Source organism: Pedobacter sp. R-06, from assembly GCF_049913135.1.
GTDB lineage: Bacteria > Bacteroidota > Bacteroidia > Sphingobacteriales > Sphingobacteriaceae > Pedobacter.
Genome location: NZ_CP183977.1, coordinates 4,325,162 through 4,382,832, shown reverse-complemented (window position 1 = coordinate 4,382,832; position 57,671 = coordinate 4,325,162). Strand labels below are relative to the sequence as shown.

Annotated in this window: 53 protein-coding genes (2 of these 53 running past the window's edge); 23 read left to right on the top strand and 30 right to left on the bottom strand. The window is 38.0% G+C overall.

Going from position 1 to position 57,671, the window contains the following annotated elements; genetic code table 11:
• The 5 genes from ACN9MR_RS17485 to ACN9MR_RS17465 form a co-directional block, all read right to left on the bottom strand.
• Window positions 1–221, bottom strand: partial view of a RagB/SusD family nutrient uptake outer membrane protein gene (locus ACN9MR_RS17485; RefSeq protein ID WP_426325527.1) — the 5' end (the start) only. Its footprint begins 1,264 nt before the window's first position; only the first 221 of its 1,485 coding nucleotides appear in the window; its start codon is at window positions 219–221; its stop codon lies off the left edge, out of view.
• An 11-nt stretch (window positions 222–232) separates the two neighbouring features.
• A complete protein-coding gene (locus ACN9MR_RS17480; protein WP_426325525.1) occupies window positions 233–3,247 on the bottom strand; it encodes a SusC/RagA family TonB-linked outer membrane protein in 3,015 nt (1,004 codons plus the stop codon).
• A 379-nt stretch (window positions 3,248–3,626) separates the two neighbouring features.
• Entirely contained in the window at window positions 3,627–6,506 is a 2,880-nt protein-coding gene (locus ACN9MR_RS17475) for a triple tyrosine motif-containing protein (RefSeq protein ID WP_426325523.1), read from the bottom strand.
• 414 nt (window positions 6,507–6,920) lie between these two features.
• Window positions 6,921–7,856 (bottom strand): rhodanese-related sulfurtransferase, encoded by a 936-nt coding sequence (locus ACN9MR_RS17470; RefSeq protein ID WP_426325521.1) that lies wholly within the window; start codon window positions 7,854–7,856, stop codon window positions 6,921–6,923.
• A 182-nt stretch (window positions 7,857–8,038) separates the two neighbouring features.
• Window positions 8,039–10,486 carry a DUF5686 and carboxypeptidase regulatory-like domain-containing protein gene (locus ACN9MR_RS17465; protein WP_426325519.1) on the bottom strand — a complete coding sequence of 816 codons (2,448 nt, stop codon included), beginning with the start codon at window positions 10,484–10,486 and terminating at the stop codon, window positions 8,039–8,041.
• Between the two features lie 250 nt (window positions 10,487–10,736).
• On the opposite strand from ACN9MR_RS17465, the gene kbl reads away from it, so the two are divergent.
• The 4 genes from kbl (at window position 10,737) to ACN9MR_RS17445 (ending at window position 14,097) form a co-directional block, all read left to right on the top strand.
• Window positions 10,737–11,924, top strand: a complete 1,188-nt coding sequence (gene kbl, locus ACN9MR_RS17460) for a glycine C-acetyltransferase (protein ID WP_426325517.1) — start codon at window positions 10,737–10,739, stop codon at window positions 11,922–11,924.
• Between the two features lie 148 nt (window positions 11,925–12,072).
• Window positions 12,073–13,113: a phenylalanine--tRNA ligase subunit alpha gene (gene pheS / locus ACN9MR_RS17455; protein ID WP_426325515.1), complete on the top strand. Its 1,041-nt coding sequence runs from the start codon at window positions 12,073–12,075 to the stop codon at window positions 13,111–13,113.
• On the top strand, window positions 13,113–13,520 hold the full coding sequence (locus ACN9MR_RS17450) for a hypothetical protein (RefSeq protein ID WP_426325513.1): 408 nt from the start codon (window positions 13,113–13,115) through the stop codon (window positions 13,518–13,520). Before pheS ends, ACN9MR_RS17450 begins: the two co-directional genes overlap by 1 nt.
• A 1-nt stretch (window position 13,521) precedes the next feature.
• A complete protein-coding gene (locus ACN9MR_RS17445; RefSeq protein ID WP_029274048.1) occupies window positions 13,522–14,097 on the top strand; it encodes a TetR/AcrR family transcriptional regulator in 576 nt (191 codons plus the stop codon).
• A gap of 178 nt (window positions 14,098–14,275) precedes the next feature.
• On the opposite strand, the gene ACN9MR_RS17440 is transcribed toward ACN9MR_RS17445, so the two are convergent.
• The 6 genes from ACN9MR_RS17440 to carA form a co-directional block, all read right to left on the bottom strand.
• Complete coding sequence (locus ACN9MR_RS17440) at window positions 14,276–14,959, bottom strand: XAC2610-related protein (RefSeq protein WP_426325511.1); 684 nt, start codon at window positions 14,957–14,959, stop codon at window positions 14,276–14,278.
• A gap of 55 nt (window positions 14,960–15,014) precedes the next feature.
• Entirely contained in the window at window positions 15,015–15,971 is a 957-nt protein-coding gene (locus ACN9MR_RS17435) for a Fic family protein (RefSeq protein ID WP_426325509.1), read from the bottom strand.
• Between the two features lie 115 nt (window positions 15,972–16,086).
• Window positions 16,087–17,208, bottom strand: a complete 1,122-nt coding sequence (locus ACN9MR_RS17430; protein WP_426325507.1) for an ABC transporter permease — start codon at window positions 17,206–17,208, stop codon at window positions 16,087–16,089.
• A gap of 79 nt (window positions 17,209–17,287) precedes the next feature.
• Window positions 17,288–18,052 (bottom strand): ABC transporter ATP-binding protein, encoded by a 765-nt coding sequence (locus tag ACN9MR_RS17425; RefSeq protein ID WP_426325505.1) that lies wholly within the window; start codon window positions 18,050–18,052, stop codon window positions 17,288–17,290.
• Window positions 18,053–18,148: 96 nt separating this feature from the next.
• Window positions 18,149–19,009, bottom strand: a complete 861-nt coding sequence (locus ACN9MR_RS17420) for a hypothetical protein (protein WP_426325503.1) — start codon at window positions 19,007–19,009, stop codon at window positions 18,149–18,151.
• 74 nt (window positions 19,010–19,083) lie between these two features.
• Entirely contained in the window at window positions 19,084–20,196 is a 1,113-nt protein-coding gene (carA, locus tag ACN9MR_RS17415) for a glutamine-hydrolyzing carbamoyl-phosphate synthase small subunit (protein WP_426325501.1), read from the bottom strand.
• 278 nt (window positions 20,197–20,474) lie between these two features.
• On the opposite strand from carA, the gene panB reads away from it, so the two are divergent.
• The 3 genes from panB (at window position 20,475) to ACN9MR_RS17400 (ending at window position 22,674) form a co-directional block, all read left to right on the top strand.
• Window positions 20,475–21,290, top strand: coding sequence for a 3-methyl-2-oxobutanoate hydroxymethyltransferase (gene panB / locus ACN9MR_RS17410; protein ID WP_057932746.1), 816 nt, complete (start codon window positions 20,475–20,477; stop codon window positions 21,288–21,290).
• A gap of 156 nt (window positions 21,291–21,446) precedes the next feature.
• On the top strand, window positions 21,447–22,133 hold the full coding sequence (locus ACN9MR_RS17405; protein WP_108198402.1) for an RluA family pseudouridine synthase: 687 nt from the start codon (window positions 21,447–21,449) through the stop codon (window positions 22,131–22,133).
• A 115-nt stretch (window positions 22,134–22,248) separates the two neighbouring features.
• Window positions 22,249–22,674: a hypothetical protein gene (locus tag ACN9MR_RS17400; protein ID WP_426325498.1), complete on the top strand. Its 426-nt coding sequence runs from the start codon at window positions 22,249–22,251 to the stop codon at window positions 22,672–22,674.
• A gap of 137 nt (window positions 22,675–22,811) precedes the next feature.
• Here ACN9MR_RS17400 and ACN9MR_RS17395 read toward each other — a convergent pair whose 3' ends face one another.
• From ACN9MR_RS17395 to ACN9MR_RS17335, 13 genes are all read right to left on the bottom strand, one after another.
• A complete protein-coding gene (locus ACN9MR_RS17395; RefSeq protein ID WP_426325496.1) occupies window positions 22,812–23,285 on the bottom strand; it encodes a hypothetical protein in 474 nt (157 codons plus the stop codon).
• Window positions 23,286–23,424: 139 nt separating this feature from the next.
• Window positions 23,425–24,729 (bottom strand): sensor histidine kinase, encoded by a 1,305-nt coding sequence (locus ACN9MR_RS17390; protein ID WP_426325494.1) that lies wholly within the window; start codon window positions 24,727–24,729, stop codon window positions 23,425–23,427.
• Between the two features lie 89 nt (window positions 24,730–24,818).
• The gene (locus ACN9MR_RS17385; protein WP_426325492.1) at window positions 24,819–25,496 is read right to left on the bottom strand and encodes a response regulator transcription factor; all 678 of its coding nucleotides are present in this window, start codon (window positions 25,494–25,496) and stop codon (window positions 24,819–24,821) included.
• 56 nt (window positions 25,497–25,552) lie between these two features.
• Entirely contained in the window at window positions 25,553–26,743 is a 1,191-nt protein-coding gene (locus ACN9MR_RS17380) for an aspartate aminotransferase family protein (RefSeq protein ID WP_426325490.1), read from the bottom strand.
• A 70-nt stretch (window positions 26,744–26,813) separates the two neighbouring features.
• The gene (locus ACN9MR_RS17375; RefSeq protein WP_426325488.1) at window positions 26,814–27,254 is read right to left on the bottom strand and encodes a hypothetical protein; all 441 of its coding nucleotides are present in this window, start codon (window positions 27,252–27,254) and stop codon (window positions 26,814–26,816) included.
• An 87-nt stretch (window positions 27,255–27,341) separates the two neighbouring features.
• Complete coding sequence (locus ACN9MR_RS17370; RefSeq protein ID WP_426325486.1) at window positions 27,342–27,989, bottom strand: hypothetical protein; 648 nt, start codon at window positions 27,987–27,989, stop codon at window positions 27,342–27,344.
• Window positions 27,990–28,022: 33 nt separating this feature from the next.
• Window positions 28,023–28,583: an RNA polymerase sigma factor gene (locus ACN9MR_RS17365; RefSeq protein WP_025145705.1), complete on the bottom strand. Its 561-nt coding sequence runs from the start codon at window positions 28,581–28,583 to the stop codon at window positions 28,023–28,025.
• A 94-nt stretch (window positions 28,584–28,677) separates the two neighbouring features.
• Window positions 28,678–29,634, bottom strand: a complete 957-nt coding sequence (locus ACN9MR_RS17360; RefSeq protein ID WP_029274068.1) for a transketolase family protein — start codon at window positions 29,632–29,634, stop codon at window positions 28,678–28,680.
• Between the two features lie 88 nt (window positions 29,635–29,722).
• Window positions 29,723–30,568, bottom strand: a complete 846-nt coding sequence (locus ACN9MR_RS17355) for a transketolase (RefSeq protein WP_057932756.1) — start codon at window positions 30,566–30,568, stop codon at window positions 29,723–29,725.
• 57 nt (window positions 30,569–30,625) lie between these two features.
• The gene (gene bcp / locus ACN9MR_RS17350; protein ID WP_029274070.1) at window positions 30,626–31,090 is read right to left on the bottom strand and encodes a thioredoxin-dependent thiol peroxidase; all 465 of its coding nucleotides are present in this window, start codon (window positions 31,088–31,090) and stop codon (window positions 30,626–30,628) included.
• A gap of 176 nt (window positions 31,091–31,266) precedes the next feature.
• Window positions 31,267–33,000: a M23 family metallopeptidase gene (locus tag ACN9MR_RS17345; RefSeq protein WP_426325482.1), complete on the bottom strand. Its 1,734-nt coding sequence runs from the start codon at window positions 32,998–33,000 to the stop codon at window positions 31,267–31,269.
• Between the two features lie 3 nt (window positions 33,001–33,003).
• Complete coding sequence (locus ACN9MR_RS17340) at window positions 33,004–33,615, bottom strand: fumarylacetoacetate hydrolase family protein (RefSeq protein WP_426325480.1); 612 nt, start codon at window positions 33,613–33,615, stop codon at window positions 33,004–33,006.
• Between the two features lie 75 nt (window positions 33,616–33,690).
• The gene (locus ACN9MR_RS17335; protein ID WP_426325478.1) at window positions 33,691–34,221 is read right to left on the bottom strand and encodes a T9SS type A sorting domain-containing protein; all 531 of its coding nucleotides are present in this window, start codon (window positions 34,219–34,221) and stop codon (window positions 33,691–33,693) included.
• A gap of 180 nt (window positions 34,222–34,401) precedes the next feature.
• On the opposite strand from ACN9MR_RS17335, the gene ACN9MR_RS17330 reads away from it, so the two are divergent.
• Together ACN9MR_RS17330 and ACN9MR_RS17325 are read left to right on the top strand one after the other, a co-directional pair.
• Window positions 34,402–36,360, top strand: a complete 1,959-nt coding sequence (locus tag ACN9MR_RS17330; protein WP_426325476.1) for a KUP/HAK/KT family potassium transporter — start codon at window positions 34,402–34,404, stop codon at window positions 36,358–36,360.
• Window positions 36,361–36,363: 3 nt separating this feature from the next.
• Entirely contained in the window at window positions 36,364–36,516 is a 153-nt protein-coding gene (locus ACN9MR_RS17325; RefSeq protein WP_426325474.1) for a hypothetical protein, read from the top strand.
• Between the two features lie 227 nt (window positions 36,517–36,743).
• Here ACN9MR_RS17325 and ACN9MR_RS17320 read toward each other — a convergent pair whose 3' ends face one another.
• On the bottom strand, window positions 36,744–37,289 hold the full coding sequence (locus tag ACN9MR_RS17320) for a transposase (protein ID WP_426325472.1): 546 nt from the start codon (window positions 37,287–37,289) through the stop codon (window positions 36,744–36,746).
• 124 nt (window positions 37,290–37,413) lie between these two features.
• The gene (locus tag ACN9MR_RS17315) at window positions 37,414–39,363 is read right to left on the bottom strand and encodes an amino acid permease (protein WP_426325471.1); all 1,950 of its coding nucleotides are present in this window, start codon (window positions 39,361–39,363) and stop codon (window positions 37,414–37,416) included.
• 291 nt (window positions 39,364–39,654) lie between these two features.
• On the opposite strand from ACN9MR_RS17315, the gene ACN9MR_RS17310 reads away from it, so the two are divergent.
• Window positions 39,655–40,872 carry an MFS transporter gene (locus tag ACN9MR_RS17310; protein ID WP_426325470.1) on the top strand — a complete coding sequence of 406 codons (1,218 nt, stop codon included), beginning with the start codon at window positions 39,655–39,657 and terminating at the stop codon, window positions 40,870–40,872.
• A gap of 353 nt (window positions 40,873–41,225) precedes the next feature.
• Here ACN9MR_RS17310 and ACN9MR_RS17305 read toward each other — a convergent pair whose 3' ends face one another.
• The 3 genes from ACN9MR_RS17305 to yihA all read right to left on the bottom strand — a co-directional run bounded on the left by ACN9MR_RS17305 (window position 41,226) and on the right by yihA (window position 44,760).
• Window positions 41,226–42,932, bottom strand: a complete 1,707-nt coding sequence (locus ACN9MR_RS17305; protein WP_426325468.1) for a M3 family oligoendopeptidase — start codon at window positions 42,930–42,932, stop codon at window positions 41,226–41,228.
• A gap of 116 nt (window positions 42,933–43,048) precedes the next feature.
• A complete protein-coding gene (locus tag ACN9MR_RS17300) occupies window positions 43,049–43,906 on the bottom strand; it encodes a UbiA-like polyprenyltransferase (RefSeq protein WP_426325466.1) in 858 nt (285 codons plus the stop codon).
• 230 nt (window positions 43,907–44,136) lie between these two features.
• A complete protein-coding gene (yihA, locus tag ACN9MR_RS17295; protein WP_426325464.1) occupies window positions 44,137–44,760 on the bottom strand; it encodes a ribosome biogenesis GTP-binding protein YihA/YsxC in 624 nt (207 codons plus the stop codon).
• 164 nt (window positions 44,761–44,924) lie between these two features.
• Between yihA and ubiE the strand changes: the two genes are divergently transcribed.
• The 13 genes from ubiE (at window position 44,925) to murI (ending at window position 57,073) form a co-directional block, all read left to right on the top strand.
• Window positions 44,925–45,656 carry a bifunctional demethylmenaquinone methyltransferase/2-methoxy-6-polyprenyl-1,4-benzoquinol methylase UbiE gene (gene ubiE / locus ACN9MR_RS17290; RefSeq protein WP_426325462.1) on the top strand — a complete coding sequence of 244 codons (732 nt, stop codon included), beginning with the start codon at window positions 44,925–44,927 and terminating at the stop codon, window positions 45,654–45,656.
• Window positions 45,653–46,450 carry an outer membrane beta-barrel protein gene (locus ACN9MR_RS17285; protein WP_426325460.1) on the top strand — a complete coding sequence of 266 codons (798 nt, stop codon included), beginning with the start codon at window positions 45,653–45,655 and terminating at the stop codon, window positions 46,448–46,450. Before ubiE ends, ACN9MR_RS17285 begins: the two co-directional genes overlap by 4 nt.
• Window positions 46,451–46,539: 89 nt before the next feature.
• On the top strand, window positions 46,540–47,301 hold the full coding sequence (locus ACN9MR_RS17280) for an SDR family oxidoreductase (RefSeq protein ID WP_426325458.1): 762 nt from the start codon (window positions 46,540–46,542) through the stop codon (window positions 47,299–47,301).
• Window positions 47,302–47,400: 99 nt separating this feature from the next.
• Window positions 47,401–47,847: a GatB/YqeY domain-containing protein gene (locus ACN9MR_RS17275; protein WP_426325456.1), complete on the top strand. Its 447-nt coding sequence runs from the start codon at window positions 47,401–47,403 to the stop codon at window positions 47,845–47,847.
• Between the two features lie 182 nt (window positions 47,848–48,029).
• A complete protein-coding gene (locus tag ACN9MR_RS17270; protein WP_426325454.1) occupies window positions 48,030–48,794 on the top strand; it encodes an alpha/beta fold hydrolase in 765 nt (254 codons plus the stop codon).
• A complete protein-coding gene (locus ACN9MR_RS17265; RefSeq protein ID WP_426325452.1) occupies window positions 48,795–49,457 on the top strand; it encodes a CBS domain-containing protein in 663 nt (220 codons plus the stop codon).
• Between the two features lie 9 nt (window positions 49,458–49,466).
• On the top strand, window positions 49,467–50,348 hold the full coding sequence (locus tag ACN9MR_RS17260; RefSeq protein WP_426325450.1) for an NAD kinase: 882 nt from the start codon (window positions 49,467–49,469) through the stop codon (window positions 50,346–50,348).
• Between the two features lie 2 nt (window positions 50,349–50,350).
• Entirely contained in the window at window positions 50,351–51,148 is a 798-nt protein-coding gene (locus ACN9MR_RS17255; RefSeq protein WP_426325448.1) for a DUF6089 family protein, read from the top strand.
• A 19-nt stretch (window positions 51,149–51,167) separates the two neighbouring features.
• A complete protein-coding gene (locus tag ACN9MR_RS17250) occupies window positions 51,168–51,908 on the top strand; it encodes an isoprenyl transferase (RefSeq protein WP_057932775.1) in 741 nt (246 codons plus the stop codon).
• 149 nt (window positions 51,909–52,057) lie between these two features.
• On the top strand, window positions 52,058–54,601 hold the full coding sequence (bamA, locus tag ACN9MR_RS17245) for an outer membrane protein assembly factor BamA (protein ID WP_426325446.1): 2,544 nt from the start codon (window positions 52,058–52,060) through the stop codon (window positions 54,599–54,601).
• 100 nt (window positions 54,602–54,701) lie between these two features.
• Window positions 54,702–55,232, top strand: a complete 531-nt coding sequence (locus tag ACN9MR_RS17240) for an OmpH family outer membrane protein (RefSeq protein ID WP_121283542.1) — start codon at window positions 54,702–54,704, stop codon at window positions 55,230–55,232.
• 63 nt (window positions 55,233–55,295) lie between these two features.
• Complete coding sequence (locus ACN9MR_RS17235) at window positions 55,296–55,874, top strand: OmpH family outer membrane protein (protein ID WP_057932778.1); 579 nt, start codon at window positions 55,296–55,298, stop codon at window positions 55,872–55,874.
• Window positions 55,875–56,254: 380 nt separating this feature from the next.
• Window positions 56,255–57,073 (top strand): glutamate racemase, encoded by an 819-nt coding sequence (gene murI / locus ACN9MR_RS17230; protein ID WP_426325443.1) that lies wholly within the window; start codon window positions 56,255–56,257, stop codon window positions 57,071–57,073.
• A 467-nt stretch (window positions 57,074–57,540) separates the two neighbouring features.
• On the opposite strand, the gene ACN9MR_RS17225 is transcribed toward murI, so the two are convergent.
• On the bottom strand, window positions 57,541–57,671 hold the final stretch of the coding sequence (locus ACN9MR_RS17225; protein WP_426325441.1) for a cytochrome-c peroxidase. It continues 1,009 nt past the right edge of the window; only the last 131 of its 1,140 coding nucleotides appear in the window; its start codon lies beyond the right edge, outside the window; it ends in the stop codon at window positions 57,541–57,543.

Sequence of the window (57,671 nt, the reverse complement as noted above, 5' to 3'; positions counted from 1 at the left end):
GCAAGGGCTGGAAAAGCAGTGTTTGCCCAATTTCTTAAGTTACCATAAATAGAATTTACTGCAGCAGTTGCATCATCAGCGGTTTTCCAGAAGGTTACTGCTGGTTGTTTTGCTTGTGGATCTACATCTAAAAAACTTTTTTTACATGCAGACATTACTAAAAGAGAGGAGCAAATGGTCAGCATCCCGATCTTTTGTATATAAGTATTTTTGTAATTCATTTTCATTGTGATTAAAAAGTAACTTGAACACCAAATCTGTATGTGGCCTGAAGTGGATAAACGTTTGCATCTATACCTGCATTGGTAGGAGTGCCGCCTACTTCAGGAGTAAAACCTTTGTAACCAAATAGCGTTACAGGATTCTGCGCATCAAGGAAAAAGCGGAGTCTTTGCATTTTCCATTTGTTCACTAATAAAGACGGGAGCGCATAACCCAACTGTACATTTCTCAAGCGGATATAAGAGCCATCCTCAACATAAAATGAATTCGGCGCAGAGTTGGCAGTTGTTCCTAAATTTACAGAAGGATAGGTAGTTGAAGTACCTTCACCGTGCCATCTGTTATCATAAAAATCTTTAGTGAAGTTTTCGTTACCAAAACGAGATGCAATATTGGCATTATAGACATCAACGCCAGCTAAACCTTGAATGTCAACAGTAAGATCGAAGTTTTTATAAGCTAAATTTGCGCTTAAACCATATGAATAAGTTGGATTTGGATTACCTAAAACAATGCGGTCATTACCATTAATAATACCGTTACCATCTGTATCAACATATTTAAAGTCGCCTGGCTTAGCGCCTTTTTGTGCAGAAGCGGCGATTTCGGTAGTATTTTGGAAGATACCAGCAACCTCATAACCATAAAACTCTCCTATTGCTCCGCCTTGAATGGTACGTGTAGCCAGACCACCGTTTGAAAGACCTGCACCACCTGCATAAATTGGGTTGTTACCTGTTACAACTGATAAAACTTTGTTTTTGTTATAGCCAAGATTACCACTTATTGAGTAAGCAAGACCAGATTCATTTGTATCTCTCCACGTTGCTGAAAATTCAAAACCACGGTTTTGAAAATCTGCCTGGTTACCTATTTGGTTACCCGAACTGGTACCTATTGAAGTTAAAACAGGGATTTCGAAAATTGCCTGCTCAGTTCTCTTATTGTAAAAACCAGCTTCAATGTTTAACCTGTTTTTTAAGAATGCAGCTTCAAAGCCAATATCTGTTCCGGTAGTACGCTCCCAATTTAAGAACGAAGGAACCAATGTACTCACGTTTTTACCAGTATATGCTACACCATTAAAAATAGCTACATATCCGCCATTTTGTGTAACTGTTAGGGTTGTTGGATTTATCGGCACACCTGCATTACCCACCTTACCCCATGAAGCTTTTAACTTTAAATTGTTAAATACCGTTTGGTCCTTCATAAAATCTTCTTGAGAAATTACCCATCCAGCACCTACTGACGGGAAATAACCCCAAAGATCGCCTCCACCAAAAAACTGTGAGGCAGCATCAGCACGAAGCGTTGCATTTAACAGGTAGCGGTCTTTAAAAGAGTAATTAACCCTGCCAAAATACGAAGCATAAGTTGTTAGTGCACCACCATCTGTAACTGAGCGCTTGTCTGCACTACCTAAGGTTAAATACAAATCGCCATCACTCGAGTACGGCACATCAAATGCCGTTGCATTTAAGAAGTAAGATTTTCTTCTTTGTGCAGTTTGACCAGCCAAAACAGTTAAATTGTGTGCTCCAAATGTATTTTTATAAGTTAATGTATTTTCAATGATCCAGTTTCTGGTTTCCTCACGCCTAACATCCAATTGGCTTTGCGTACTTTGTTGGCCTTGGGTAGCTTTATAAACAGGAATATATGCCCTTACTTCATTTTGGCCAAAATCTCCGCCTAAGCTAGTTTTAAAAGTGAAATTTTTTGCAATGGTTAATTCTGCATATACATTTCCATTAAGTCTATAATTTAAAGATTTTTGGTTAAAGAAATCGATTGTTGCCTGTGGATTAAAATTATTCCCACCACCTAAACTAAAATCGTTGGCATCGCCGTAAGTCCCATCTGCGTAATAAACTGGAACAACTGGCCCCGCTGCATATAATTGACGGAATATGGTTGACGGAATATCGTTTGATTTAATAGCTGTACCGGAAACAGTATAGCCTATTTTTAAAGGGGCCAATATTTGGAAATCGTTAGATAATTTCGCTGTATAACGCTGATAGTTTTGTTTTTTTACAATTCCATCTTCATTGGTATAACCCAAAGAGAAGTTATATGTCGATTTATCACCTCCACCATTTACAGATAATTGATGATTGGTTTGTAGTGCATTTCTAAATACCTGATTATACCAATTGGTACCTACACCATAGCTTTCCGGATTAGCAAATAGTTTTGCAGCGCCGCTTGATGCTGATAATTCATTTATTAATGTAGCATATTCGGTTGCATTGGCCATTTCTATTTGATTGGTTACAACTTTATATCCTACAGATCCATTATAAGTAATAGCAGCTTGGCCCTTGGTACCTCTTTTAGTAGTAATCAGTACCACTCCGTTTGCTGCACGAATACCATAAATAGATTGTGATGATGCATCTTTCAGAATGCTTAAATTTTCAATGTCAGCAGGATTTAAGAAACTGATATCATCATACCATACACCATCAACTACGTATAGAACGCCAGTATTACCATAAATTGTTCCGGTACCACGAATAGTTATCTGTGGTGATGAACCCGGTGCACCATTATTGGTGATGGTTACACCTGCAACCTTGCCCTGTAAAGCACTAATTGCATTTACCGATGCCTGTTTTGAAATATCTTCTCCTTTCACAGTTCCAACTGATCCGGTAACATCAATTTTTCTTTGCGTACCATAACCCACAACTACAACCTGCTCTAATTGTTGTGTTGAAGAAGCTAATGATACATTAAGAGTAGTTTGATTGTTTACAGCTTGCTCTAATGCTGTGTAGCCTATAAAGTTAAATACCAATGTGGCGTTAGCCGGCGCACTTATTGAGTAGTTGCCGTTCTCATCTGTTTGCGTGCCATTTTGTGTTCCTTTAATTAATATAGTTACGCCAGGCAGAGGTGTTTTGTCACCCCCATCAACTACTTTACCTTTTACGGTAATGTTTTGCGCTAATGCTACGTTAATTGTTAGCAAACAAAATGCAGCGAGAACAGAAATTCTTGTAAAGATTCTTTTCATGCTTTATTATAAATTTAGTTTAATTGTTAGTTAAATGTGAGGTTGTTTTTGCTGATGTGCAAGCGTTTTTACCTCTACATTAATACATCATCTTGCTTTGTGGCGTATCTCACCGCAATAAACCAAATGCGATTTTAGCCCAAAAACGCAGTTTTTTAGATTTTAACATAATATTAACATATACACAAGTGTAGAAAATACACTAAGTATTTTGTGGGGTGCATAATGCGGCTATGAGAGGTAATGATGTAGTACCTATTTTGAGTTGGAGAGAAAAAGAACCCTAAAACCTGGTTTTTATGCAATCGTTCCCGACCCTATTTGTCTCAGGTTTTTTCTTGCGGTGAGTTGAAATATTTTGAAGGGGGAAGGTTTAATTTTAAAGTTCCATCAAGAACTCGGTAAGGTTTTTATCATGAGGCACTTCGAGCTTTTTACGCAAGCGATACCTGCGTATTTCAACTCCTCTTAAACTGATGTTCAGTAGTGATGACATCTCCTTGCTACTCATATTCATCCTGAGGTAGGCGCAGAGTTTCAAATCATTCGGAACAAGATCGGGATGCTGCGCTTTTAATTTTTTAAAGAAACTTTCGTGTGCCTCATTAAAACTATTCTCAAATAAATGCCAATCACGCTCATCATTCATTCCATCATTAATTACTTTCTGGATTTTGCGGGTTTGATCATCAGAGAGTTTTTTCCCGTTCTCATCCTTTAGTTTAGTGATTTCATCGCTCAGCTTCTGGAGCAGCTCATTTTTATAAACTAAGGTCATAGCCGAATTGGCCAGCTCTCGGTTTTTCGAGGCGAGTTCTGCCTGTAACTTTTCTGTTTGCAGCTTAATGATCTGCTTTTCGTTGATCTCTGTTTCCTGCCTCAGAATCTCTTCCTGCTCGGCTTGTAAGCGGTCGCTAATTTTTTGGCTATCCCGCTGTAGTTTTCTTTCGTAGATTTTTTTGCCCAGAATCAACACCACCACAAATAGAACAACATAAAACAAAATGGCCCAATTATTTAGATACCATGGACGTAAAATGGTAAACGAATAAACGGTTTCTCCGCTTACTGAAGTATCATCGATTTTTGCCCTAACTTTAAAAATATAATTGCCGGCACTTAAATTGGTGAAATCTTTTTCTGTGGCGTAACTCCAATCAGACCAAGCCCTGGAATATCCCTCTAAATAAAATTGATATTTAACCTTAGCTTGGCGATAATAGGGGAGTGCATAAGAAATGCGGATATTGTTGCGGCTATTTTCAATCTCTGTTGCTTCCTCATCGTTTCCAGCTTCGCTGATCAGCGAAAATTTATCGGTAATATCTTCTACACGCCTGATCAGTACGGCAGGCAATTTTTGTTTCTGCAAATTTAGTTGAGCCGTAGGATTGTAGATTACAAAGCCGTCATCAACACTGATCAGGTAAATGGAATTACTGATCCGGCTGATATTCTCGTAATATTGAACCATCCTGCCATCCAGAATGCTGAATTGATTCGAATCTATTTCTACTTTACCAGGTTCGCTAAAGTTAACTAGTGCTGTTTTGCCGTGATTAATAAACCAATATTTTTTGTCACCTGCGCTAATAATTTTATTGGAGGATTCGAAAGAACCGAGTTCTTTATTAAGTGCTTCATACTTGGTAAATTTATTGCTCAATTCATCGTAGGTATAAAAACCTGCATCAGAAGAGAAAACAATCTTGTTTTCTAAGTTAAATATATTGATGTTGTAATTGCCGGGCAGACCGTTCCTTTCGTCAAAATATTTAGTGCTGGTTACGCTCGTGTAATTAGGACTTAAGCTTAATTTATATAGCCCCTTATAAGCATGCGCTACCCAAATATCTCCCTTATTATCCTGTTCTACATATCTTGATGGGGCATCGAATCCGGCAATTTTACTAATAAATTTTAATCCCCAAGCTGGAGATTCTGTAAATAGCGAAAGTCCGGTATAAGTGCCCTGAACAAGGTAATTCGGGTTCGAATCCAGCTTTTTTATCGTCCAACCACCGGAAGATCTCGATAGCCAATCGATTTTATCGCCGTTTACTTTAAATGTGCCACTATTATGTCCGCAGATCAACTCATTATCAATAATAGTGAGTTCCCATACCTGCCCTTGCGAGTTGGGGATTAACCGAAAATTAAAGGGTACCAGGTTATCTGGCGACCACTCGCTATAAAATAAACCCTGATTGGTACCAAGATAAATTTTATTATTAAAGATAATGCTGGAGTAAACAGTACCGAACTGACCTGTTTTATCAAAATAAAAATATAAGGGCGAATTAAGTTCTATGCGGTCGATCCCGTTATCAAGACCTGTCCAAAGATTTTGTTCATTATCGGCATATAAACTTAAAACTGTATTGTTCTGTAAACCGCTCGATTTATTGATCCGCTGCACAACTCTTCCATTTTCATCAATAATGATCAAGCCATTAAGGATAGTGCCGTAAGCAAAATATTTACCCAATAAACTCACTCCATTGTTAAGTTGGTAGGTTTTGAGATAGCTATTCGCTGGCGTGTTCAGGGGAGCAAAATCTTTTCCGTCATAGGTAAATAATCCGTTCTTGCTGGTGCCGATAATGAGGCCGTTGGTTTTATAAGGAAGGATAGAAAGAATTCCTTCTTTGCCAAGTTTTTCACTGTTTGGAATATGAATCAACTTGTTGCCAATGAGCTCGAACAAACCTTTTTCCAGTACTTCAATTAAGTACCTTTTGTTTACCTTGTGAAGAAACAGAAAGGAAGATGGCGATTTTACAACCTCGATTTTATTATTTTTATAGATAAATATTTTCGAAAAGGATTGAAAGATTACCCTATCCTGGTCTACATAGATTTTCCAAACTTCATCATTGATTTTTATTCCTTTTGGTAAAAGATTGGTAAGCGAGCTATAGGTTAACTTGTTGCTTTTAATCGACCAAAAGCCAAATTCACCAAAGCTACCGGTATAAACCCTGCCTTTATCATCTGTCGCGACCGATCTAACAATTTGCCTGTTGGGCATCTGATATTTCTGCCAATAGCGGCCATCGAAAGTTAAAAGTCCTTCAGCATTGCCAAAGTACATCACACCATTTTTATCCTTGGCTATACTCCAGTTCTGGTTTCCTGACGAATAAACAGATTTTGGATAATTTTCTATATATGGAACGCCTATACTTTTAATTTCTGATGCATAGGTGTTTATTACGAAACAGGATAATAATAATAGGAGCCGGAAATAGTTTAGCATAAAATGGTTAATAGGTAAAGCCATTAATACACAAAGTAAATGAAAAATTGTTTAATAGTCGATCGTTAGTGGCCTATAGTTCATGACTATTAGTTAAAGAGGAAGGCTTTTGATAAACGATCAACAATCGACCTATTAAAAGAGATCGTTTTATGCAATATTATAATGGTCGATTGTTTTCAGCATTGCGTTAAGAAACATTAAGCAGTTAAGTAAATTAAGGATAGAATACCGGAACTCGCCAACTAGCCCTGATGGCAGTGGCACGAAGCCAATTCTTCATTGGCGAAGTAAAACGTACAGCAGGACGGAACCCTTGTTGTTTGCAATGACACTGCGCTCCAAAAAACTTATTGTGTTATAATCGCTACAATTGAAACTTTGCAATCAACTATGGACTATCCAACCCAAAACCTAACTTTTCACAACTACCGGCTGCGGAACCTTTACATAGTAGCCTGTACCATCGTAAGGGCGCTTGCGTGGATTGGTAGTGCACTCAACTGAGCAACAGCCCTGAAGCTGATCGCCACATTCATCACATTGGGTAATGTGCTCATTGCATTCCGGATTGGCACAGTTGATCATTTTAGGGGTAGTTTTACCACAGTTATAACAAACTGAAACAATGGTAGGGTTTACTTTATTTACATCAACGGCGATGCGGTTGTCGAAAACATAACACTTGCCTTCAAAATCCTTTCCACCTGCCTCTTTCCCATATTTAATAATGCCACCATGTAATTGGTAAACATCGTTAAAGCCATGATGTAAAAGCAATGCAGATGCCTTTTCACATTTTATACCACCGGTACAATACGTTAATATTTTTTTGTCCTTATATTGGGCAAGTTGATTAATCTGTTCAGGGAAATCACGGAAATTCTCGATATCAAGTGTTAATGCATTTTTAAATTTACCAAGATTGTGCTCATAATTGGAGCGGACATCCAGGATAATTACATCCTCATCATCTTTCATTTTCATGAAATCTACAGGCTCTAAATGTTTACCTGTTTTTTCGTTCGGATTAATGATCGAGGTATCTCTTAAACCAGAATGAACAATTTCTGATTTATAACGGCAATGCATTTTCAGGAACGAAGGCTCCTCAACATCATCTATTTTAAACTCTGTTTTTGCAAACCTTTCATCGGCATGTACAGCTTTCATGTAAGCTTCGCAGGCCTCAACAGTACCAGAAACAGTGCCGTTTAAACCTTCGTCGGCAACGATAATACGGCCAACTAAACCTAATGATTTACAAAATTTAAGATGATCGGCAGCAAATTGTTCTGCCTCTGCTATGTAACTATAGCAATAGTAAAGTAGTGTTTGATATTTTTCCATAACGCTGTTGATACCGTTGCAAACGGCGTTTAAAGCGGGGCAAAGGTAATAAAAAAAGGTAGAAGATAGAAGGTAGGGTGGAAGGTTTTTAACCCCTGATTTCAGAATCTTCCCTTTTTAGGAAAAACATCTAAAATTGGCTGAGTATACCTTACGCCTTATACCCTACACCTTAAACCTTATTATAGGGTGTAAGCTATTCTAAATCCTTGTGTTAATTTGCGGGCACCATCGTAGGCAAAACCATAACTGGCCCTTAGTACCAGACGTTGGAAACCGAAATAAAATTCTTTATAATTTCTTTTTTCCGGAGAAGACAAATAGCCACCCCCAATAAATTCTTCCAATTTAGCTTTACGCAATAAAGGTACTTTATTTGTGAAAAAGCCTGCAAAGTTATGCTCTAAATGTGCTTCGAAGTATTGTTGATTGGTGCTAAACTGATAAAAATCCAGATATTGAAACTTCCTTATATTAGGAGGGAAGATGGTAGAAATGTTACCTGAGAAATGTTTGAAATCAGGATAGTACATCTTTGCATTATTAAGAAACTTTCCTGCTCCAACCAAAAATGAACTATAGCCCAATAACCCTAAGCTAATTCTATCCTGATAAACTTCTGCTTTTACAAAATCGTAATCAACATCGCTATTTAAAACATTGTTAAATCCCTTTTTATATAATACCGTAATTCTAGGAAAGTGAGATTCGGTATAAAACTTGCCATCTGGACGGGTAATGTATTTCTGACCGATGGTGTAAGTTAAACTTACGGTAGCACTTAATGAATTATATGTAGGAAAGAGTGGTGTTTCTACAGTTGGACTAAAAGGATTGTTCGACGTAAATTCCCTATCCTTGGCATCGATAAACTTAAATGTAGAGTTATTGATTAAATTTTTGTTCCTGCTATAATCTACACTTGCACTTCCCTGTAATCCTGTTGCCAGTTCTCTGGTTGTGTTAATGTTAATAAAGCTTTTCTCGTAAAATTTTGAGAAGTTTTTTTCGTAAAGCAATGAATTGATGGTATTGCCTAATGCAGTCATGGAGCCCAGATTGTTTAGGTCAAAAATGCCATTTCCGAACGATGCACCTACACTGGCCCTTTTAAGTGGATTGTAATAGTAACTTCCGGTTAAGCTTCCGGTAAGTTTTTGGTTGGCAAAACCATACCTCAGTTCAGGCCGGATAGAATAAGACCTCCTATTCTCAAAATCCTTTCTGTACGTAACCCCATATTTTACCGCAAAACCTTCTACGGTATTGTAAAATATGGCTTTAAGCACCGGATCGAAAGACCAATATTCCTTATCATAGCGATCGTTAACACTGTATCCTCTAAGCAGCAATTTGCCGATACCAAACTTATTGTTGTCTTTTTCTAATGAATCGAGATACTTTTTCGATTCCTTCAATTTAGCAATACTATCTTTTTTGATGTAATTAAGCTTTTCATCACCTGTTAAAGGAATCGGCCTATTGTTTGTCCAGTAGGCAGAGTCTTTTTTGTTCACCATTTCGGTTATTTTCAATATTTCGCCATTGAAAAAGTTTTTAGGGAACTTAGGGTCGGTATTATAATTGCTGTAAATACCAACAAAGTAGCCTGCAATTTTAAAACCTAACACATTACCCGCGAATTGAAAATTGATGGCGGTAGGCATATAAACCTCCTTAACCTTGGTAAATTGTTGGCTGATGTTTAAGGTATCGATAAAGTTGATCCCCGATTTTTTAGTTAAATAAACATCGGTATTGTAAATTCTCCAGCTGCCATCAATAATGTAAATAATTCCCCTAAATACAGGGTCATTTTCGCGACGGGGGATGACCTCGATTTTGTGGATCAGTTCTCCATTTTCTTTGGTTTCGCCAAGCAATTTGTATTTATAGTAAAAAAGGGCATTGTCTGCAATTGGCGAAATGAAGCCCCTGGTACTTAATTTGTTTTCGAGCAGGTAATTATCATAAAAATTAATAATTAGATCAGATGCTTTATTGAAACTGAAAGCATTGTTTCTTCCGGCAACTTTTGATGAAATCATTTCTTCGTGCACATCATTAGGTCTTCTGAAATTAAATTTACTCTGCGATTCTGATAAATAAATGATCCCTTTTCTATTGGTATCGAGTTCCAAAACTTTTTGGATATCCTGACCGAAAAACTTTTTAGGAGCCCCCCTTAAGCGTTGTACACCTTTGATATAAACATCGCAACTAAATGCCTTAACTTCATCTAAGTGTGTTTTTCTCTGCTTAATGGTTTTGCGGATAATAGCATAAGCCGGATCTTCGGCATTTGCCCTGATATTTACATTTTCTAAAGTATAACTTTCGGATGTTAGGGTTACGTTGAGTGAAATATCGTCGGTAAGGTTGATGATATGCTCCTGCTGTTTGTAGCCCACTGCCCTAAAATGTAGCGTGTATTCTCCCGTTTTTAGCTTCAACGAATATCTCCCATCAACGTTTGCAGATGTGCCGGTAGTGGTGTTTTTTAAATAAACCGAGGCAAAAGGAACAGGCTGTCCGTTGGTATCTTTAACTATACCCGTAATGGTAAATTGCTGAGCAAAAACAAAATTGGTGAGGCCACAAAAAAATAGGAGCGCGCAAATTCTTATCATAAATTAGATTAGTAAGCTATAAATATCGAATAACTTTTAAGACTATACATATAGGCGTGTGTTAAAGTTTGTTAAGATTGAAAAAAAAATGATATAATATTAATTTTTTTCAGAATAATATAAACGTAATCACCATTAGCCGACTAATCAAACGTTTGTCTCTAAAACATGTTGCTAAAATTGCCTTTTTAGGTCTGTAAAGAACTTTTTTTTATAACTTTGGGCGTAAAATCAACCATATAAAAAGGCCATGTATAAAACATTACAACCTGTTCTTCAGAAAGAACTTGAAGAAATCGAAAACGCAGGATTATTTAAACGCGAAAGAATTATTGTTACCCCTCAGGGTGCCGACATTAAAGTGGCCGGCGGTGCTGAAGTAGTCAATTTTTGCGCAAATAATTATTTAGGGCTCTCTTCTCATCCAAAAGTGATAGAAGCGGCTAAAAAAGCGATCGACGATCATGGCTATGGAATGTCTTCGGTACGTTTTATCTGCGGCACACAAGATGTACACAAAGAATTGGAAGCTAAAATTTCTAAATTTTTAGGTACGGAAGATACCATTTTATATGCTGCCGCATTTGATGCCAATGGCGGTGTTTTTGAGCCCTTGTTTAATGCAGAAGATGCCATTATTTCTGATGAATTAAATCACGCATCAATTATCGATGGTGTTAGATTGTGTAAAGCACAACGTTTCCGTTATAAAAATGCGGATATGGAAGATCTGGAAAAACAGTTGATCGCGGCTAAAGATTGCAGACATAGGATTATTGTTACCGATGGTGCTTTCTCTATGGACGGATCAGTTGCTCCACTGGATAAAATTGCAGATCTGGCCGATAAATACGAGGCCTTAATTATGATCGACGAATCGCATTGTACAGGTTTTATCGGTAAAAACGGCCGCGGAACACACGAACACTTCAACGTAATGGACCGTATTGATATCATTACCGGTACTTTGGGTAAAGCTTTAGGTGGTGCATCTGGCGGTTTCACTTCTGGTAAGAAAGAAATTATCGATATGTTGCGTCAACGTTCACGTCCTTATTTGTTCTCTAATACCCTAGCACCAGCAATTGCAGGTGCATCTATCGCAGTATTGGATATGTTAAGTGAAACCACGTCGTTAAGAGATAAATTAGAAAATAATACCAAATATTTCCGTGAAAAAATGACTGCAGCTGGTTTCGATATTAAACCAGGTTTCCATCCAATTGTTCCGGTAATGTTGTACGATGCAAAAATTGCACAACAGTTTGCTGCTAAAATGTTAGAAGAAGGTATTTATGTAATCGGCTTCTTTTATCCTGTTGTGCCTCAGGGCAAAGCGAGAATTCGTGTACAGTTATCAGCAGGGCATGAGCAACATCACTTAGATAAAGCGATTGCCGCATTTACTAAGGTAGGGAAAGAATTGGGTGTAATTTAAAACCTATATACCTACGATTACTACAAAAGCCGCTTTAAGCGGCTTTTGTAGTTTTTGGGTTCATTTTCTTTTATAATGGTATTGTAAACAGATTATTTGAACTCGCCGACCCTGAAATTATTGGATAATTTGCCGTATATTTGAAGCCATGTTACAGGACAAAATAACACAATATACCGATAAAATTAATGCTTTCGTAACCGAAAAAGCAGACGAGTTAGAGCAATTCCGCATCAAGTATTTAGGAAGCAAAGGCATCATTAAAGAAATTTTCGATGAATTCAAATCTGTTTCTGTTGAAGAAAAAAGATCATTAGGTAAAGTTTTAAATGAGTTTAAGCAACTTGCCGAATCAAAATACCTCACCTTAAAAGAATCTACCGAAAGTGCTGAGACAAAAACTGAAAGCGCACAACAAGATTTAACTTTGCCGGGTGAAGGTTTCGAGATTGGTTCGCGCCACCCTTTAGCTTTAGTGCGCCGTGAAATTGTAGAGATTTTTGCTAAACTTGGTTTTACAGTGGCAGAAGGTCCTGAAATTGAAGATGATTGGCATAACTTCTCTGCACTGAACTTTCCTGAAGAGCATCCTGCAAGAGATATGCAAGATACTTTCTTCATTAAAAAAGGTGGAGAAAAAGGCGATATCGCGCTGCGTACGCATACTTCTTCCGTGCAGGTGCGCATGATGGAGCAGGGGCAACCGCCATTCAGGGCAATTATGCCAGGCCGTGTTTACCGTAACGAGGCCATTTCTGCACGTGCACACTGCTTTTTTCATCAGGTAGAAGGTTTGTATGTTGATGAAAACGTTTCATTTGCGGATTTAAAGCAAACCTTATTTTATTTCGTTCAGGAATTATACGGAGAAGGCACCAAAGTGCGTTTCCGTCCATCATATTTTCCTTTTACAGAGCCATCTGCAGAAATGGATATTTCATGTACCATTTGTAAAGGAGCAGGCTGCCAATTTTGTAAATACAGTGGTTGGGTAGAGATTTTGGGCTGCGGTATGGTAGATCCCAATGTTTTGGAAAACTGTGGTATCGATTCGAAAAAATATAGCGGTTTTGCATTTGGAATGGGAATAGAACGTATTACCAACCTGAAATACGAAATTAAAGATCTGCGTTTGTTCTCTGAGAACGATGCGCGTTTCTTAAAGCAATTTAAATCTGCTTTAATTTAATGATGAAGTATTTATATAGCATATTGTTTGTTCTGGTACTTACTATTGGTTGTGGCAAAGATGAAGGTTACATTCCTGATGTTGCGGTAAATTACAATGTAACCATAACTGAATTTAGCTTAAAAGCGGTAAATAATGTGCTGGTTGTTCCAGATAGGGGAGTTGGTGGATTACTTATTGTGAAAACTGATTTTGGATATGTTTGTTTTGATCGATGCAGCACAGTTAACCCGGAGAAAATCTGTAAGGTTGCACCCGATGACAGTGGCGTTACAGCAACCGATCCTTGTTCGGGCGCTAAATTTTTACTGCGCGATGGTAGTCCACAAAAGGCACCCGCAGAAAGAAGCTTAAAAGCATACAATGTTTCTTTGCAAGGCAACACACTAATACACGTAAGCAATTAAAATGGAAGCTGAAAAAATAAAAGAAACAGTAAAAAAGGCTGCCAAAGAACTATTTAGAAAATACGGTTATCATAAAACCAGTGTAAACGAAATTGCTAAAAAGGCGCGTATTGCTAAAGCAACGATTTACAAATATTTCGAAAGCAAAGAACAGGTGCTGGATAGCATCCTGATGGATTACCTTGATCAGAATCTTCACGAAATCCTGCATAATAAATTAAGTTATGCATCAGAAGAAGAACATTTAAAAGCATTGGTGATGAAAACCAGCCGTTTATCTTTTACGGCCTGTAACGAATTTATCGGTTGGGATTTTGTTCGTGAAAATGCAAACTCGCAGGAGTTTTTAAAACACTTATCAGATCAGCTAGAGGCATTGTTGTTAGCTGCTTACCTGCAATTGGATAACTTTAAAAATAACCCTGCCAGAAGAGAAGGATTGGCCTTTCTGCTAAAAGCCAGTAAGAGCATAGTATTTTCATTTGCATTTACCTCAGTTAGCGATTCTGACGTTCGTAAGAACTTTGTAAGTTTCCAGAAAGAAATATTGCCATTTTTGGTAAAGGCAGCACTTTAAATTAAACAATCTTTAATAATAGGTTCGTCATCTCGACCGGAGCATGGCGGAGCAGAGAGCTCTAAATCAAAAGTGCTCTCCTGATAGATTTAGCTTCGCTGAGCACTTTGTGGTTCTCGGCTGCGTTGCAATCGCTCGGAATGACGATATTTCGCATACTATCACCATACAGCTGCAGCTATTGATTATAATAATCTTTCATCTTAAATTTTTGCACCGTTCTTTTTATTTTTCCATCAACAAGCTTTTGCGTAATCACAGTAACGTTATCGGCAATACTCGAATCCTCAATTACCGATGAATCTTCATAAAGCACATTTTTAGTATCATACTTATAATTGATGGTTTTGTCAAAACAGCATCCATCTTTTTGGTGGATGGCAATCTGTTTTGTTTTTTTATCAATATCAAACATACCCAGGTTTTCGCTAGCCAGTTTGGTAAGTTCTTTGTTAAGTAGAAATTTGTTTTCTTTTGATGATAAATAAATGTTGTAAGATGGACTGGCATAAGCACCATTATTACCATTTCTTATCGCAATATCTTCAGAGCCATCAAAATTAAAATCACCAAAAATTAAAGGTGTTTGATATTTGCCTAAATCGAGCCACCCAAGTTTAGCATTCTGGTTTTCAGTTAAGCCAAAATCTAAATCTTCAGAATGGAAGGTGTCTACTTCTCTATCTGTGGCTTTATCATAAATAATAATTGTAGCTTTTCCGCTACAAGCGTTACCTTCGCATTTATCAACAAAAATTTTGGCCTTGTATTGGTCAGAGCTGTTATTGGCCAAGAATTTAAACTGCGCTTTCGAAGTATTGGCAATGAGTAAAATACTGCAAAAGATAATCAAACTTTTCATTAAATATTTTTCGGTAAAATTACATCAATATCAGCCCGTAAAAAGTTAAAAAAGGTTAACGTTTTCTTTTGCGGGTTTTGATATAGCTTTGAACTGCAGATTTTGTAGTAAGCCAATCTCTACCTTCTTTGTAAGCATCTATTTTGCCCTGCCTGGCTAATAAACTTACGTACTCTTGCCCATATGGAACATCAGGTTCCGAAACGATGTGCGATATTAGTTCGTAATCCCCGTAGGCATTTCCCGGCAATGCATTTATATAGATGTTTAATGAACGCTCCAGGGCTTGCAGCATTAACAAACAAAGCTTATGGTAATTACCCTTGTTGGCTTGGTTAAGTGCCTCGTAGTATTTCTTTCTGTCGTTTTTGAGGATAATGGCTGGCGGGAAGCCTTTGCGCATGAGCAGTAAATTCATGGCAAGCCTTACCGTACGGCCATTTCCATCAAAAAAAGGATGAATCCAAACCAATTTATGATGAAAAATAGTAGACAATAGGATATCATTTAATCCTAATGGGTTATCATTAATGAAGCCAATTAATTCATCTAATAAATCAGAAACCTTGTTAGCGTTGGGCGGCGTAAAATTTGCTCCAACAATACGAACTCCGCCATTTCTTAAGCGGCCTGCATAATCATCTTCAATACTTCTAAGCACTAAACCATGAAGCGACAAAATATCGATGCTTCTAAGCGCGTAGTTTTTATTGACTAAGGTATAGAGGTAATTGATGGCTTTTTCATGGTTGTAGGCTTCGAAATGCTCCCTTAATGATTTGCCTTTAACGGTCATACCTTCCTGTAATACCATTTGGGTTTCTTTTAGACTTAGGGTGTTTCCTTCTATGCTATTGGAGTTGTAAGTCCATTCTAAGGTGAGGTCTTCTTTGATGCGGTGTAGCGCGCTATTGGGTAATGGCCTTGAGGTTTCTAACCTGGCTTTTTTTTCGTACAACCTATCTATTTGAGGTAGTAGTTCTGCTAAATCGCTTAAATCGAATTCCCACATACCCAAATATATTAATTATCGGTTGGATTTAAAAATTACTTATCCGATATTAAAGATTTTATCCAAAAAAAATGATAGCTTGATTTGCTACCATTTAAAAACCTTTTTTATTTAGTTATTCCCATTTAAATACTTTTACAGCAACTGCATAAATACCAATGCCCCAAAGTAATAGGATCATAATCTGGAATTTAACATCCCACAATCCCAGCCCCTCAAAAGCTACTTTACGCATGGCATCGTTTAAATAGGTAAGCGGTAAAGCCCTGCTAATGGGTTGTAACCAGCTTGGAAAAGCTTCTATAGAAAAAAATGTTCCTGAAAGTAAAAACTGTGGTAAAGTAACGATGTTCGAGATGGGGGGTACCATACTTTCGTTTTTGGCAATGCCCGAAATGATAAAACCAAAACCCATAAAAACAATCACGCCAAGCGTAGCCAGTATGAGCATATTGACGACGGTGAGCACACCATGGACGAGTGTAAAGCCAAAAAAGAAATGACCTATCAGGATGATAAATAATGCGCCAATTAAGGCAAAACCAATACGGGCAATACCTTCGCCGATAACAATACTCGAGCGTTTAACAGGTGTAGCAAAAAACCGCTTGATTACCAAGGTTTGGCGCAGACTTAAAAAAACGAATGCAGTTCCGAAAACACCTGTGCTTAATAGCGAGAAACCCAACTGCCCAGGAAGAATAAAATCGATGGTTTTATATTCGCGGCCAGTAATAGTGCTTTCTTTTATCTCTGCAACTGTCGGTTTTAAGGTTTTATCGTAAAAAATATTATTTAAAACCGATTTTAAAATCCCGCCTTTATCTCTCGATGCAGAGGTATAAACAACATTAACCGAGTAAGCAGCAGAATTTACTTTTTTATGCACATCAATCATGGCATCAACATTGCCTTTTTCTAGCAGCTTATCAAACTCAGCTTTTGATTTATCTTTAACCAGGCGGATCATCCCTGTTTTAGCCAACATGCCCATTACAGGGTTGTTTACATCAGAGCCCGGGGTAACACCAACATCGATGCGTGTTCCGCCACCACCTAAAAATCCGAAGACTAAAATAAATATTAAGGGAAAAGCAAGGGTAAATACCACTGCCGATGGGCTCCGCATAATCGATCGGAAACTCGCTTTGGCAAGGGCCAGGGTCGCTGTGGTGTTACTGTAACCTCCAGCCCCTGAAGGGGAGTTTGAATTTCTTTCGTGTATATCTTTTTGCATATTAGTTCTGCTGGATTTTATTTTTTAAAAATGTGTTAAGCACTAGATTTCAAGTTCCCCCTTCTGGGGGCTAGGAGACTTATTCTCTCCATTCCTGGCCGGTAAGGTTGATGAAAACATCTTCCAAATTGGCCTTTTTAACTTCTTTTTTGCGCTCAAAACCGCTGCTCACCAATTTATCTATTAAATTATCAGGAGTATCCAGCGCAATAATCTGTCCGCGTTCTACAAAGGCAACACGATCGCAAAGTTGCTCAGCCTCGTCCATATAGTGGGTGGTAATTACAACAGTGGTGCCTGCATTTCGGATTTCGATAATTAAATCCCAGAGGTTTCTTCTGGCCTGTGGGTCTAAGCCTGTTGTAGGCTCATCCAAAAAAATAATTTTGGGTTGGTTGATTAATGTAGTGGCTATAGAGAAACGCTGTTTCTGTCCGCCAGAAAGCGCTTTGTATTTGGCTTTGGCCTTATCCTGAAGGTTTACTTTCTCCAGCATTTCCATCGGTTTGATGTTGGCACCATATAAACCGGCAAAAAGTTCGATCAGTTCGACGAGATTCAGATTTGGATAATAACCAGCAGCCTGTAGTTGTACACCAATAATCTGTTTAATATCCTGCGGTTGTTTGTCGACAGAAAAACCATCAACGATAATTTCGCCGGAGGTTTTATCCCTTAGGGTTTCAATAATTTCGAGGGTAGTGGTTTTTCCGGCACCGTTAGGGCCAAGCAGACCAAAAATCTCATGCTCGTAAACTTCAAAACTAAGCCCTTGAACGGCAACGAAATCATCGTATTTTTTCACCAGGTTTTTAACACTAATAATGGCTTTTTTTGTTTCCATATTGCGAATGTAAGCAGCTTTAAATGAATAGAGAATGAATTTTTGAGTACATAGCCAAAAATGTCGGTAAAATGATGTTTTGGCTAGGTAAAGGTGTTATTTAATATTTTTTCGGATCAAAATAATGATATCACGATCAATCGAGTCTATTTTATAAATACTTTTTGTCTTGTTAAAAGCTTCGTCGAAAACAATTTGATCTTTTAGAAAACTAAATTTTCCTTTTGTATTTATACTGTCGCTAGGAATAGTATAAGATTCTCTATAAGTGCGATCGTATTCCATTCTATGTTTCCAGGGGTTTTGATATTCGCGTACCTTTTTTCCTGTAAAAGTTCCATTGGTTTTAAGCGATACCGAGTAGGTAGTTTTTAGATCATATGATGCAGCACTCCACGCGGTGTCTGGTTTCTTTGTAGCGTTAAATTTATAGATTAAACCATATTGTATTTTCTCTACAAACTCCCTGTTGTTCGTTACTGAATTTTGAAGCCTGAAATTGGTATTTGTGCCATAGAGGGTGTCTAAGTTTTTATTTGAGACAAATTTCCAGTTCGTATAAATGTAATCTTTAGCGTTAAGAACTTCATTTATTCTTTTTAGGTAGATCGTGTCGATGTTGGCAGCTGCTCCCTTTCCCTGTCCACCACCAAAACGGTTATGTCCTTCTATGTTGTAACTCAAAAACCCTTCTTTTTTTATAATTTCGGAAAAGTGAAGGGGAGGAGCTTCCATTATGAAGATTTCAGGTATGAAAAATTTATTATAACGGATTTCTTTGAGGTAAAATTTGCCATTTGCATCGGTAATGGTTTCGCCCACCTTACAGCCTGCAATAGGTTTGTTCTGATAATCAAGTATAGTACCTGATATTGCTGGTCTCGACAATCTAGAGATGCAAGAACTAAACAAGCTTATCGAAATAGCAATAAATGTAAAAAAAAGACTTTTGAACATGTTCTAATTTAAATAAAAAAACACTGCCATAAACATGAGCAGTGTTTTAATGCTTTAATAGAAAGAGTTGTATTTTACCAGGTTAATTCACCTTTCATTACTTCAACGAAATCGTCGAATAAGTAACGCGAATCGTGTGGACCTGGTGAAGACTCTGGGTGATATTGAACCGAAAATGCTTTTTTACCTTTAACGCGGATACCCTCTATTGATTTATCGTTTAAGTTAATGTGGGTAATTTCTACTTTATCAGAGTTTCTAACCTCATCAGGAACTACACCAAAACCATGGTTTTGAGAAGTAACTTCGCAATGATTTTTAATGATGTTTTTTACAGGGTGGTTTAATCCACGGTGACCGTTAAACATTTTCATGGTACCAATACCGTTCGCCTCGGCCAATAACTGGTGACCTAAACAGATACCGAACAATGGTTTGTCAACCGCTAAAATATCTTTGATTGTTTCGACAGCATAAGGCATTACCGATGGATCGCCAGGACCATTTGATATGAAATAACCATCAGGGCTGAATTTTTCCATTTCGGTAAAAGTGGTTTTAGCCGGGAAAACCTGAACATAGATATCGCGGTTTTCGAAATTTCGCAAAATGTTTTTCTTGATACCTAGATCTAAAGCAGCCACTTTTAAGCTTGCTTCAGGGTTGCCGTAAAAATATGGTTCAGTTGTACTTACCTTCGAAGAAAGCTCTAAACCTTCCATTGAGGGTACTTCGGCCAGTTTCTGTTTTAATTCTTCAAGATCGGTAATCTCAGAAGAAATAATCGCATTCATTGCGCCTTTATCTCTAATGTGACGAACCAATGCACGTGTGTCGATGTCGGAAATGGCAACTAGGTTATCATTCTGAAAATAATCCTGAATAGATTCTGTTGCTTCTTTACGGCTATAAACGATGTTATAATTTTTGCAGACTAAACCAGCAATTTTGATCGAACCTGATTCGATTTCATCTTTGTGGATACCGTAATTACCAATATGCGCATTGGTGGTAACCATTATCTGTCCAAAATAACTTGGATCAGTAAAAATTTCCTGGTAACCTGTCATCCCGGTATTAAAACAAATTTCGCCAGTAGTGGTACCAATTTTTCCGGCCGCTTTGCCGTAAAAAACTGTGCCATCGGCCAGTAATAAAATCGCAGGTAACTTGGTGTAGTTAGTCATGGTAATTACAATATGGATTTTGATTTAAAAAAGAGTTGAAAAAAGAATGGCTTTCGGCATTAAAGCCGTTTTTGCTGGGTGCAAAAAAAGATGAATATATCCCTTCCATTTCGGGGTACAAAGATAGAGTTTTAGATTGGAAATGTAAAGAGAAAAGTGAAATAAGGTTGGAGGTGTAGGGTATAAGGTATAAGGCTGATTGGCCCTAAACCTTAAACCTTTTACCTTATGCCTTTTTAAAGAAAAAACAATACTTTTGGCAATACAAAACAAATCCCATGTCGGTACATAAAGAAATCAAACGCATCACCACGCATACTTTACAGGAAATGAAACAACGTGGTGAAAAAATATCTATGTTAACAGCTTACGATTACTCGATGGCTACCATTTTAGATGATGCAGGATTAGACGTTCTACTTGTAGGCGATTCGGCTTCTAATGTAATGGCTGGTCATGAAACAACTTTGCCTATTACGCTAGATCAGATGATTTACCATGCTGCCTCGGTAATCAGGGCAGTTAAACGTGCTTTTGTTGTTGTCGATTTACCTTTTGGCTCTTATCAGGGAAATTCAAAGGAAGCTTTGAACTCAGCGATAAGAATTATGAAAGAATCGGGCGCACACGGAGTTAAACTGGAAGGCGGCGAAGAAATTATCGAATCGGTTCAACGTATTATCACTGCAGGAATACCTGTAATGGGGCATTTGGGTTTAACACCTCAATCTATTTATAAATTCGGAACATATACGGTTCGCGCTAAGGAAGAAGAAGAAGCAAATAAGTTAAAAACTGATGTTTTGGCTTTACAGGCGGCGGGATGTTTTGCTATCGTATTAGAAAAAATTCCTGCTGCTTTAGGTAAAGAAGTTACAGAAAGCCTGAATATCCCAACTATTGGTATTGGCGCCGGACAAGACTGCGACGGCCAGGTTTTGGTGGTAAATGATATGATTGGCTTAACAAAAGGGTTTAAACCACGTTTTTTACGTCAGTATATTAATTTATACGATGAAATTTTGGGTGCAGCACAATCGTACATTCGTGATGTAAAAGCAAACGATTTCCCGAACGAAAAAGAACAGTACTAAGTTTGGAGTTGCGTTTTGAATTTGGAGTTGTTTCTAGCGCAGATAAACTATCCAACTTTAAACAATTAACAGCTAACCGATTAAACAATAGACTTTCGCATTAGACGATTTGCCTTGTCAAATGAACTAATAGCGGATGAACCAATGAACTAACCGATGCCAATTACCGATAACGACATCCTTTTTGAAGACAATCATTTAATCGCCATTAATAAAAGGGCAGGCGATATTGTACAGGTTGATGAAACGGGCGATGAACCTTTGGATGAACAGGTGAAAAAGTATATCGCTAAAAAGTACAATAAGCCAAATGGTGCTTTTTTAGGTGTAGTACATCGTTTAGATCGGCCGGTAAGTGGCGTAATCTTATTTGCCAAAACGAGTAAGGCTTTGGAACGGATGAATGCTGTTTTTAAAAATAGGGAAGTAAAGAAAACCTATTGGGCAGTAGTGAAGAACAAGCCAGAGAAAGAGTCGGCTACTTTGATCCATTGGCTGGTTAAAAATCCGCAGAAAAATGTGGTTTCCTATTACAATACAGAGGTTACCGGTAGTCAGCGTGCTGAGCTTTCTTACAAAGTAAAGGCGAAGGTTGGCGATTATTACCTATTGGAGGTAGATCCATTAACCGGACGTTCACACCAGATTAGGGTTCAACTTTCATCAATGGGGTGCCCGATTATGGGCGATAATAAATATGGCTATCCCCGCGGAAGCAGAAAAGGAAGCATTTGCCTACATGCCCGCCGCTTACAGTTTATACATCCGGTTAAAAAAGAACCCGTAAATATATTTGCAAAGCTGCCTGTTGATGGTTTTTGGGAACGCTTCGAAGACTTATAGCACAACAATATTTAATATAATTAAGATATCCGATCACAATATTTAAGTATTTGATCGGATTTTTTATGATTTGGCATCATATTTCGTTTATTGAGGACTAAAAACCAAATTTGTCATGAAAAACACCATCTTATCTATCGCTGCAGCAGGCTTACTGGCTTCTACACTAGTCTCGTGTGAGGGTACCAAAAAAACAGAAACGACCAAAGACTCAAGCGAAATTTCCGCTAATGGAGACACCATTACCAAAATAACGACAAAAACAACGGAAACAGTTAAAACCGATGTTCCAACTTTCTCAAGTGAAGAGGTAAACAAAGGGCTTGCTGAATACGCTAAACTTAAAGACGAATATGTTGCAGCTGTGAAAAGTAAAAATGCTGCAGAAATTAAAGCATTAAGCGACAAATATACCGCTTGGGCAAATCAGGCAACAGGCTGGGCAAGTAAGCTAAAGCCAGATGAAATACAAAAATACTCTGATTATATGCTTAAGTTAAGCGAAGAATGGAATACTGCGGCAAAAGACGCTTTAAAGTAATTTTAAAATAATAAGAAAACTGGCCATAATGCCGACTAGAAACTGTCACGTTGAGCCTGTCGAAACGCCTTAAATATATTTAAAGTGTCCTTCGACAGGCTCAGGATGACAATTCTATCTTAAGTATGCAACCTATTTTATTTACAATCTATTTTGCCGAAAGTCATCGATCCATCGAACTTTAGTTTGCTTAAGTCTTTGAACTTGGTTTCCCCTTTTACTTCCTGTACATCGCTAAATCCCTCTACTAGCTGGTTACCCTTTTTCAAAAAAGCCACTTCTCTAATTGATGTTTTGCCTTCAGACTGAAAAGTATAGTTAGCAATTATGGTATCGCCTTTAACAATTCCGGCTATAGTACCGGCATTTTTATCTTTTTCGTATAAATTATAACCCAAAGTTCCGCTTATGGTATTGTCTTTAGTTTTTAACGATAGGGTGGCAGTATCTCGGTTTTTAATGTACTGGTAGCACCGAATAGAATCGGGGCTCGCCGTTGCATTGGTTATTATAGTGGAATCTATTTTGGACTGTGTTTTTTTTGCCGTGCCGCCCTGGCAAGATGCCATCAATAAAGCGGCAACTCCTAGTATTGGGATGATGTTTTTCATTAGGATATATTTTTTTCTTATCGGATTGATCTTTTATTCTTAAGCAAAGCCCCTGCCAAAAAGATTCGTCAACTTGCGCCGATCTTTACATCGGAAATAAGCTTACCCTATGTGATAAGCTTATCACGCCAGTTTCATTTTAAAAAAATAACGAAATGCTGGTTCCTTTGTATTCTTCAGATTTAATATCGACTTCTATTTTATGGAACCGGGCAATACTTTGCACAATGGCCAACCCTAAGCCAAAGCCATTTTCTTCGGTATTCCCTCTTTTAAACCGATCGAAAGCATTTTCTACAAGTGCCGCGCTCATACCAGATCCGGTATCGCTAATGGTAAGGATATATTTTTCGGCTTCTGTTTTATCTGTTATGGCAATAGTACCTCCCTCAATATTATATTTTATTGCATTATTGATAATATTGATTAAAAGGGTATGTATCAGTGCTTTATTTCCAGTAAAATGAAAATCCTTTGAAAGGTGGGCATTATAACTGATGTTTTTATCTGCTATCCGATCTTCCAGATCTTCATATATATCATCGATTTCCTGTTTGAGGCTAATTTCTTCAGTTTTCAGATACTGATTGTTTTCTACCTTAGAAATAAGCAACAAACTGTTGATAATTACCTTTAAGCGGTTTAAGGTTTTTAAAGAGGCGTAGATTTTATTTTCGTGCTCTACCGGAATATCTGGCGTGTTGAGCATATTTTCGAAGCGCGTACTTAAAATTGAAATAGGGGTAAGCAGTTCGTGCGAAACGTTAGCAATAAACTGCTTTTCTAAAGCGAAAAGCGTATTTATTTTACGCATTAAAGAGTTTATGCTATTATCAAGGATTTTAAAATCACTGGTACTGGTGGGTATGTTCTGGTAATTGTAATGGGAAGGATCATCAACCAGGTTGATTTTTTTATCGATAATGCGGTAAAATGGCTTGAGTAAAAAGTTAGAGAAGGTATAATCGGCAACAAGGGTAATAAGTAACGCTGCAACGAGTACAATAAGCATATAAAAGCGGATCGAATTTTTGATCGATTGAAGCGCTGTCATCGTTTCCCCAATTTCTAGGTTGTACCAGTTTGTATGATACGAGAATTTATAATTTAAGATGCGGTATACTTCAATATCGCCCTCTATCTCTCTTTTTTCAGTAAATACCTTCGCGGTAGAATCTTTTTGATTGTCGGGTATATCCGTTAACACAATAAATTCTTCCTTTAAAATATTGTAGTCAGTAAATGATTGTTCTTTGTTTAAAAGGCTGTCGATCTCATTATCATTTAAATTTTTGATGATTTTGTTCTTCTTTTTGATTAAACGGTTATCAAGCTGGTTGTAAGCAAGCCTGTCTAACGAGAATAAAATGATAGCCCCCAACAACAAGATGATGGCGATTTTGGTTACTCCATTGTATAAAGAAAACTTAACCTGTAACTTCATTTTGGTTAATGGTTCATTAGTTCAATTGCCATTGGTTCATTGATAGATCGACGCTTAACTGACTTCGGACCTCCGACTTCCCGACTCCTCTAGCAATTAATCCTATAGCCAATACTCCTTACGGTTTCAAACCATTCTGTTGGACTAACTGCTGCGAGTTTTTTTCGTAGGTTTTTAACATGAACATCAACAAAGTTGGAATCAGAATTGACTTCTAAAATATCACCCCAAACGTGTTCAGTTAAACTCATTCTCGATACCACGCGGTTTTTGTTCAATACCAAATAGTTAAATATTTCGAATTCTTTTTTGGTAAGGTTTAATCTTTCGTCACCAAATGAAACGGTCCTGTTCTGGATATTGAGCAAAAAATTATGGATGTTTACCTCATTTTTCTCTAACTTATGTTTTCTACGGGTAATGGCATGCATGCGCGCTAAAAGTTCATTTAGCGAAAATGGTTTGGGTAAATAATCGTCTGCGCCTTCATCAAGCCCCTTAATCCGGTCATCAACAGCACTACGGGCGGTTAAAATGATTACGGCATCATCCCGGTCTTTCGTAGATTTTAACTGTTTCAAAATATCGAAACCATCGCCGTCTGGCAAGCCCAGATCTAATAAAATGAAGTCGTAATTGTTTACAAATATCTTTTCTTCAGCAGAAGATTTTTTCCAGGCATGCTCTACAATAAATCCTTCTTTGCTTAAGAATTCATCCATTTCAAGCGCCAGGCTTTTTTCATCTTCAACGATTAGTACATTCATTTCAGTTAACAATTAGTAGTTTTAATCTCTCAGCTTTTACGCAATGCTTTTTGCTTTTACCCTGCAACTAAGTTAATATTTTTTAAGATGATCGCACATGCTTCTTCGATTTCTTCTTTGGTTATAATTAAAGGAGGGGCAATGCGCATAGAATTGCTGCAATGTAAAAACCAGTCTGATAATAAGCCATCTAAAATGCAGGCATCAATAATTTTTTTGTTAATGTCGAAATTTTCAAATTCAACCGCCAACATTAAACCTTTCCCCCTAATTTCTCTAATGGCAGGATGCTTTAAGTATTGTTTAAACAATTGCCCTTTTTCTTCTACTTCATCGACGATATGATCATCAATCAAGGTACGCAAGGTAGCCAACCCAGCAGCGCAACAAACCGGATGACCACCAAAAGTTGTCATGTGACCCAAAATTGGGGTGTGTGATAATACCGACATAATCTCCAGTGAACTGATAAAAGCCCCAATTGGCATTCCACCGCCAATTCCTTTCGCCAGGAGCAGCACATCTGGTACAATATTGTAATGCTCGAAAGCAAACATCTTGCCGCTGCGACCGAAGCCAGATTGTATTTCGTCGAAGATTAACAAAGTTCCGGTTTCTGTGCATTTAGTCCGCAAAGCCTGCATATAGTTTAAATCGGCAACCCGGATTCCGGCTTCGCCTTGTATGGGTTCGATAAAGACAGCGGCAATTTCTGAGGTGATTTTATTAAGATCCGCGATATTATTGTGTTCAATAAAACTAACATGCGGCAAGAAAGGACCGTAGCCGGAAGAATAGAAATCACTTTCCATTAAACTTTCTGCGCCTTGTGTGCTGCCGTGGTAAGCATTTTTGCAGGCAATAAACCCTTTACGTCCGGTATAACGTTTGGCTAGTTTCATGGCGCCTTCTACAGCCTCGGTGCCTGAGTTTAAAAAATAGGTGCAGCTTAAGCTTTCGGGTAAAATATCGGCAAGGGCCTTGGCAAAATTTACCTGGGGTGTTTGTACATATTCACCATAAACCATCAGGTGCATATAGGTTTCTGCCTGCTCTTGAATGGCCTTCACCACAGCTGGATGACAGTGACCAACATTACTTACGCCGATACCGGCGATAAGATCGAGGTGTTTTTTGTTTTGGGCATTATATATATAAATTCCTTTTGCCCTTACAAATTCGAGCATAAGCGGCTCTGGAGAGGTTTGTGCATTGTGTTGTAAAAACAACTGACGTTGGGTAAGCATGGCACAAAAGTACGGAAATGAAAGAGTGCTTTAAAACAAAAAAGACCTACATTGCTGTAAGTCTCTTTCTTTATTGCCTCTGGCCGCCTTTAAATCTATTGAGTAACTCACGTTTAAAACCTTCCTGAGCCCGGTAAAACTTTCCAACAATTTTTATCGGTAATACGGCTTTAAGCTTGTTGTAGTATTTTTTATCGAGATTAAGATCTTTTTGCTTGAAGTCGAATTCGCTGGTAATTAAACTTTGTACCTGTGCATCGGTTAGGTTATCTATTTCAGTCGTTTTTCTGAAAGAAATCATTTTCTGCATGCGTTCTTTGCGCAAGGCGTTTTGCTCTGCCTGCATATCGTTATAGATCGGCCAGAAAATTTTAGCCTCTTCTGGTGATAGATCCAGTTTTTGAGTGAAAAAAGCTATTTTAAGTGATTCTATTTCTTCTCCCCTTGGTTTTTGTGCCAATAAGGTAGTGGGCAATAAAAACATTAAAGCAACAAAAAGTAAATTCTTCATTTTCATCTGTTTATTCTTATTTTCAAAGGTGATGAAGCTATCATGATTTCGATATTGATTTTTGCTATTGTTAATCATGATGGTTTTTTAATTATTTAGTTCCTGAGATAAATCATTTGACGAGAAATTACTCAAGATGTAGTTTTCCATTTCTGTATCTGACGCAGAAGTAGTTTTTGATGTAGTATTTTGCGCTTCTAAATGATCGATGATCGTACTTTCATCAATATCGTACAATAGCTGTTCGTTTATTGCTTCTGCAGATTGTACTTGCTGAACTGCAATGGTAGAACCGTTCTGGTAAAAATAAATGCCAAACGAAGCCATTAACAAGAAGCAGGCTGCGCTTGCATATTTAACAATGCTACGTCTCCATAAAGGAATAATTTTGGTTTCCTTTTTAGGCTCCGATGCTGCAATCCTATCGGTAATTCTACGCTGCAACGTATCGAAATAATTTTCGGGTACTGCAAAGGCCTGATCTGCCTTAGGCATTTCAGACAGGGCAATCCGGGTTTGTATTCGTTCCGTTAAATCTTCAAAATAATTCTGCGGAACTTCAAAATTATTATTATTGGTTTTCTGTTTCAATCCATCCAAAAAGACAGCAGAAAAAATAGCCTCATCACAATTTTCGAAATATCCATCAGGAACGGAGAAAGGATTGCGTTTCCCCATTGCTGCAAGTGCAGGGGCTTCGTTCATCCAATCGTTATTTTCTATATTTTCGTTCATCACAGATATATGATACAATTAAAGTGAAAAGGTTTAATAGTCTATTTCATCATTTGTAATAAAAGCTTCAATTTTTTTTGCAGCGATGTGAAATGATGCCTTTAAAGCCCCTACAGAAGTACCTAACACTTCCGAAATCTCTTCATATTTCATATCGTCGAAATATTTCATGTTGAAGATAATCCGTTGTTTTTCAGGCAAGGTAAGGATTGCTTTTTGTAGTTTAAGCTCAAGTTTATCTCCATTAAAATAAGATGAGGCAACTAAGTTATCGGCAAGCTCGGATGATACTTCGTCTAAAGGTGTATTGTTCCGCTGTTTTTGCTTGTTTAAGAAAGTGATGGATTCGTTGGTGGCAATACGGTAAATCCAGGTATAAAGCTGAGAGTCGCTCCTAAATTTATCGAGATTTTTCCAAACTTTAACAAATACTTCTTGTAAAAGATCGTCGCAATCATCGTGGTTTAAAACCAGCCTGCGGATGTGCCAGTAGATTTTTTGCTGGTATTTTTTTAACAACAGGTTAAAGGCTTCATTACGCGTGCGCTCCACAGCGAACATTGCAAGAATTTCTGAATCTTCAACTTGTTTCATTCTATCTCTAGATTTGAGATGTGAGAATTGTGATATGAGAATTGAATATGAGATTCGATTTCATGTCTCAAATCTCATATCTAATATCTCAAACCTATTTTTTTCTGCCGATTACTTTTTGCACAGCTTCAACAATGTTTACAGCATCTAAGCCATATTTAGACATTAATTGATCTGGTGTTCCGCTTTCTCCAAAAGTATCATTAGTGGCTACAAACTCTTGTGGCGTTGGCAATTCGGTAGTTAACAAACGTGCTACACTTTCACCTAAACCACCAAATTTATTATGCTCTTCGCAAGTAACCACACAACCAGTTTTTTTAACTGATTTTAAGATGGCTTCGTCATCTAAAGGTTTAATGGTGTGGATATTGATAATTTCAGCATCGATACCCAATTCAGCTAATTTTTCGCCAGCTTCGATTGCTTTCCAAACCATATGGCCTGTAGCAATAATGGTAACATCTGTTCCTTCGTTAACCATCCAAGCTTTACCGATCTCAAATTTTTGATCTGGATCTGTAAATACAGGGATTACCGGACGACCAAAACGTAAATAAACCGGACCTTCGTATTCTGCAATGGCCATAGTTGCCGCTTTAGTCTGGTTGTAATCGCAAGGATTGATTACTACCATTCCTGGCAACATTTTCATTAAGCCTATATCTTCTAAAATTTGGTGGGTTGCACCATCTTCGCCTAAGGTTAAACCTGCGTGAGATGCACAGATTTTAACGTTTTTATTAGAATAAGCTACCGATTGGCGGATCTGGTCGTAAACACGGCCTGTAGAAAAATTGGCGAAAGTACCTGTAAAAGGAATTTTTCCACCAATGGTCATGCCTGCTGCAATGCCGATCATGTTTGCTTCTGCAATACCAACCTGTGTAAAACGCTCAGGAAAATCTTTAATAAAAGCATCCATTTTAAGTGATCCAACTAAATCGGCACATAAGGCAACCACATTTTCGTTTTTCTTTCCAGCCTCATGTAAGCCAGCTCCAAAACCCGAACGTGTATCTTTTTTTTCTGTATATGTATATTTTTTCATTGTTTTTTAGATATGAGATATGAGATTTTAGACGTGAGATTAGGCGACAATTCGTCTCAAATCTCGTATCTATTGTCTCAAATCTAGTTTAATAGTCCCCTAAAGTTTCTGGTAATTGCGCTAACGCTGCTGCCAACTGCTCATCATTAGGCGCTGTACCGTGCCATTTGTGTGTGCCCATCATATAATCTACACCAGCACCCATTTGAGTACTCATTAAATTTAAGATCGGTTTACCTTTTCCGGTTAGTGTTTTGGCATAATGTAAGCCCTCAACGATTGCTTGCATATCGTTACCATCGGTATTAATCACATGCCAGCCAAAAGCTTCGAATTTAGCCTGTAAATCATCTAAAGCAAGAACTTTACTTGTAGGGCCATCAATTTGCTGTCCGTTATAATCAACTGATGCAATTAAATGATCTACTTTATTAAAAGGGGCGAACATTGCTGCTTCCCAGTTTTGTCCTTCCTGTAATTCTCCATCACCCAATAAGGCGAAGATGAGAGACTTATCGCCGTTTAATTTTTTGGCTAAAGCGGCTCCAATAGCAACCGATAAGCCCTGACCTAAAGATCCTGAAGCAATACGGATACCTGGTAAATGCTCATGGGTAGTAGGGTGACCTTGTAATCTAGAATCTAGTTTACGGAAAGTTGCCAGTTCACTTTTATCGAAATAACCAGCGTGAGCTAATGTACTATACCATACCGGAGAAATGTGTCCGTTCGAAAGGAAGAAAAGATCTTCACCAGCACCTTCCATTGTGAAGTCTGTTTTGTGGTTCAATACTTCAAAATATAAAGCTGTAAAAAAATCCGTACAACCAAGCGATGCGCCTGGGTGACCTGATTGACATCCGTGAACCATTCTTACGATATCTCTTCTAATTTGAGAGGCAATATCTTCTAGCTCTTTAATTGTATGTTTCATTAAAATAAGAGGTTGTTGTTACATAGCAAAGGTAATATTTTACCTGCTATATCATAATTAGTTATTAATTAAATCGAGTACTTGTTGTGTTGAGTTTTTTGTGTCAACTTTTTTGATGATATGGGTAATTTTTCCATCACCATCTATAATGAAAGTAGTGCGTACCGTACCCATGTATTTTTTGCCGTACATATTTTTTTCTGCCCAAACTCCATAGTCATTTACAATTTTCTGGTCGGTATCGGCAAGCAGGGTAAATGGTAAGTTATGCTTGGTAACAAACTTTTGGTGCGATTTTTCATCATCAACACTAACACCTAAAACCACAATGCCTTTTGCTTGTAAGCCCTGATAGTTATCCCTGAAATCACAAGCTTCGGCTGTACAACCTGGTGTATCATCTTTAGGGTAGAAATACAGAACAACCGTTTTGCCTTGATAATCGCTCAAAGAAACTTCAATGCCGTTTTGATCTTTTGATGTAATTGCCGGTGCCTGGTCACCTTCCTTTAACGCTGCCATATTTATAATGATTGAATTTTGAATGTTATAATAATTGAATAATAGTGCATGCAATTTAAACAGTTTAAGCTATTATACTGTTCAATTTATGTTAAAAGAAAACATTTCTTGGACTAAATTGTGAAAAATTGATATTAATATGGTCACGAAATCCAATAATGCTATACATCTTGTCCCTATCTAAAAAATGTTACTGTGTATTTGCGGGTATTCTCTTTCATGTCTGTCACAACTAATTCCAGGGTATGCTTTCCTGAAGCTGTTCTTTCATCAAAGCTGTGCCAAAGCGTTGCTGTTTTAGTGTCAAATTCCATTAATGCCCATTTGCCATCGATATAGCCATTAAAACTTTTTATCCCTGATAAATTATCACTGATCCTGAAAAATATTTTAGATAAACCTGCCATGTTTTTTCCCTCAGCAATATTTACAGGTACTATCCTTGGCGCAAGGGTATCTGTAGCGATATAAAAACTGCCGAAGTTTTTTGGAGTGGCCTTAACATAGCCATTCTCGAAAAACCCGCCCTGAGATGAACCATTGCTATTTACAATTAGGGCTTTGCTTCTTAAGTTTTCCGGAAGGTTATCAGCCTTGATTGAGATATCGAAACCGACATGCAATGGCGTATACCTATTGTGAATCTGATGTACAGCCGACCAGGCATTTCCCGTCGGTTTAGGCAACTTTTTATAAGTGAAATTTAAATCGCTGTACAATGTCCCCAGTGGGAAAACTACTTTAATATCATCGGTATTAAATTCATTCACCTTATTATACGGATAAATTATCCCAGCTGGAATAACTGGCGCTGCAAGAGGTGCACTACCTGCATTTACGGTAAAAGGTAGAACAGACGAGTTCCCTTTCGCATCAGTTATGATGTAGCGCAGTTGGTGTGAAGCACCGTCATTGAAATTAATCCTACCACTATTTACCAAACCGCTGTAAATTTTTAAAGGGTTGCCGGGTTCGACAAAACTTTTCTGGATACTTCTTTTGGTATTTAAATAAGTTGGGTAATCAATGTGCGAGTTGATGGCCTTACTGTCTTCAAACGCAAAGCGTTCAAGGGCAGAAGTATATATTTTCTTGCCGTCAACCTCCAGTTGGATCGAATACACCCCGTTGGTGCCCGATAAACCATTATGCCGATCGGTTACCACGATGCCGAAGCCAACCTCACCTGTTAAACTGATGGGGGCTATGGTTTTATAACTGCCGTTTGCTCCGCTAATGCCGATGGCTTGTTTAGGTGTATTTTCGTTAAAGGTTTTGCCATTTAAACGGTATACATACAAACCATGAATAACAGGCGGAATGTTATCGGGTATGATGATTCCGAAAAATTGCGGGTTTATGGTTTCTTCTGTTTTGGTATCTCTGATTTCGAAATGCAGATGCGGACCGCCTGAACTGCCACGGTTACCAGACCAGGCAATAATCTCGCCTTTATGTACCGGAATTAATGTGGCATCGGGAAACTCATCAATCTCAAACGATTTTTTTTCGTACTCAAGGTTTTTAACAATGGTTGCAATTTTGGGAGCAAACCGTTGAAGGTGGCCGTATACTGTAGTGAAACCATTAGGGTGATTGATGTATAGCGCTTGTCCGAAACCACTGTTCTGAACCCTTAACCTCGAAATATACCCATCTGCAACGGCATAAACAGGGTAACCTTCCCGTTGATTGGTCCTGAAATCAATTCCAGAATGGAAGTGATTGCCGCGGATTTCGCCAAAAGAACCCGCAAGGGCAGGAGGGCTGATATCCAAAGGTTGTCTGAAATCTGTAATCGGGTATTTATTCGTACTGTAAATCTGTTGCGCCTGAGCAAAAGTTGAAGCAAATAAAAGGCAGATCGAAACCAAAAATTTTAACTTGTACTGGATCGGGATTTTAATCATTCGTTACTTTACATCAAAATTTAAAAGTTGCTTTCCTTCTAACCAGGCTTCCAATTTATCGCCTTTATTTATTTTTCCTACACCCTGCGGTGTTCCGGTAAAAATTAAATCGCCTTTTTTTAAAGTGATATATTGAGAAACAAAGCTGATTATCTTCTCGAACGAGAATAACAAATCTTTAGTATGGCCTACCTGGTGGCTTTCTCCATTTATCTTCAACTCGAAATTTAGGTTGTAAAGATCTTCAAAATCACTTTTAGGATGAAAGGTACTGATGGGCGCCGAGTTATCAAAAGCTTTGGCAAGTTCCCATGGCAATCCTTTTTCTTTATGTTTGGCCTGGATATCGCGTGCGGTAAAATCGATACCTAATCCCACTTCATCATAATAATTAGCGGCGAATTTTTCGGCAATATGTTTTCCTTCTTTACAGATTTTTAAAACCACTTCTAATTCGTAATGTACATCATCAGAAAAATCGGGCAGGTAAAAAGGTTTATTATCTTTTAAAACAGCTGTATCAGGTTTCAGAAAAATTACGGGTGTGGTTGGAACCGGATTGTTCAGTTCTTTTGCATGTTCGGCATAGTTTCGGCCAATGGCGATGATTTTCATTCTTAAGAATATGAAATATGATAAAATAGACGGGAGTTAAATCCACATCAATCAAAAATAGAAAAGAAAATGGTGTTATAAAACTGAGATCCGTTTTACTTGGCTTTCAGAACCGGCAATAACCCTCAAAAAGTAAATACCGGGATTAATTCTGTTTGGAATGACGAAACTTTTGGTCTGTTCACCTGCATTTAAGCGTTCATTTGAAAGTGTTGCCACTTCATTTCCCAATAAATCGATGATTTTGATTGTAGTCTGTGTGCCATCTTTTCCGATAGATAAGATAATATTTAATTGATCTTCTACAGGGTTCGGATATATTTTTACAATGGTTAACAATTTATCCTTTGCTACAACCGTTGTATTTTTTGGAGTTGTGGAGTAAGCATTGAACATTCCAGAGCCGCCAACGGTCATGTAAAGTGGTTTGTAAGGCGTAATATTGGCTTTAATTTCAGGAATTCTGCTTACTTTTTTTGTTCTGTTTTTTAAGCTAATGTGAATGCTATCAGCTTGTTGCGCCCAAGAATTTACGCCGCACAGTAAGACAATGCACAATGTGCATGCAAGTTTTGTGAGGAACGTTATCTTAGCGTAGAGTTTCATCAAATTGGTATAGCAAATGTATTAATTTAAAACAAAGAAATTAAACATTTTGTTTAAAACCCATAATTTAACACAATTTAACAATAAAATTTAATTTTCATAGTGTTAAAAATACACAATAATTTGGTTGTTAAATTGTTATAGTTAGTTTACTTTTGCCGCACTAAAATAATCAACGAAGTGTCAAATCATAAAAATGTCAACGCGTTAACCGCCGGCGGGGTTCTAATTAGTTTAGGAATTGTGTTCGGTGACATTGGTACATCTCCATTATATACCTTAAATGCAATTTTTACAACTATTTTAGGCGGTAAACAGGATATAAATCCCACAAACGTTCTTGGTGTACTATCCTGCATTATTTGGACATTAACCCTACAAACCACTATTAAATATGTTATTATTACCCTAAGGGCCGATAATAAAGGTGAGGGTGGTATTTTCTCTTTATTCTCGTTGGTACGGAAAAAAGCGAAGTGGCTGCTTGTTCCAGCCGTTGTTGGTGGTTGTGCATTACTCGCTGATGGTATTATTACCCCCAGTATTACCGTAACATCGGCAATTGAGGGACTTACCAATAAGTTTGAGGTACCGGTTATTCCAATTGTACTAACCATTTTAACCATCTTATTTATTATCCAGCAGTTTGGAACCAATTTGGTTGGAAAGCTTTTTGGGCCCGTAATGTTTGTTTGGTTTGCTGTTTTGGGTGTTTTGGGTATGTCTTTTATTGTTAAAGATTTTACTATCCTAAAGGCATTTAACCCTTACTATGCCATTCATTTACTGGTTACCAATAAACTAGCATTTTTAATTCTGGGTGGTGTATTTTTATGTACAACAGGGGCTGAGGCCTTATATTCCGACTTAGGCCACTGTGGTAGAAATAACATCAGAATCAGTTGGATTTTTGTGAAATTAACCCTTATTCTAAACTATTTAGGACAAGGCGTTTGGATTTTGCAGAACAGTGGAAGTTATATTCCAGGTGCAAAAATGAATCCATTTTTCCAGATCGTTCCAGATCAGTTTCAAATACCGATGGTGATACTGGCCACTATGGCGGCAGTAATTGCGAGTCAGGCTTTAATCAGCGGATCTTTTACCTTAATTGCTGAGGCTGTACGTTTAAACCTTTGGCCTAAAATTAAAATTGTTTACCCATCGGTTTCTAAAGGCCAGTTATACGTTCCCTCTATTAACTGGATGTTATGGATTGGTTGCTGTGGAATTGTACTGTTGTTTCAAAAGGCAGAGAAAATGGATGCAGCCTATGGTTTATCGATCACCATAGCGATGTTAATGACCACCATTCTGGTTAGTTTTTATTTGAGAAGCAGACGCTTCCCGAAATATTTAGTTGCGATATTCTTTTTTACTTATGTAATTATTGAAGGCACATTCTTGATCAGTAATTTAACCAAATTCTTGCATGGTGGTTGGGTAACAGTATTAATCGGTTCGTTATTGTTTACCGTGATGTGGAGTTGGTTTGTGGCCCGTAAAATCAAAAACCGTTTTGTTAAATATGTCGAAATTGAGGATTATTATGAGATTTTAACTGAACTGAGCGGAGATGAATCGGTTCCGAAATACTCATCTCAACTGGTTTATTTAACCAGTGCCAACTTTAAAACTGAGATCGAATCGAAAATTATTTATTCCATTATACAAAAGGAACCAAAACGTGCCGATGTATACTGGTTGGTACATGTTGATGTAATGGACGAGCCTTATACCTTAGATTATAAAGTTGAATTCCTGATCCCGGGAAAACTGATCAGGATTGATTTTAGATTAGGTTTCAGGATTGAGCAACGTGTAAATTTGTTGTACCGTAAAGTGGTTGAAGAGTTGGTGAAGAATGGAGAAATCGATATCACCAGTCAGTACACTTCGTTAAACAAACATAAAATTGCCGGCGATTTCAGGTTTGTTCTTTTAGAAAAACATTTATCTAAATTTACCAAGTTGAGTTTCTATGAAAGACAGATTATGGATTATTACTTTATCCTTAAAAAATTAAGTTTATCAGAAGAGCGGAGTTTTGGTCTGGATAGCAGTTATGTTGATGTAGAGAAAGTGCCGTTAATTTTCGTTACACCAGATGATATTGAATTGAACAGATTGCCGGTTTAACTGATGAGAACTGCGATTTTAATATTGGGCATCAGTTTGTTTATAGCTGGACCCATAGCTAAACTATACCATTTCGATCATGCCAATAATTATATGATTGCATCTGGATTAGGGCTGGTTATGATTACTGCGCTTGCCTTTATAAAGAAGAAATAAATTGAATCCTCTTTCCGTTTAAGAAAGGGGATTTTTTGTTAGAAGTACATTTGTGAGATCGTCACCCTGAGCTTATTTCAGGGGGGCTTGCCCCGAAGGCTATCGGTCGGTGTCTCACCGACCGACAGGACTATGGGATTAGACGACAGGTTCGATAGGCGAGAGTCCGACTAATAGATAGGTCACTACACCAAGGCTATCGGTTGGTGTTTCACCGACCGAAATACCTAATCTCTGAAATCAGTAAGAATCCCGAATTCATCAATCCCTGTTTCGTAGAAGCTCGCACTACTCCATTTATAATCTTCTGGTTGAGTACATAAATTCCATTTTTCTCTAGTTGGATTATCATGTATATAATCGAGTTTTTGTATCAGGGTGTCCTCTTTGCTCAAAGGGATGGCCAGTGGATCTCTTTTCCAAAACCGAAATATTCTATCATTCTTTTGTGAACGGTATTGGTTTATAAGTGGAGGGTTATTAACTAACAAATACCTCCTGAACTCGTGCGCTGTAAATTTTGTAAAGCTAGCTGCAGGAGCTTCCTTTCCGTTTAATTTCAACATATTCCAGATTAAATGAATGTGGTTGGGCATAATCACATAGCCATATACTTCAATAAGTTTTTGATTGACTAAAAATTTCAGCGAATTTATGATGATCATTTTTAAGTTATCATCATTTAATAGATGTGTAAAGTCACAGATGGTATCTGTATAGAAATATGGATAGTTGTAATCCATTTGTCCCTGTCTTTTATGGAAGATATGCATTATTTAGTTTAGTGTTTAAGTTGCAGGGATAACTTAAACTCAAGATACAAAAAATGATAATAATTGTTGTGAAATTTGATTCGGTCGGTGAGACACCGACCGATAGAATTGTTATATAGTATCCCTAAACCTCCTGATTTGCCAGTTTACTATGCCTGTAACCATAGGCAAAGTAAACCACCAGACCAACTACCAGCCAGATACCGAAACCGATCCAGTTCGAAATGCCAAGCTCGCACATCATATACAAACAGCTGATCAATCCTAAAACCGGAATTAACGATAAGTTTTTGGTGATGCAATAGTAAGTGATGACCACGCAGATGATCAGGAAAATCCACATTGGAATTTTATGCTTAAATAGACTCCAGCCGCTTTCGTATTTCTTTTCTACCGATACTTTTGAGGCTGAAATAAACTGTTCATAACGGTCAGCAGGTAGTGCACTTAAATAAGATTCTGCATCTACCTTTTCTGCTAAAATAATTTGAGGCGCTGCATTTTTAACAATTTCCTCCTTAACTATTTTCAGTTCATCGCCACTTAAAGAAGTAACAAATGTTACCGTTTGGATGGTTTTAGGAGAATTGAAAAAGAAAGCTTTTGTTTCTTTCCCATATTTTGTAAATGCAAAAATTACAGTCGCAATTAAAACAATAGGTACAATAAACTTACTGTTTACATAAGGTATTTTGAATTTTCCACGCTGTACATCAGGCCTGTTCTGTAATACTAAAACTCCTGCGCAAACCAGTACGAAAGCGAAAAGTGTTCCGATGGAACACAGGTCGGTAACGATAGTAAGATTCATAAATAACGATGGTACAGCCACCACAAAGCCTACCACAATGGTTGCAAACGAAGGTGTTTTATATTTAGGGTGGATTTTTGAAAAAGATTTTGGTAATAAGCCATCTCTGCTCATGCTCATCCAGATACGTGGTTGTCCCATTTGGAAAACCAAAAGTACACTGGCCATGGCAAATACCGCACTTACAGCAATAATACCGCTCATTAATTTTAAGTTAATCTGATCAAAAACGAACGCTAACGGGTCGCCAACTGCTAAAGTATCTGATTTAACGATACCGGTTAAAACCAGCGCAATAGCCACATAAAGGATGGTACATATAATAATCGCCCACATCATTCCACGGGGTAAATCGCGCTGCGGGTTTTTACACTCTTCGGCCGTGGTAGAAATGGCATCGAAACCGATATAGGCAAAAAATACTGCTGAAACTCCCTTTAAAACCCCAGCAACGCCGTTCGGAGCAAATGGATCCCAGTTTTTGGTATCTACATAAAATATACCCACCGCTAACACTAAAAGAATTACTGCAAGTTTAACCACTACCATAGCGTTACTGGCATTGCGACTTTCTTTCATGCCGCGGTAGATTAACCAGGTAATTAAAATGATAATGCCCAGGGCAGGAATATCTGCAACCAGGTGAAAATCACCTATTTTTGGAGCGGTGAGCCATGCATTATTGGCCAAAGCTGTAGCCGAATCTAAATCTGCCAGGTTTTTGCCAGCCGCCAAAAGTGCTTCAGCATGTTTATGCCCGTTGTAGGCACTCAAATAATCCATCGTCATCCAATCGGGTACATGGATACCATTTATGCCCAGGGGTGGTATTTTTATGGTGGAGAGTAGTCCTGTAAAGTAATCAGACCAGGATATGGCTACAGTAATATTACCGATGGAGTACTCCATAATGAGCGACCACCCGATAATCCAGGCAACCAGTTCGCCGAAGGCTACATAAGAATAGGTGTAAGCACTACCAGAAACAGGTACCATTGAAGCAAACTCTGCATAAGCAAACGCCGCAAAACTACAGGCTACTGCTGTAAAAATAAATAAAAAGATTACCGCCGGACCACCATCTGCACTTGCTTTGCCAATCGTACTAAAAATTCCTGCTCCAATAATTGCTGCAATTCCAAAAGCTGTTAAATCGCGTACTCCAAGTGTTTTATGTAATGTATTTTCATGGTCGCCATAGCCTTTTGCCGCATCTTGTAATATCTTGGAAATAGATTTTTTTCTGAATAGCTTTTCGAACATCTTTTGTTTGCTTGTTTCCTCAAACTTATAAAAAGTTTGGTTAAAAACGTTTAAAGCAGGATATAATTTTCGATACACCACAATCTGGTAGGCAAAATCCCATAGAAAAGGCTGGCAATTATTAGATTAAAGTAAAAAAATGTAATTATTTGGCTAGAATAATCCTTTGTTTGATTCGCATAATTTTAGGCTAAATGAAACAGCTAATTTTGGTGTCAATAATCAGTAAGGCAAGTAAAACAACATATGTCTTGTTTGATTGGAATATTTACATACCATTACAATACCAATATGAATGCAGATCTAGCACAAATAAAATACATCAAAGAACGTCACCAGGGTTTGGCTACTTTACTTGCCTTTGCCTTAATTCCATTGTCGGGTTTTGCTACCGATATTTATATCCCCTCATTACCTACCATGGCTGGCGAAATGCAGGTAAGCAACGTTCAGGTTCAACTTACACTCAGCATTTTTCTAATTAGCTATGGGGTTGCACAACTTTTTATCGGTAGTGTACTTGATAGTTTTGGAAGGTATAAAATCTGTTTATACTCATTAATAATTTTCGCTGCAGCAAGTATCATCATTGCAACTACCCATAATATTTACCTGATTTATTTAATGCGCATTATCCATGGTCTTACTGTAGGCGCAATTGTAGTGGCCAAACGAGCGTACTTTGTTGATCTTTTTGAGGGCGATCAGCTAAAACATTACCTGAGTTTGTTTTCCATCATCTGGTCTACCGGACCAATCGTAGCACCTTTTATTGGTGGTTACCTGCAAACAGTATTTGGTTGGGAATCTAATTTCTATTTCCTGGCTGGTTTTGCACTTGTTTTTGCATTGCTGGAGCTGCTGTTCAGTGGCGAAACATTAAAGCATTTTACCGATTTTCAATTGAAAAAGATAACAGGTATTTATGTCGAAATGATTAAAACAACAAGCTTTACCTTAGGTATCGTGATGTTGGGTTTAGCCTATTGTATGGTGATGGTTTACAACATGACCGGTCCGTTTATTATTGAGCACCATTTTAAATTTTCTCCGGTTATTGCAGGTTATACTTCCTTATTTTTAGGCTTTGCGTGGATGGTTGGAGGCTTTATCGGCAAGGCCACCATTAACAGGCCTTTCTTTAAAAGATTAATGATCAACTCGCTGTTTCAGGTGGCTTTTGTAGTCCTGATGATTATAAGCTTAAATTTTGTTTCTAATCTCTGGTCGTTAATTTTCTTCGCTTTTTTAATCCATGTAGGAGCAGGCTTTACCTTTAATAATTACTTTACTTTCTGTCTGAGCAAATTCCCGAAAAACGCAGGCATTGCGGGTGGACTAACAGGAGGAATTACCTATGTAATTGTTTCTTTTTTGAGTTATGGCATTGTAAACCTGATCCCCGCTAAAGATGAACGTAACCTAAGCTACAGCTATCTGATCATGATCCTGCTATCAGTACTGGTGATGTTTATTATTCTTAGAATTAGGAAAAAGGATGAAGCCTAAGTAGTCGTTATTGGGAATGTGTATTTTTTGAAGAGCAGCGTCTGCATTTCATAGGAGGGTTCTGTCCTGCTGTCCGTTACAATCCTTTTGGGGGAATTTTGGTGAAAACAAGGTATCTAGTACCCAAAAGGGATTTTCACTTCCATCAGGTCTATTCAGTTGGGTACAGCAGATAAAACATTGGTATTGATTATCGAAAAAATGTGAGTAATCCTGGCGCTGCATTTTTCTGTGCCTTCTGTGTTTCCGTGGCAAAACTACAACAAACAAAAAAGCCGTGGCAAAATGCCACGACCTCTAAATTATTTTACGATGAGGGGAAAAGCCTTCCACCTTCTATCCTTTTACCTCTCTTATCCCAGTTTCTCCAGTTCTGTTTTCACAAAACTTGCCAGTTCTTTCACATACTCGGCACTGAAATCAAATTTAATTCCTGCAGTTTCATATATTTCATTCATTGGTTTGGTATAACCTAATGAAAGTGCCGCTAAGTATTGATTTAAAGCCTTTTCTGGATTTTCTTTATAGTTTTTCCAAACGGCAATGGCACCTAACTGGGCAATTGCATACTCAATATAGTAAAACGGAACTTCGAATAAATGAAGTTGTTTTTGCCAGCCATTTCCAAATTGTTGTTCTAAATCTGTCCAATCGGCAAAACCAGCACCAAAACGGTTAAAAATCTGCTTAAAGGTTTCCTCGCGGTCAGCAGCAGTATGGTTAGGGTTGGTGTAAATCCAGTGCTGAAACTGATCAATTACAGCAACCCATGGTAAAGTTTTCAAAACATCAGCCAGCTGTTCTTTTTTAGCACGGTTTAAGTCTTCTTCGTTGTCGAAATAAACATCCCAGTTATCCATAGAGATGAGTTCCATACTCATCGATGCCAGTTCGGCTACCTCAGATGGGCAGTGTTTAAAATCGTTTAGCTCTAAATCTGCGGTTAAAAAAGTATGTACCGCATGACCGCCTTCGTGAACCATTGTGGTTAAATCGCGCAACGAGTTTGCCGAATTCATGAATATAAACGGGGCTCCTGTTTCGGCCAATGGGTAATTGTAACCACCTGGTGCTTTACCCTTTCTGCTCTCTACGTCAAAAAGGTTATTGGCTTTCATAGTTGCCAATTTAGAGCCCAATTTTTCATCAATGGCATTAAAGCAGGCAATACTTTTATCAATCAGCTCTTCGCCGTTGTTAAAAGGTTTCAAAGCCGGTTTGCCACTAATGCTTACTTCTAAATCCCAGGGTTTTAATACTTCCAGTCCTAAAGCTTCTCGGCGTTTTTCGGCCTGCTCTTTTAAAATCGGTACGATTTCTTTTTCAATGGCATTGGCAAAATCGTAACAGTCCTGTGGCGTATAATCGAAACGGCCTAAAGCCTGGAACATGTAATCGCGGTAGTTTTCAAAACCCGCATTTAAGGCAACCTGGTTACGTAGTTTAATCAGTTCATCAAACAGCACGTTTAAATCATCTTTATCAATTAAGCGGCGTTGCTGGATCGTTTTCCATGCATTTTCGCGTACCTCGCGGTTTAAATCTTTGATAAAGATCGAAGCTTGCTCTAAAGTGTATTCCTGGCCGTTTAGCTCAACGCTCATGGCGCCTGTAATGCCCTGGTATTTTTGTTGTTTCACCTGTAATTCGGTAAACAGCTCAATATTCTCATCGCGGTAAAGCTCTAACGCTTTTTTGATCGCACGGCTGTAAACGAAATATTTTTCTTTGTCCAGGTTATCCAAAAAAGGACTTTCGACAAATTTTTTGTTCAGTTCGTTGGCTAATGGAGAAATCTTCGGCTCTATTTCAGTTGCAAAATATTGGAAATTTTTAACCAGCTCTTCATTTGCGGTATCGCAACTCATTTTAATATATCTCCAGGCAAAATCTTCTTCTAAAGCAGCTTCAAGCTCCGAACGGTCTTTTAACCAGTGTTCTAACTCAGCTGTGCTGGTTATTTCGCGGTTTTGCAGTTCGGTAAAAAGTGGTTCTAAATTCTCCCAGGTAATGTTTAGTTCCTGTGGAATATATGTTCTAGGTTTCTTAGTTATAATCATGTTTTTATAATTATTGAATGCAAGAAGGATTTAATTAGCGAATGATGGAATCAATGAATGTTGAACATTCTATCATTCAAAACTCAATCACTCACCCATTCAGTCTTTACTCATTTTTATTTATGTCTCAAATACGCATCTATTAAAAAACATATGGCAAATACTACCGAAGCATAACCGTTTAAGGTTTGAAACGCCCTGTTTACTTTGCTGATATCATTTGGTTCTACCAGTAAGTGCTGATAAATCAACATCGAACAGAAAAACACAATACCTACGTAATAAACCCAGCTAAAGGATGTAAAAAACACAGGTAAAATAACACAGGTAGCAGAGAGTATATGCAACAGCACCGAAACATTCAAAGCATTTTTAATGCCAAGTGCCGATGGGATGGAGTGTAATTTCTCTTCCCGGTCAAATTCTTCGTCCTGTAATGCGTATATAATATCAAATCCGCTCACCCAAAACAATACCGTTAAGGAGTAAAGCACAGGAACCAAGGCAAAATGTCCGGTTACGGCAATGTAAGCGCCAATAGGAGCAAGCGCAAGGCCTAAACCCAATACCAAATGGCAAAGCGCTGTAAATCTTTTGGTGTAGCTATAAAACAAAACCACAAATAAAGCTACAGGCGATAAATAGAAACAAAGCGGATTGATACAGTACGTGGTAATGGCGAAAAGTACACAATTGGCGATTACGAAAATAAGCGCTTCGTTTGCCGAAACTTTACCTGCAGGGATATCGCGCATTTTGGTGCGTGGATTTTTTGCATCAATATTTCTGTCCAGGTAACGGTTAAAAGCCATGGCCGAGTTTCTGGCAAAAACCATACATAGCAAAACTAAAATCAGTTTATACCAGGAAAATGGGTTTTCTGTTGTGGTTACGCCCAAAAAGAAACCAATCATGGCAAATGGTAGCGCAAAAACAGAATGGGCGAATAATACGAGTGAAAAGTATTTTTTCATTTATTGGAAAGGGTTAACTGTATAAATCGGTTAACTGGTTAATTTGTTATTTTGGTTAATGGCTTATGGTCAAATGGTTCATAGACAGGGTGCTAAAATAGATCATAGTTAATGGCTTATGTTTATATATAGCAAAGATCATAAGTTAAATTCAATTTTGCATCACGCTATTGGCAACTAGACCAAGGACTATGAACCATCGACCAATGAACTAATGGCCAATGAACCATCTAAAACTTCTTATAATCTGTTGGTACAACAAAATCCTTATTTACTTCGTAGATGAAATTTAAAACATCATCTTTTCCGTTTCCTTTTTCTGCAGAAGTGATAAAGGTGGCAGGAATTTCTTCGAAAAACTCACCTAATTTTTTCTTAAAGGCAGCTACATTTTTCTGGGTGGTTGTCATACCCTGTTTATCAGCCTTTGTGAAGATTAGCGAAAAAGGTATCTGTTTTTCACCTAACCAATAGCAAAATTCAATATCAATTCCCTGAGGCTCTAAACGGCTGTCTATCAAAACAAAAACACATTGCAAACTCTCTCTTTTGGTGATATAGGCGCGGATAAATTTCTCCCATTTCTCTCTGCTGGTTTTAGAAACCTTGGCATAGCCATAACCCGGTAAATCGACAATGTACCAGGCATCATTAATTAAAAAGTGATTAATTAACTGTGTTTTTCCCGGGCGTTGAGAGGTTTTGGCTAATCCATGTTGATTAACCAACATATTGATTAATGAAGATTTACCCACGTTAGAGCGGCCAATAAATGCATATTCGGGCATAGTTGGTGCTGGTAGTGCCGAAATCTGGGTGTTGCTGCAAACAAATGTTGCCGTTTTGATAATCATAGTGCAAAGGTAGGGTTTTGAGTCCGAAGTCCGAAGCCGGAAGTCTGAAGTCCAAATTGGTAACCTTTTTTATCTGATTTTTGACACTACACTGAATACTTTGCGCCAAAGACTCCGGACTCCGGACTAAAGACTCCCGACTTTTATCTATCTTTGCCCATATCATGAATCAGAATATCACCCCATACCAAGTAGAAGATGCAACTAAAAAGGAGCAGGTTGCAACCATGTTTAACAATATTTCGGGTACCTACGATTTTTTAAACCATTTTCTTTCTTTAGGGATTGATGTATTATGGCGTAAGAAAGCCATTAAAGAACTGGTTTCCATCCACCCGAGAACTTTGCTTGATGTAGCTACAGGAACTGGCGATTTTGCCTTTGAAGCCATTAAAAAACTTCATCCCGAAAAGGTAATTGGCGTTGATATTTCTGAAGGTATGTTAGAAGTAGCCAAGAAGAAAATTAACGAGCGTAGTTTAAACGAAGTTTTTACCGTTCAGGTAGGCGATTCTGAAGGTCTGCATTTCGAAAATGATACTTTTGATGCGATTACCTGCGCTTATGGTGTGCGTAATTTCGAAAACCTCGAAAAAGGATTAGCCGATATGTACAGGGTATTAAAGCCCAACGGGAAAATGGTGATATTGGAATTTTCGAAACCAAAGGTTTTTCCGGTAAAACAATTGTATAGTTTTTATTTTAAACAGGTAACGCCTTTCTTTGGGAAACTATTTTCTAAAGACCACAGAGCCTATACCTATCTGCCAGAATCGGTAGCAGCTTTTCCTGACGGAGAAGATTTTACCAATCTGATGGAAAAAGTTGGCTTTAAAAGTACCAAACAAAGAATTTTAACGTTTGGAATAAGTTCGATATATGTAGGAACCAAATGATCAGAAAATTAAGCCTCATTCTTTCACTTTTTATTATTTCTACAAGCACCTTTGCTCAAAATTGGGGTGGTGGAATAGATGATGAAGATTGGAGTTTTGGTTTTAATTTCCAGTATATCTCAGCCGAATACAAAATTCTTAAAAAACAAAATTGGAGATCGCCTTTTTATGAGGTGCCAAATTCCCTGGATCCTTCTTACGATCCAAATTCGGGCATTCCGGTTACCTCAACATTAAATTCCATTTCTAGTCCACCGTCTCAAGGTTTTGGATTGGGTTTTGTAATGAATAGAATGATCTCTGATAACTTCGATATCAGGGCAACACCCTCCCTTATTTTTAGTGATAGGGTGGTAACTTACGAATACGAACCTATGGCGCCGATCAACGTGGGCAATGGGCAAACGAAAAACTTTCAAACCGTGGTAGAAAGAAAAGTGCAGGCTACCATGTTCGAATTTCCGTTAGGCCTAAAGGTGAAGTCGAACCGGATGAACAATTTCAGGGCTTATTGGTTAGGCGGTGCTAAGTATTCGATAGATATAGCTTCGAAAAAGAAAACCTTCGATGAAGGAGAAACACCCGTAAATAAGTTTTTAAAAAATAAAAGAAATTACCTCTCGTACGAAACAGGTATTGGTTTCGATATTTATTTCGAGTATTTCAAAATGTCGCCCGAAATAAAACTCTCGTATTCAACCAGCGATTTGCTTCAGCACGACAATACGGTTTATGCCAATCCGATAGATAAGTTGAAATTACGTCAATTAACATTCAGTTTGATTTTTCAATAGTCCTGCAATCCAAAAAAACTTACCTTTGTTGGTGTAGGTAAATCAAAGATGGTATCTTAAAGCATTACCGAGACTTAAAATTCATAAAAATGTCTAAAATCGCATTAATTACAGGCGCAACTTCTGGTATTGGCGAAGCTTGCGCACATACATTTGCACAACAAGGTTATAATCTGGTATTATTGGCACGAAGAGAAGACCGGTTGGCAAAAATTGCCCATCATTTAGAAGACAAGTATGCCATTACCATCAAACAGGTTTTTGCCGATGTCCGCGATAAAGAAAGTCTTACCGCTGCTTTAGAAGTTTTGCCAACAGAATGGAAAAAGGTTGATGTTCTGATTAACAATGCGGGTTTAAGCCAGGGTTTAGATCCAATTGATAAAGGGGATACCAACGATTGGGACACCATGATTGATACCAATGTAAAAGGTTTGCTTTATGTAACCAAAATTGTTTCAAACTGGATGATTCCAAACCAATCAGGCCATATTATTAACATTGGCTCTATTGCCGGAAAAGAAGTTTATCCAAATGGAAACGTATATTGTGCCAGCAAACATGCTGTTGATGCTTTGAGTAAAGGTATGCGTATCGATTTATTGCCCCACGGCATAAAGGTTACTGAAATTAATCCTGGCATGGTAGAAACCGAATTTTCGGTGGTGCGCTTTAAAGGTGATGAAGACCGGGCGAAAAAGGTATACGAAAACCTGGAGCCACTAATTGCCGACGATATTGCAGATGCCATTTGGTACGTAGTAAGCAGGCCAAAACACGTTAACATTAACGACATGCTGATTATGCCTGCCGCACAGGCTACAGCAACAATTATAAACAGAACCCCCTAGCCCCCTGGAGGGGGAATTAATACCGGGAGGAAATAACAATATATTTTTTTTATTTTAAACTAATGAAAGGAAAGCCCCTTTAGGGGTTTGGGGTTAAAAATGATATCAAACACAATAGATCAGGAAATAAAAAAAGCCATGTTGGCTAAAAACAATGCACAGTTAAGAGGTTTAAGAGCAATAAAAGCAGCTTTACTTTTAGCTAAAACAGAGAAAGGATCTTCAGAAGAAATTACGGAAGAAACTGAACTTAAAATTCTTCAGAAACTGATTAAACAACGCCGCGAATCTGCTGATATTTACAAGCAACAAAATCGCGAAGATCTGTACCAGGTAGAAGAAGAAGAAATTGAAGTGATTAATCAATTTTTGCCAAAACAGTTAGACAGGGCAGAGGTTGCTACAATTATCGAGGCTGTAATCAAACAATCTGGTGCTACGTCGGTTAAGGATATGGGGAAGGTAATGGGGATGGCAAACAAGGAACTTGCAGGTAAAGCCGATGGTAAATTAATTGCTGAGATTGTTAAAGAAAAACTAGCTTAATTGAGGTAGAGGGCATAACGGTGTAAGGTAGAAGGTCAATAATCGCTGGCCGCTTATCGCTCTACGCAATGCAAATAACGTTTTTATACCGTTTTCCATTTTATTTCAGAAAAATGGCATAGAAATGCATAAATTTAATTTTACTCTACTAACTTAGTAGCACAATACCACCTAGAATATATATGACCTACCCGATAATAGAAGAAGACGGATTTAAATACATCGAAGCTGGAACAGGCGAGACACTGGTATTGCTACATGGCCTAATGGGCGAACTAAGCAATTGGGAACTGGTTATAGAACAGTTTAAAGATCGCTATCGAGTAATTATCCCAATTTTACCAATTTACGATTTGCCTATTTTAACATTGGGCGTAAAAGCATTGTCGAGATATCTTCATCGCTTTTTAAAATATAAAAGTTTAAACCAGGTAGTGCTTGTTGGTAATTCGCTTGGTGGCCATGTGGGTTTAGTATTTACGGTTGCCCATCAGGAGTTTGTTAAAGCCCTGGTACTAACAGGTAGCTCTGGTTTATATGAAAATGCTTTTGGAGGGTCTTTCCCGCGCAGGGAGAGCTATGATTACATTAAGGAAAAAGTAGAATTTACTTTTTACGATCCTGCAACTGCAACCAAAGAACTGGTTGATGATGTTTTTAAAACGGTTAACGATAGATCGAGGGTGATTAGGATTTTAACCATGGCAAAATCGGCAATCCGCCACAACATGGCTAAAGAACTGTCGAAAATTACCATACCGGTTTCTTTAATATGGGGTAAAAACGATAAGGTTACACCACCAGAAGTGGCAGAAGAGTTTCATGAATTGTTGCCGAATTCGGAATTAAATTGGGTTGATAAATGTGGGCATGCGCCTATGATGGAGCATCCGGAAATATTTAATGCGTTTTTAGAGAAATTTTTAGATAGAATATTGTTAAAATAAATGTTTGCAGCAGAAATCATATCAGATGCAATTCCATCACTAAGGACCGATGACACGGTGCAGAAAGCTTTAGATCGCATGAACGATTTTAAACTAAAGCATTTGCCTGTTGTTAACGAGGTTACTTTATTGGGTTTGGTTTCTGAAGATGATTTACTAAATATTGATAATCACGATACACTTTTAAGCGATAGTGCGGTAAACATACTTAATGTTTTCGTATTGAGTAATGTACATACCTATGATGTAATCAGGTTATTGAGTCAGCTAAAATTAACAGCTGTTCCGGTTTTAGATCAACAGAAAAATTATGTTGGTATAATTTCGATCAATAACATGGTAAATGCCGTGGCCGAGCAGTATGCGGTAAATGAACCTGGAGGAATTATTGTTTTGGAAATAAGTAACCGCGATAATTCTCTGGCACATATTGCACAGATTGTTGAAGCCGATAATGCACAGGTGCTCTCTTCTTACGTGAATTCTTTCGAAGATTCTACACGTTTAGAAGTAACGCTCAAAGTAAATAAAACCGAGATTACTTCATTGGTAGCTTCGTTTGAAAGATATGATTATCTGGTTAAAGAGGTATATAATAACACGCAGATTGATGATGGGTCGCAGGAGCGTTACGATTCTTTCATGAACTATTTAAATGTATAAACCTACTTTATGAGGATTGCAATTTACGGGAGAGATTTTAATGATACGGTTTTGCCCTACGTTCAAGAGGTTTTTAATCATTTAGCCGAACATCATATACAGCCGGTATTATATTCAAAGTTTAAAACATCCCTTCATGGTAAAATTAAGTTGCCTGCCAATACGGTTATTTTTCATAACCATACCGAACTAAAAGAACTTGCTGATGTATTATTGAGCTTAGGAGGCGATGGCACCTTACTCGATACCCTGTCGCTAATCCGCAATTCGGGCATACCGGTAATCGGGATCAATTTCGGTCGCTTGGGTTTCTTGGCCAGTATCAACAAAAATGAAATAGGATCGGCGCTAAAAGCCTTAATTAACGGAGAATATACCTTAGATTCCCGTTCTCTTTTAACTTTAGAATCAGATAATGGGCTGTTTGGAGAAGAGAATTTTGCACTGAACGATATTACTATCCACCGTCGCGATAATTCTGCCATGATGATTATCCATGCTTCAATGAACGATGAGTTTATCAACTCTTATTGGGCAGACGGATTAATTATTGCTACCCCTACAGGTTCTACAGCATACTCGTTAAGCTGCGGTGGCCCGATTATTTATCCTGATTCTGAAAATTTTGTAATTACACCCATTGCGCCGCATAATTTAAATGTGAGGCCGGTGGTTGTACCAGATGATAATAAACTCTCTTTTGAGGTAGAAGCCAGAGAATCGAAATTTTTGGTTTCGTGCGATAGCCGAACGGTCACCGTAGAACGTTCAGTAAAAATTAGCATAAAAAAGGCAGATTTTTGCGTAAATCTTATCCGCCTTAACAATGAAACCTACTTAAACACGTTAAGAAATAAATTATTATGGGGCATAGATACCCGTAACTACTAAGTATGACGCCAACCAAACCTCTGTTAATTCTCCTCTTTTTTATCTTTAGCGGACAAATTCTTCGTGCGCAGGAAGGAACATGGGAAGTAGGGCTAATGGCTGGAGGGGCAGGCTACATGGGCGATCTCAATCAGAACAATCCTTTGCAGATCAGCGGTTTTTCGGGTGGTGCTTATGTAAAGCGGAACTTTAACCAATATTTGGGTGTTCGCTTAAATTATACTTACGGACAGATAAAGGCAGATGATGCCAACTCCAATAATGAGCAGTTCCGCGAAAGAAATCTGCGTTTTAAAACAGCATTAAACGAATTTAGTGGTTTGATCGATTTTAATTTTTTTAACTTCAGTATTGGTGGTGGAACCAGGCAATTCACGCCTTACCTTTTTACTGGTGTTGGTTTAGTTGTTTTTAAACCCACGGTAAAAATTGATGGTGAAAGATACCGCTTAGATCGACTCGCAACTGAAGGTCAGGAAAATGGTTACAGCAATGCTGTTTTAACCATTCCATACGGATTAGGGCTAAGGTACAATTACAAAAATACCTGGAGTGTTTTTACCGAACTCGGTTACCGGACACCACTTACCGATTATATTGATGATGTGAGCGGCCGCTATCCGGTTAATCCTGTAATTGTTGGAAATGGCCAAAATCAGGTCAATTTATCCGATCCTTCACGCTACCAAATCGGACAGGCAGGTACGCAAAGAGGCGATTTTCGAAAAAGGGACACTTATCTATTTGTTAGTGTTGGCATATCTTTTACCTTTGTATCCTCAAAATGCTATTCCTTTTAAGCTGATTTTGACATAATTAATGGGATTTAAAGAACAAATAGACTATAGCCGCCTGCCAAAGCACATTGCCGTAATCATGGATGGTAATGGAAGATGGGCAAAAGGCCAGGGTAAAGTGCGGGTTTTCGGACATGAGCAAGGTGTACTTTCTGTAAAAGACATTGTAGAAGGTTGTGTTGAAGTAGGTATTGAGTACCTTACTTTATATGCTTTTTCTACAGAAAATTGGAACAGGCCCAAAGAAGAGGTAGATGCATTGATGCAGATTCTGATTTCTACCATCAACAAAGAAACCGAAACACTTAATAAAAACAATATTAAGCTTAATGCCATTGGCAATATTGCATCTTTACCTCAAGAATGTATAGATGATTTAAAAGAAGCCATGGAAAAAACTGCCCATAACGAAAAATGTACTTTAACATTAGCGTTGAGCTATAGTGCAAAGTGGGAGATTTTGGAGGCTGCCAAAAAAATCGCATCGGCAGTAAAAGACAATGCCATTTCTTTGGATGATATAAATGAAGACCTGTTTTCATCAAAACTAACAACCGTAAATATACCAGATCCGGAATTGATGATCAGGACCAGTGGGGAGCACCGTATCAGCAATTATCTGCTTTGGCAAATGGCTTATACCGAGTTTTATTTTACTGATGTTTTATGGCCGGATTTCAGACGAGAAGATCTTTTCGAGGCTATTGTAGACTATCAAAAACGCGAACGCCGTTTTGGTAAAATTAGTGAACAATTAAACTAATTTTTCTTTTAACACTTTTTAACAAGCGTTTAAACTAACTTAGCACCACTTTTATACGATAAATGAAACCATAATAAGGGAACAACGTAAAGAAATTTTGCTTTATAAAATATCGTTACCTTTTGGCCATTACTGAACAAATAATTTTAATGAAAAGAATATTTCAAGTTTTAATCCTACTAGTTTTAGCCGCTCCGGCCTTCGCTCAAGTACGTCCACAAGGTCAGGCACCGGTAACCCCTTCTTTAAAGGTTGGTGGCTTAGATCTCGATTATTTTAGTCCAAAAGAATATATCATTGGTGGTACCACGGTAACCGGAACCCAATATTTAGATAAGGAGGTATTAATTACCTTATCTAAACTGACTAAAGGCGATAAAATCGTTCTTCCTGGCGAGGCAACTTCTGAAGCAATTAAAACGCTTTGGGCACAGGGATTGTTTGATGATGTTAAACTTAATATCGAAAAGTTTGTTCAGGATTCTGTTTATTTCGAAATTGAAGTAGTGGAGCGCCCACGTTTAAGCTCAATCGATTTAAAAGGTATCCGTAAATCTGAAAAAACTGCAATTCAGGAAAAGCTAAATGATAAAACAGGTAAAATCGTAAACGATAACCTGTACAATACCACCTCAGCTATTGTTAAAAAATACTTATTGGATAAGGGCTTCTTCTTTACCGAGATCAATTACAAAACGCGTAAAGATCCGAATGCAGAAAACAGTGTGGTGTTAGAAGCAAATATCGATAAAGGTCACCGTGTTAAAGTACAGCATATCGATTTTACCGGCAACAAAGATTTTAAATCAGCAAAACTTAGAAAATACCTTAAAACCCCCAAACAATTTGCCTGGTGGCGCTTTTGGGGCTCCGGAAAATTCGCAAAAGAGAAATACGAAGAGAACAAGGTAAAAATGATTGCCAAAATGCACGAGAAAGGTTATCGTGATGCTGAATTATTAAAGGATACCATTTACCAGCACAACAAAAAAAAGGTTAACATTAGGATGGACCTTTACGAAGGAAAAAAATATTACTTTGGTAATATTACCTGGGCCGGTAATGCCATTTATCCGGATAGTATTCTACAAAAAGTTTTAACCATCGAAAAAGGTGATGTTTTTAGCGAAGAAAAATTAAATAAAAAATTAAACGGCGGTGGCGAAAACGGTGGCGACATTAATAGTATGTATACCGATAATGGATATTTAACTTTTAATATCGATCCGGTACAGACCAAAATTTATGGCGATACGGTTGATGTGGAATTACGCATGTACGAAGGACCACAGTATACCAACAACCGCATTACCTTAAAAGGTAATACCATCACAAACGATAAAGTTGTTTTACGTGAGATCCGTACCAAACCAGGGCAGAAATTTAACAAAAGTGATTTAATCCGTACCATCCGCGAAATTGGTCAATTGGGTAACTTCGACGAATCTAAAACTGTACCTACACCTCGCCCTAACCCGGCAGATGGTACTGTAGATATTGAATATGCAGTAGAAGAGAAACCTTCAGATCAGATTGAGCTATCAGGTGGTTTTGGTGGTGGCCGTATCATTGGTACCTTAGGTTTAACCTTCAACAACTTTTCGTTACGTAACTTATTTAATTTAAAGGCTTACAAACCATTGCCAAAAGGTGATGGGCAGAAATTAAGCTTACGTGGGCAAACCAACGGTAAATATTACCAATCGTATAGTTTCTCATTTTCACAACCTTGGTTTGGTGGCGAGAAACCAGTAAGTTTTGGTGTGAGCGCTTTTACTTCATTACAATCTAATGGATTAAGTTCTGATAACGCACAGTTTCAAAAAATACGTTTAAACGGTGTAACGGTTAGTTTGGGTAGAAGATTAAACTGGCCAGATAACTATTTCCAGTTAAGCCATGCTGTTAGTGTACAGCAGTACATCTTAAATAACTATTCAGGATATTTATTCAATACTGGTACATCTTATAATATAAGCTTATCACAGGAGATCAGCCGCGATTCAAGAGACTCGCCAATCTTCCCTAAATCTGGATCATTCTTACGTTTCACCATTCAGGCAACGCCTCCGTTTTCATTGTTAAATAAAACAAACTATGCAACGGCATCAGATAGGGAGAAATATCGCTTCACTGAATATCATAAATGGAAATTCGATTCACAATGGTATCAACGTGTAGCCGGTAACCTTGTAATCAAAGCTCAGGCGCAGTTTGGTTTCTTAGGGCAGTATAACAAAGCTGTTGGGCAATCAGCATTCGAGCGTTTTAAATTGGGTGGCGATGGTATGCAGGGATTTGATTTCTTACAGGGATCTGAGCTGATCGCGATGCGTGGTTACGCAAACAATGCCGTTATTCCGAACGGTTCCGATCCGGCTGTAGCACAGCAATCAGGTAGCCCAATTTATACCAAATATGTATTAGAGGCACGTTATCCCGTTATTGCAAGCCAACAAGCCACAGCATTCGTTCTGGCCTTTGCTGAAGCTGGTAACACCTGGAACAGATTTGGTGATTTTAATCCTTTTAACGTGAGAAGATCAGTGGGTGTAGGTGCAAGGATTTTCCTTCCTATATTTGGTTTGTTGGGTATCGATTATGGACATGCATTTGATACCATACCTGGGCTATCAGACGGAGGAAAGCAAAACTTTACATTTAGTATCGCACAACAATTAGGTGGATTTTAATTGATAAAGAACAAAAAATTAACTAATTATGCAATAAATCATTGCAATAGGAGTTTAAAGAAAGCTTAGGTTATTAACTATATCATTAACACACACACAAATGAAAAAATATCTTTTTATCGCATTCCTGCTTTGCACTTCTTTCGGTGCCTTTGCACAGAAGTTTGCGTATGTAGACACGGAGTATATTTTGAAACATTTACCGGAATATAAATCGGCACTAAGTCAATTAGATGTTGCCTCTAAACAATGGCAGCAACAAGTAGATCAGAATTTTTCTGAAATTGACAGGATGTACAAGGCCTATCAGGCCGATCAGGTTTTGTTAACCGACGATATGCGCAAGCGCCGTGAAAACGAGATTATAGAAAAAGAAAAACAGGCTAAAGAATTTCAGCGTTCTAAGTTTGGGCCAGATGGGGATCTTTTTCAGAGCAGGGTAAAATTAATTAAACCCATTCAGGATAAAGTAGCCGAGGCGATTAAACAGATTGCAAAATCTAAATATTTAGACTTCATTTTCGACAAGAGCAGTGAAGCAACAATGATGATTTATGCAAGTAGCAGTTACGATGTTAGTAATGACGTAATTGTAAAATTAGGTTATAAACCAGGGACTGTAAATAATTAGTATATTCGCCCCTGATTTTTGAAGAAAAACAATTAGAAAAAAATAAAAAAGTAAAATAAAACGATGAGAAAGTTAATTAACGTATTCTTTGTAGCAGCAGGGTTATTGTTTACAGCGAATATGGCAAGTGCACAACAAAAATTGGGTCACATTAATTCTGAAGAGGTATTTGCAAATTTACCAGAGGCTAAAACAGCTCAAACCACTTTAGAAACCTTAGGTAAACAAAAGCAAGCCGATATTGATGCAATGATCAAAGAATATCAAAGTAAAATGGCTGCAGCAGAAGCTAAGCAAAAAACTTTGAGTGAGGCTAACAAAGAAACAGTGGGTAAAGAATTACAAGCTGCGGGTCAGGAATTACAGGATTTAGAAAAACGCATTACCGATGCGCGTACTAAAGCTTCACAAGATATAGGTACTAAACAAGGTGAATTATTCCAACCTATCCAGGCTAAAGTTGCAACTGCAATTTCTGCTGTAGCTAAAGAAAAAGGTTTAGCTTACGTTTTCGATATCGCAAACGGACAAGGTGGTAACAATTTAGTTTTCTGGGATGGTGGTGATGATATTACTGCTTCAGTAAAAACTAAATTAGGAATCACTGCAACTGCAGCAAAACCAGCAGCACCTAAAAAGTAGTTCTGAATCGGGAGTAAGGAGTCCAAAATCTTCTTACCAATTCAAAATATAAAGCGGAATTAAGTTTAACTTAGTTCCGCTTTTTGTTTTTGAAGGATTTCCAATCACCGATTTATCTAGATTGTCGTCATCTCGATCCGATAGCTATCGGCTGGAGCAACGCGGAGTGGAGAGATCTACACTTGATAGATTTAGCTTCGCTGAGCACTTCGTGGTTCTCGACTACGTTGCACTCCGCTCGAAATGACGATTTTCTTGTTGGAAGTTTTGTTCAATGGTGCTAAACATTTGAACTTTACAACATTCTAACCAATACTAAAACATTTCAACTTTACAACAAACATTCTAACTTTACACCTTTCTAACTTTCAACAGCACAGATGCAAAACTCTTCGCCCATAGGTATTTTCGATTCAGGTTATGGTGGTTTAACGGTTTTTCGTTCTATTGCCGATAAATTGCCCGATTACAATTATATCTATTTAGGCGATAATGCCCGTTCTCCCTATGGCGATCATTCTTTCGAGACCATTTATAAATATACTTTAGAATGCGTAGAATGGCTTTTTGCTAAAGGATGCCATTTGGTTATCCTGGCCTGCAACACAGCATCTGCAAAAGCGCTTAGAACAATCCAGCAAATAGATCTTCCTGCTAAGTATCCCGGTAGAAGAGTGCTTGGTGTAATCAGGCCCACAGCTGAGGTAATTAATGGTTATACGAGCACTAAATCGGTAGGCGTAATGGGAACCAGAGGCACCGTTAATTCCCAATCTTATCTTTTAGAGATCAATAAGTTTTTTCCGGAGATTAAGGTTTACCAGCAAAGCTGCCCGATGTGGGTTCCACTGATCGAAAACAACGAACACTTACAATCAGGTGCAGACTTTTTTATAAATGAGTATTGCGATCAATTACTTAACCAATCGGCAGCTATCGATTGTGTATTACTGGCCTGTACGCACTACCCCTTATTAATGCCTAAACTAAGGAATGTATTCCCCAGCCATATAAGCGTTTTAACGCAAGGCGAGATTGTAGCCAATAGTTTAGCTGATTATTTAAAGAGACATTCTGAGATCGAAGAAAAACTAGCTAAACAGGGTGAAAGACATTTCTATAGCAGCGGTGATCCTGCAGTTTTTGATGAACACGCCTCTGTTTTTTTCGGGGAGCCCTTAAAATCGGATAAGATGTGATGGATTGTTAAATAGTCAGATTGTTTGATTGTTGACGGCCAATAGCCAGCTGGAATCGGTTAACTGTCAAATGCAGATTATAACTCGCAACCGATGTCTGGTTAGTACTGTTCACTAAGATGAAATGTTAACGGATTGAGGATATTCTTTGGCAAAGCTATACGCTTTAAAACAGGTAGGAATGTATTTTAAGACCATTTCTGATCGGGTGCGCTTCGTACTTGCTGGCAGACAGCATCGGCCCTGGCTCACCTAAGAAAGCCCCAAAGCAGTGCCTGGCTTTACCTTTTAGGTAACCCCAGGGTAAAGAAAAGGTAAGCCTGGGGTTATCCTGGGGTTAACCTGGTAGCAACAAAGGGTAAAGAACAGGTAAAGCAGGGGTAATTAAATACAGCCCTTTCGCTGGCTGTTCTATACTGAATGTCGTTTAACTGCCTCCAAACGCCCAACTCAACACCCCAGGCTAATTACTGTGGCAATTGCGCTACCCTGGTCAGTACTGTAGGAGAAGATAATGCTTCTAAAAAGGCAACAACTGCATCTTTTTCTGCAGTGCTCAATTTTAACCCTTTTAACAGCTTATCGTTTTTAGGGAGTA

Bases quoted from the DNA above. Each gene is read 5' to 3' on its own strand.
- ACN9MR_RS17325 (WP_426325474.1), top strand. From the start codon at position 36,364: ATGAGAACTGCGATTTTAATATTGGGCATCAGTTTGTTTATAGCTGGA.
- ACN9MR_RS17255 (WP_426325448.1), top strand. From the start codon at position 50,351: ATGACGCCAACCAAACCTCTGTTAATTCTCCTCTTTTTTATCTTTAGC.
- ACN9MR_RS17405 (WP_108198402.1), top strand. From the start codon at position 21,447: ATGCCAATTACCGATAACGACATCCTTTTTGAAGACAATCATTTAATC.
- ACN9MR_RS17425 (WP_426325505.1), bottom strand. From the start codon at position 18,052: ATGGAAACAAAAAAAGCCATTATTAGTGTTAAAAACCTGGTGAAAAAA.
- ACN9MR_RS17300 (WP_426325466.1), bottom strand. From the start codon at position 43,906: ATGAAAAAATACTTTTCACTCGTATTATTCGCCCATTCTGTTTTTGCG.
- ACN9MR_RS17445 (WP_029274048.1), top strand. From the start codon at position 13,522: ATGGAAGCTGAAAAAATAAAAGAAACAGTAAAAAAGGCTGCCAAAGAA.
- ACN9MR_RS17430 (WP_426325507.1), bottom strand. From the start codon at position 17,208: ATGCAAAAAGATATACACGAAAGAAATTCAAACTCCCCTTCAGGGGCT.
- ACN9MR_RS17385 (WP_426325492.1), bottom strand. From the start codon at position 25,496: ATGAATGTACTAATCGTTGAAGATGAAAAAAGCCTGGCGCTTGAAATG.
- ACN9MR_RS17465 (WP_426325519.1), bottom strand. From the start codon at position 10,486: ATGATAAGAATTTGCGCGCTCCTATTTTTTTGTGGCCTCACCAATTTT.
- bcp (WP_029274070.1), bottom strand. From the start codon at position 31,090: ATGGCAGCGTTAAAGGAAGGTGACCAGGCACCGGCAATTACATCAAAA.
- ACN9MR_RS17235 (WP_057932778.1), top strand. From the start codon at position 55,296: ATGAGAAAGTTAATTAACGTATTCTTTGTAGCAGCAGGGTTATTGTTT.
- bamA (WP_426325446.1), top strand. From the start codon at position 52,058: ATGAAAAGAATATTTCAAGTTTTAATCCTACTAGTTTTAGCCGCTCCG.
- ACN9MR_RS17310 (WP_426325470.1), top strand. From the start codon at position 39,655: ATGAATGCAGATCTAGCACAAATAAAATACATCAAAGAACGTCACCAG.
- ACN9MR_RS17345 (WP_426325482.1), bottom strand. From the start codon at position 33,000: ATGATTAAAATCCCGATCCAGTACAAGTTAAAATTTTTGGTTTCGATC.
- carA (WP_426325501.1), bottom strand. From the start codon at position 20,196: ATGACTAACTACACCAAGTTACCTGCGATTTTATTACTGGCCGATGGC.
- ACN9MR_RS17365 (WP_025145705.1), bottom strand. From the start codon at position 28,583: ATGAAACAAGTTGAAGATTCAGAAATTCTTGCAATGTTCGCTGTGGAG.
- ACN9MR_RS17260 (WP_426325450.1), top strand. From the start codon at position 49,467: ATGAGGATTGCAATTTACGGGAGAGATTTTAATGATACGGTTTTGCCC.
- ACN9MR_RS17475 (WP_426325523.1), bottom strand. From the start codon at position 6,506: ATGCTAAACTATTTCCGGCTCCTATTATTATTATCCTGTTTCGTAATA.
- ACN9MR_RS17280 (WP_426325458.1), top strand. From the start codon at position 46,540: ATGTCTAAAATCGCATTAATTACAGGCGCAACTTCTGGTATTGGCGAA.
- pheS (WP_426325515.1), top strand. From the start codon at position 12,073: ATGTTACAGGACAAAATAACACAATATACCGATAAAATTAATGCTTTC.
- ACN9MR_RS17440 (WP_426325511.1), bottom strand. From the start codon at position 14,959: ATGAAAAGTTTGATTATCTTTTGCAGTATTTTACTCATTGCCAATACT.
- ACN9MR_RS17480 (WP_426325525.1), bottom strand. From the start codon at position 3,247: ATGAAAAGAATCTTTACAAGAATTTCTGTTCTCGCTGCATTTTGTTTG.
- yihA (WP_426325464.1), bottom strand. From the start codon at position 44,760: ATGATTATCAAAACGGCAACATTTGTTTGCAGCAACACCCAGATTTCG.
- ACN9MR_RS17375 (WP_426325488.1), bottom strand. From the start codon at position 27,254: ATGAAGAATTTACTTTTTGTTGCTTTAATGTTTTTATTGCCCACTACC.
- ACN9MR_RS17400 (WP_426325498.1), top strand. From the start codon at position 22,249: ATGAAAAACACCATCTTATCTATCGCTGCAGCAGGCTTACTGGCTTCT.
- ubiE (WP_426325462.1), top strand. From the start codon at position 44,925: ATGAATCAGAATATCACCCCATACCAAGTAGAAGATGCAACTAAAAAG.
- ACN9MR_RS17450 (WP_426325513.1), top strand. From the start codon at position 13,113: ATGATGAAGTATTTATATAGCATATTGTTTGTTCTGGTACTTACTATT.
- ACN9MR_RS17265 (WP_426325452.1), top strand. From the start codon at position 48,795: ATGTTTGCAGCAGAAATCATATCAGATGCAATTCCATCACTAAGGACC.
- ACN9MR_RS17335 (WP_426325478.1), bottom strand. From the start codon at position 34,221: ATGAAACTCTACGCTAAGATAACGTTCCTCACAAAACTTGCATGCACA.
- ACN9MR_RS17250 (WP_057932775.1), top strand. From the start codon at position 51,168: ATGGGATTTAAAGAACAAATAGACTATAGCCGCCTGCCAAAGCACATT.
- ACN9MR_RS17395 (WP_426325496.1), bottom strand. From the start codon at position 23,285: ATGAAAAACATCATCCCAATACTAGGAGTTGCCGCTTTATTGATGGCA.
- ACN9MR_RS17370 (WP_426325486.1), bottom strand. From the start codon at position 27,989: ATGAACGAAAATATAGAAAATAACGATTGGATGAACGAAGCCCCTGCA.
- ACN9MR_RS17390 (WP_426325494.1), bottom strand. From the start codon at position 24,729: ATGAAGTTACAGGTTAAGTTTTCTTTATACAATGGAGTAACCAAAATC.
- kbl (WP_426325517.1), top strand. From the start codon at position 10,737: ATGTATAAAACATTACAACCTGTTCTTCAGAAAGAACTTGAAGAAATC.
- ACN9MR_RS17315 (WP_426325471.1), bottom strand. From the start codon at position 39,363: ATGTTCGAAAAGCTATTCAGAAAAAAATCTATTTCCAAGATATTACAA.
- ACN9MR_RS17320 (WP_426325472.1), bottom strand. From the start codon at position 37,289: ATGCATATCTTCCATAAAAGACAGGGACAAATGGATTACAACTATCCA.
- ACN9MR_RS17305 (WP_426325468.1), bottom strand. From the start codon at position 42,932: ATGATTATAACTAAGAAACCTAGAACATATATTCCACAGGAACTAAAC.
- ACN9MR_RS17470 (WP_426325521.1), bottom strand. From the start codon at position 7,856: ATGGAAAAATATCAAACACTACTTTACTATTGCTATAGTTACATAGCA.
- ACN9MR_RS17380 (WP_426325490.1), bottom strand. From the start codon at position 26,743: ATGCTTACCCAACGTCAGTTGTTTTTACAACACAATGCACAAACCTCT.
- ACN9MR_RS17360 (WP_029274068.1), bottom strand. From the start codon at position 29,634: ATGAAAAAATATACATATACAGAAAAAAAAGATACACGTTCGGGTTTT.
- ACN9MR_RS17435 (WP_426325509.1), bottom strand. From the start codon at position 15,971: ATGTGGGAATTCGATTTAAGCGATTTAGCAGAACTACTACCTCAAATA.
- panB (WP_057932746.1), top strand. From the start codon at position 20,475: ATGTCGGTACATAAAGAAATCAAACGCATCACCACGCATACTTTACAG.
- ACN9MR_RS17340 (WP_426325480.1), bottom strand. From the start codon at position 33,615: ATGAAAATCATCGCCATTGGCCGAAACTATGCCGAACATGCAAAAGAA.
- ACN9MR_RS17275 (WP_426325456.1), top strand. From the start codon at position 47,401: ATGATATCAAACACAATAGATCAGGAAATAAAAAAAGCCATGTTGGCT.
- ACN9MR_RS17285 (WP_426325460.1), top strand. From the start codon at position 45,653: ATGATCAGAAAATTAAGCCTCATTCTTTCACTTTTTATTATTTCTACA.
- murI (WP_426325443.1), top strand. From the start codon at position 56,255: ATGCAAAACTCTTCGCCCATAGGTATTTTCGATTCAGGTTATGGTGGT.
- ACN9MR_RS17240 (WP_121283542.1), top strand. From the start codon at position 54,702: ATGAAAAAATATCTTTTTATCGCATTCCTGCTTTGCACTTCTTTCGGT.
- ACN9MR_RS17355 (WP_057932756.1), bottom strand. From the start codon at position 30,568: ATGAAACATACAATTAAAGAGCTAGAAGATATTGCCTCTCAAATTAGA.
- ACN9MR_RS17420 (WP_426325503.1), bottom strand. From the start codon at position 19,009: ATGTTCAAAAGTCTTTTTTTTACATTTATTGCTATTTCGATAAGCTTG.
- ACN9MR_RS17270 (WP_426325454.1), top strand. From the start codon at position 48,030: ATGACCTACCCGATAATAGAAGAAGACGGATTTAAATACATCGAAGCT.